This window comes from Williamsia sp. CHRR-6 (assembly GCF_018474015.1).
In the GTDB taxonomy this organism is placed as follows: domain Bacteria; phylum Actinomycetota; class Actinomycetes; order Mycobacteriales; family Mycobacteriaceae; genus Williamsia_A.
Genome location: NZ_JAHCSG010000001.1, coordinates 288,358 through 345,478 on the forward strand (window position 1 = coordinate 288,358; position 57,121 = coordinate 345,478).

General features: G+C 67.3%; 54 protein-coding genes, 2 tRNA genes and 1 pseudogene (2 of these 57 running past the window's edge). 18 read left to right on the forward strand and 39 right to left on the reverse strand.

What is annotated here, in order from left to right; genetic code table 11:
- From lepA to KIK15_RS01290, 4 genes are all read right to left on the reverse strand, one after another.
- On the reverse strand, positions 1 to 1,542 hold the 5' portion of the coding sequence (gene lepA, locus KIK15_RS01275) for a translation elongation factor 4 (RefSeq protein WP_214242356.1). The gene continues 327 nt to the left of window position 1, outside the view; 1,542 of the gene's 1,869 nt are visible here — the first part of the coding sequence; the start codon lies at positions 1,540 to 1,542; its stop codon lies off the left edge, out of view.
- Positions 1,543 to 1,627: 85 nt separating this feature from the next.
- Positions 1,628 to 1,987 carry a hypothetical protein gene (locus KIK15_RS01280; protein WP_214242357.1) on the reverse strand — a complete coding sequence of 120 codons (360 nt, stop codon included), beginning with the start codon at positions 1,985 to 1,987 and terminating at the stop codon, positions 1,628 to 1,630.
- 70 nt (positions 1,988 to 2,057) lie between these two features.
- Complete coding sequence (locus KIK15_RS01285; protein WP_214242358.1) at positions 2,058 to 2,768, reverse strand: TetR/AcrR family transcriptional regulator; 711 nt, start codon at positions 2,766 to 2,768, stop codon at positions 2,058 to 2,060.
- A complete protein-coding gene (locus tag KIK15_RS01290) occupies positions 2,734 to 4,020 on the reverse strand; it encodes an FAD-dependent monooxygenase (protein ID WP_214242359.1) in 1,287 nt (428 codons plus the stop codon). Before KIK15_RS01290 ends, KIK15_RS01285 begins: the two co-directional genes overlap by 35 nt.
- 141 nt (positions 4,021 to 4,161) lie before the next feature.
- Here KIK15_RS01290 and KIK15_RS01295 point away from each other — a divergent pair, with 141 nt between their 5' ends.
- Positions 4,162 to 4,734 carry a type II toxin-antitoxin system PemK/MazF family toxin gene (locus tag KIK15_RS01295; RefSeq protein WP_214242360.1) on the forward strand — a complete coding sequence of 191 codons (573 nt, stop codon included), beginning with the start codon at positions 4,162 to 4,164 and terminating at the stop codon, positions 4,732 to 4,734.
- Positions 4,735 to 4,812: 78 nt separating this feature from the next.
- On the opposite strand, the gene KIK15_RS01300 is transcribed toward KIK15_RS01295, so the two are convergent.
- Genes KIK15_RS01300 through KIK15_RS01310 form a run of 3 tightly spaced genes read right to left on the reverse strand, consistent with a single transcriptional unit; the run spans position 4,813 to position 8,425 of the window.
- Entirely contained in the window at positions 4,813 to 5,661 is an 849-nt protein-coding gene (locus KIK15_RS01300) for a transglutaminase family protein (RefSeq protein WP_214242361.1), read from the reverse strand.
- A complete protein-coding gene (locus KIK15_RS01305; RefSeq protein ID WP_214242362.1) occupies positions 5,658 to 6,644 on the reverse strand; it encodes an alpha-E domain-containing protein in 987 nt (328 codons plus the stop codon). The genes KIK15_RS01300 and KIK15_RS01305 overlap by 4 nt, the downstream gene beginning before the upstream one ends.
- A complete protein-coding gene (locus tag KIK15_RS01310) occupies positions 6,641 to 8,425 on the reverse strand; it encodes a circularly permuted type 2 ATP-grasp protein (protein ID WP_214242363.1) in 1,785 nt (594 codons plus the stop codon). The genes KIK15_RS01305 and KIK15_RS01310 overlap by 4 nt, the downstream gene beginning before the upstream one ends.
- Positions 8,426 to 8,660: 235 nt before the next feature.
- On the opposite strand from KIK15_RS01310, the gene rpsT reads away from it, so the two are divergent.
- Positions 8,661 to 8,921 carry a 30S ribosomal protein S20 gene (rpsT, locus tag KIK15_RS01315; RefSeq protein ID WP_214242364.1) on the forward strand — a complete coding sequence of 87 codons (261 nt, stop codon included), beginning with the start codon at positions 8,661 to 8,663 and terminating at the stop codon, positions 8,919 to 8,921.
- A gap of 88 nt (positions 8,922 to 9,009) precedes the next feature.
- Here the strand turns inward: rpsT and holA are convergent, their stop codons facing one another.
- From holA to KIK15_RS01380, 14 genes are all read right to left on the reverse strand, one after another.
- Positions 9,010 to 9,939 (reverse strand): DNA polymerase III subunit delta, encoded by a 930-nt coding sequence (gene holA, locus KIK15_RS01320; protein WP_250324017.1) that lies wholly within the window; start codon positions 9,937 to 9,939, stop codon positions 9,010 to 9,012.
- Positions 9,842 to 11,527 (reverse strand): ComEC/Rec2 family competence protein, encoded by a 1,686-nt coding sequence (locus tag KIK15_RS18665; RefSeq protein WP_307851684.1) that lies wholly within the window; start codon positions 11,525 to 11,527, stop codon positions 9,842 to 9,844. Before KIK15_RS18665 ends, holA begins: the two co-directional genes overlap by 98 nt.
- Positions 11,508 to 12,683, reverse strand: coding sequence for a helix-hairpin-helix domain-containing protein (locus tag KIK15_RS01325; protein ID WP_250323882.1), 1,176 nt, complete (start codon positions 12,681 to 12,683; stop codon positions 11,508 to 11,510). The genes KIK15_RS18665 and KIK15_RS01325 overlap by 20 nt, the downstream gene beginning before the upstream one ends.
- 100 nt (positions 12,684 to 12,783) lie before the next feature.
- Positions 12,784 to 13,638 (reverse strand): DegV family protein, encoded by an 855-nt coding sequence (locus KIK15_RS01330; protein ID WP_214242366.1) that lies wholly within the window; start codon positions 13,636 to 13,638, stop codon positions 12,784 to 12,786.
- The gene (gene octT, locus KIK15_RS01335) at positions 13,635 to 14,444 is read right to left on the reverse strand and encodes a diglucosylglycerate octanoyltransferase (RefSeq protein WP_214242367.1); all 810 of its coding nucleotides are present in this window, start codon (positions 14,442 to 14,444) and stop codon (positions 13,635 to 13,637) included. Before octT ends, KIK15_RS01330 begins: the two co-directional genes overlap by 4 nt.
- Positions 14,445 to 14,454: 10 nt before the next feature.
- Positions 14,455 to 15,156: a histidine phosphatase family protein gene (locus KIK15_RS01340; protein ID WP_214242368.1), complete on the reverse strand. Its 702-nt coding sequence runs from the start codon at positions 15,154 to 15,156 to the stop codon at positions 14,455 to 14,457.
- On the reverse strand, positions 15,153 to 15,515 hold the full coding sequence (gene rsfS, locus KIK15_RS01345; protein ID WP_214242369.1) for a ribosome silencing factor: 363 nt from the start codon (positions 15,513 to 15,515) through the stop codon (positions 15,153 to 15,155). Before rsfS ends, KIK15_RS01340 begins: the two co-directional genes overlap by 4 nt.
- A complete protein-coding gene (nadD, locus tag KIK15_RS01350; RefSeq protein WP_214242370.1) occupies positions 15,512 to 16,345 on the reverse strand; it encodes a nicotinate-nucleotide adenylyltransferase in 834 nt (277 codons plus the stop codon). The genes rsfS and nadD overlap by 4 nt, the downstream gene beginning before the upstream one ends.
- 51 nt (positions 16,346 to 16,396) lie before the next feature.
- Positions 16,397 to 17,848, reverse strand: a complete 1,452-nt coding sequence (locus KIK15_RS01355; protein WP_214242371.1) for a VWA domain-containing protein — start codon at positions 17,846 to 17,848, stop codon at positions 16,397 to 16,399.
- Positions 17,845 to 18,762 (reverse strand): MoxR family ATPase, encoded by a 918-nt coding sequence (locus KIK15_RS01360; protein WP_214242372.1) that lies wholly within the window; start codon positions 18,760 to 18,762, stop codon positions 17,845 to 17,847. The genes KIK15_RS01355 and KIK15_RS01360 overlap by 4 nt, the downstream gene beginning before the upstream one ends.
- Positions 18,759 to 20,081, reverse strand: coding sequence for a glutamate-5-semialdehyde dehydrogenase (locus KIK15_RS01365; RefSeq protein WP_214242373.1), 1,323 nt, complete (start codon positions 20,079 to 20,081; stop codon positions 18,759 to 18,761). Before KIK15_RS01365 ends, KIK15_RS01360 begins: the two co-directional genes overlap by 4 nt.
- A gap of 60 nt (positions 20,082 to 20,141) precedes the next feature.
- On the reverse strand, positions 20,142 to 20,846 hold the full coding sequence (locus KIK15_RS01370; RefSeq protein ID WP_214242374.1) for an HNH endonuclease family protein: 705 nt from the start codon (positions 20,844 to 20,846) through the stop codon (positions 20,142 to 20,144).
- A gap of 96 nt (positions 20,847 to 20,942) precedes the next feature.
- Positions 20,943 to 23,198: an ATP-dependent DNA helicase RecG gene (recG, locus tag KIK15_RS01375; RefSeq protein ID WP_214242375.1), complete on the reverse strand. Its 2,256-nt coding sequence runs from the start codon at positions 23,196 to 23,198 to the stop codon at positions 20,943 to 20,945.
- A complete protein-coding gene (locus KIK15_RS01380; protein ID WP_214242376.1) occupies positions 23,195 to 24,922 on the reverse strand; it encodes a DAK2 domain-containing protein in 1,728 nt (575 codons plus the stop codon). Before KIK15_RS01380 ends, recG begins: the two co-directional genes overlap by 4 nt.
- Before the next feature lie 94 nt (positions 24,923 to 25,016).
- Between KIK15_RS01380 and rpmB the strand changes: the two genes are divergently transcribed.
- Both rpmB and KIK15_RS01390 read left to right on the forward strand, forming a co-directional pair.
- Positions 25,017 to 25,208, forward strand: a complete 192-nt coding sequence (rpmB, locus tag KIK15_RS01385; RefSeq protein WP_214242377.1) for a 50S ribosomal protein L28 — start codon at positions 25,017 to 25,019, stop codon at positions 25,206 to 25,208.
- A gap of 17 nt (positions 25,209 to 25,225) precedes the next feature.
- On the forward strand, positions 25,226 to 26,035 hold the full coding sequence (locus KIK15_RS01390; RefSeq protein WP_214242378.1) for an enoyl-CoA hydratase/isomerase family protein: 810 nt from the start codon (positions 25,226 to 25,228) through the stop codon (positions 26,033 to 26,035).
- 34 nt (positions 26,036 to 26,069) lie between these two features.
- On the opposite strand, the gene KIK15_RS01395 is transcribed toward KIK15_RS01390, so the two are convergent.
- Genes KIK15_RS01395 through KIK15_RS01405 form a run of 3 tightly spaced genes read right to left on the reverse strand, consistent with a single transcriptional unit; the run spans position 26,070 to position 28,313 of the window.
- Positions 26,070 to 26,747, reverse strand: a complete 678-nt coding sequence (locus KIK15_RS01395; RefSeq protein ID WP_214242379.1) for a uracil-DNA glycosylase — start codon at positions 26,745 to 26,747, stop codon at positions 26,070 to 26,072.
- Entirely contained in the window at positions 26,747 to 27,268 is a 522-nt protein-coding gene (locus KIK15_RS01400) for a gamma carbonic anhydrase family protein (protein ID WP_214242380.1), read from the reverse strand. The genes KIK15_RS01395 and KIK15_RS01400 overlap by 1 nt, the downstream gene beginning before the upstream one ends.
- A 28-nt stretch (positions 27,269 to 27,296) precedes the next feature.
- Positions 27,297 to 28,313: a thiamine-phosphate kinase gene (locus tag KIK15_RS01405; RefSeq protein WP_307851685.1), complete on the reverse strand. Its 1,017-nt coding sequence runs from the start codon at positions 28,311 to 28,313 to the stop codon at positions 27,297 to 27,299.
- A gap of 103 nt (positions 28,314 to 28,416) precedes the next feature.
- Between KIK15_RS01405 and KIK15_RS01410 the strand changes: the two genes are divergently transcribed.
- The gene (locus KIK15_RS01410) at positions 28,417 to 28,662 is read left to right on the forward strand and encodes an Lrp/AsnC ligand binding domain-containing protein (protein ID WP_214242381.1); all 246 of its coding nucleotides are present in this window, start codon (positions 28,417 to 28,419) and stop codon (positions 28,660 to 28,662) included.
- Positions 28,659 to 29,345, forward strand: coding sequence for a DUF3515 family protein (locus KIK15_RS01415; protein ID WP_307851686.1), 687 nt, complete (start codon positions 28,659 to 28,661; stop codon positions 29,343 to 29,345). The genes KIK15_RS01410 and KIK15_RS01415 overlap by 4 nt, the downstream gene beginning before the upstream one ends.
- 20 nt (positions 29,346 to 29,365) lie before the next feature.
- Here the strand turns inward: KIK15_RS01415 and KIK15_RS01420 are convergent, their stop codons facing one another.
- Positions 29,366 to 30,361, reverse strand: a complete 996-nt coding sequence (locus KIK15_RS01420) for an NAD(P)H-dependent glycerol-3-phosphate dehydrogenase (protein ID WP_214242382.1) — start codon at positions 30,359 to 30,361, stop codon at positions 29,366 to 29,368.
- A 93-nt stretch (positions 30,362 to 30,454) separates the two neighbouring features.
- On the opposite strand from KIK15_RS01420, the gene cofC reads away from it, so the two are divergent.
- Genes cofC through KIK15_RS01435 form a run of 3 tightly spaced genes read left to right on the forward strand, consistent with a single transcriptional unit; the run spans position 30,455 to position 34,512 of the window.
- Entirely contained in the window at positions 30,455 to 31,285 is an 831-nt protein-coding gene (gene cofC, locus KIK15_RS01425) for a 2-phospho-L-lactate guanylyltransferase (RefSeq protein WP_214242383.1), read from the forward strand.
- A complete protein-coding gene (locus KIK15_RS01430; RefSeq protein ID WP_214242384.1) occupies positions 31,275 to 33,503 on the forward strand; it encodes an RNA degradosome polyphosphate kinase in 2,229 nt (742 codons plus the stop codon). The genes cofC and KIK15_RS01430 overlap by 11 nt, the downstream gene beginning before the upstream one ends.
- A gap of 49 nt (positions 33,504 to 33,552) precedes the next feature.
- Positions 33,553 to 34,512: an NUDIX hydrolase gene (locus KIK15_RS01435; protein WP_214242385.1), complete on the forward strand. Its 960-nt coding sequence runs from the start codon at positions 33,553 to 33,555 to the stop codon at positions 34,510 to 34,512.
- An 80-nt stretch (positions 34,513 to 34,592) separates the two neighbouring features.
- Here KIK15_RS01435 and KIK15_RS01440 read toward each other — a convergent pair whose 3' ends face one another.
- The 3 genes from KIK15_RS01440 to leuC form a co-directional block, all read right to left on the reverse strand.
- Complete coding sequence (locus tag KIK15_RS01440; RefSeq protein WP_214242386.1) at positions 34,593 to 35,165, reverse strand: HU family DNA-binding protein; 573 nt, start codon at positions 35,163 to 35,165, stop codon at positions 34,593 to 34,595.
- Between the two features lie 169 nt (positions 35,166 to 35,334).
- The gene (gene leuD, locus KIK15_RS01445) at positions 35,335 to 35,922 is read right to left on the reverse strand and encodes a 3-isopropylmalate dehydratase small subunit (RefSeq protein ID WP_214242387.1); all 588 of its coding nucleotides are present in this window, start codon (positions 35,920 to 35,922) and stop codon (positions 35,335 to 35,337) included.
- Between the two features lie 74 nt (positions 35,923 to 35,996).
- Positions 35,997 to 37,427 carry a 3-isopropylmalate dehydratase large subunit gene (gene leuC / locus KIK15_RS01450; protein ID WP_214242388.1) on the reverse strand — a complete coding sequence of 477 codons (1,431 nt, stop codon included), beginning with the start codon at positions 37,425 to 37,427 and terminating at the stop codon, positions 35,997 to 35,999.
- 99 nt (positions 37,428 to 37,526) lie between these two features.
- On the opposite strand from leuC, the gene KIK15_RS01455 reads away from it, so the two are divergent.
- The 4 genes and pseudogenes from KIK15_RS01455 (at position 37,527) to KIK15_RS18810 (ending at position 39,967) form a co-directional block, all read left to right on the forward strand.
- On the forward strand, positions 37,527 to 38,234 hold the full coding sequence (locus KIK15_RS01455; protein ID WP_214243185.1) for an IclR family transcriptional regulator: 708 nt from the start codon (positions 37,527 to 37,529) through the stop codon (positions 38,232 to 38,234).
- 65 nt (positions 38,235 to 38,299) lie between these two features.
- Entirely contained in the window at positions 38,300 to 38,803 is a 504-nt protein-coding gene (locus KIK15_RS01460) for a pyridoxamine 5'-phosphate oxidase family protein (protein ID WP_214242389.1), read from the forward strand.
- Positions 38,804 to 39,194: 391 nt separating this feature from the next.
- Positions 39,195 to 39,531: pseudogene (locus KIK15_RS18805) on the forward strand (arsenic resistance protein); the annotation flags it as partial.
- 25 nt (positions 39,532 to 39,556) lie between these two features.
- Positions 39,557 to 39,967 carry an arsenate reductase ArsC gene (locus tag KIK15_RS18810; RefSeq protein WP_214242390.1) on the forward strand — a complete coding sequence of 137 codons (411 nt, stop codon included), beginning with the start codon at positions 39,557 to 39,559 and terminating at the stop codon, positions 39,965 to 39,967.
- Positions 39,968 to 40,266: 299 nt separating this feature from the next.
- On the opposite strand, the gene KIK15_RS01475 is transcribed toward KIK15_RS18810, so the two are convergent.
- The 5 genes from KIK15_RS01475 to KIK15_RS01495 all read right to left on the reverse strand — a co-directional run bounded on the left by KIK15_RS01475 (position 40,267) and on the right by KIK15_RS01495 (position 43,750).
- Positions 40,267 to 40,339, reverse strand: a tRNA-Glu gene (locus tag KIK15_RS01475).
- 106 nt (positions 40,340 to 40,445) lie between these two features.
- Positions 40,446 to 40,517, reverse strand: a tRNA-Gln gene (locus KIK15_RS01480).
- Positions 40,518 to 40,619: 102 nt separating this feature from the next.
- Positions 40,620 to 42,095, reverse strand: coding sequence for a glutamate--tRNA ligase (gene gltX / locus KIK15_RS01485; RefSeq protein ID WP_214242391.1), 1,476 nt, complete (start codon positions 42,093 to 42,095; stop codon positions 40,620 to 40,622).
- Between the two features lie 45 nt (positions 42,096 to 42,140).
- Positions 42,141 to 42,965 carry an alpha/beta fold hydrolase gene (locus tag KIK15_RS01490; RefSeq protein WP_214243186.1) on the reverse strand — a complete coding sequence of 275 codons (825 nt, stop codon included), beginning with the start codon at positions 42,963 to 42,965 and terminating at the stop codon, positions 42,141 to 42,143.
- Positions 42,966 to 42,976: 11 nt separating this feature from the next.
- Entirely contained in the window at positions 42,977 to 43,750 is a 774-nt protein-coding gene (locus KIK15_RS01495) for a fumarylacetoacetate hydrolase family protein (RefSeq protein ID WP_214242392.1), read from the reverse strand.
- A gap of 131 nt (positions 43,751 to 43,881) precedes the next feature.
- On the opposite strand from KIK15_RS01495, the gene KIK15_RS01500 reads away from it, so the two are divergent.
- Positions 43,882 to 45,054, forward strand: a complete 1,173-nt coding sequence (locus tag KIK15_RS01500; protein WP_250323884.1) for an MFS transporter — start codon at positions 43,882 to 43,884, stop codon at positions 45,052 to 45,054.
- A gap of 9 nt (positions 45,055 to 45,063) precedes the next feature.
- Here the strand turns inward: KIK15_RS01500 and KIK15_RS01505 are convergent, their stop codons facing one another.
- Together KIK15_RS01505 and serA are read right to left on the reverse strand one after the other, a co-directional pair.
- A complete protein-coding gene (locus tag KIK15_RS01505) occupies positions 45,064 to 46,071 on the reverse strand; it encodes a 3-isopropylmalate dehydrogenase (RefSeq protein WP_214242394.1) in 1,008 nt (335 codons plus the stop codon).
- Complete coding sequence (serA, locus tag KIK15_RS01510) at positions 46,068 to 47,663, reverse strand: phosphoglycerate dehydrogenase (protein WP_214242395.1); 1,596 nt, start codon at positions 47,661 to 47,663, stop codon at positions 46,068 to 46,070. Before serA ends, KIK15_RS01505 begins: the two co-directional genes overlap by 4 nt.
- A 240-nt stretch (positions 47,664 to 47,903) precedes the next feature.
- Between serA and KIK15_RS01515 the strand changes: the two genes are divergently transcribed.
- On the forward strand, positions 47,904 to 48,563 hold the full coding sequence (locus tag KIK15_RS01515) for a serine protease (RefSeq protein ID WP_214242396.1): 660 nt from the start codon (positions 47,904 to 47,906) through the stop codon (positions 48,561 to 48,563).
- Between the two features lie 432 nt (positions 48,564 to 48,995).
- Here the strand turns inward: KIK15_RS01515 and KIK15_RS01520 are convergent, their stop codons facing one another.
- The 4 genes from KIK15_RS01520 to KIK15_RS01535 all read right to left on the reverse strand — a co-directional run bounded on the left by KIK15_RS01520 (position 48,996) and on the right by KIK15_RS01535 (position 53,937).
- A complete protein-coding gene (locus KIK15_RS01520) occupies positions 48,996 to 50,000 on the reverse strand; it encodes a glycosyl hydrolase 53 family protein (RefSeq protein WP_214242397.1) in 1,005 nt (334 codons plus the stop codon).
- 432 nt (positions 50,001 to 50,432) lie between these two features.
- Positions 50,433 to 51,434, reverse strand: coding sequence for a ketol-acid reductoisomerase (gene ilvC / locus KIK15_RS01525; protein ID WP_214243187.1), 1,002 nt, complete (start codon positions 51,432 to 51,434; stop codon positions 50,433 to 50,435).
- A 65-nt stretch (positions 51,435 to 51,499) separates the two neighbouring features.
- Positions 51,500 to 52,003 carry an acetolactate synthase small subunit gene (gene ilvN, locus KIK15_RS01530; RefSeq protein WP_214242398.1) on the reverse strand — a complete coding sequence of 168 codons (504 nt, stop codon included), beginning with the start codon at positions 52,001 to 52,003 and terminating at the stop codon, positions 51,500 to 51,502.
- Complete coding sequence (locus KIK15_RS01535) at positions 52,003 to 53,937, reverse strand: acetolactate synthase large subunit (protein WP_214242399.1); 1,935 nt, start codon at positions 53,935 to 53,937, stop codon at positions 52,003 to 52,005. Before KIK15_RS01535 ends, ilvN begins: the two co-directional genes overlap by 1 nt.
- Before the next feature lie 254 nt (positions 53,938 to 54,191).
- On the opposite strand from KIK15_RS01535, the gene KIK15_RS01540 reads away from it, so the two are divergent.
- The 3 genes from KIK15_RS01540 to KIK15_RS01550 all read left to right on the forward strand — a co-directional run.
- Complete coding sequence (locus KIK15_RS01540) at positions 54,192 to 54,713, forward strand: PH domain-containing protein (protein ID WP_214242400.1); 522 nt, start codon at positions 54,192 to 54,194, stop codon at positions 54,711 to 54,713.
- Positions 54,714 to 54,784: 71 nt separating this feature from the next.
- Positions 54,785 to 56,632, forward strand: coding sequence for a dihydroxy-acid dehydratase (gene ilvD / locus KIK15_RS01545; protein WP_214242401.1), 1,848 nt, complete (start codon positions 54,785 to 54,787; stop codon positions 56,630 to 56,632).
- Between the two features lie 31 nt (positions 56,633 to 56,663).
- Positions 56,664 to 57,121, forward strand: partial view of a crotonase/enoyl-CoA hydratase family protein gene (locus tag KIK15_RS01550; RefSeq protein ID WP_214242402.1) — the 5' portion only. The gene runs 355 nt beyond the window's last position; only the first 458 of its 813 coding nucleotides appear in the window; its start codon is at positions 56,664 to 56,666; its stop codon lies off the right edge, out of view.

Consider the following 57,121-nt stretch of genomic DNA (forward strand, 5'->3'; position numbering starts at 1 on the left):
ACTGAACGCATCCACCGCCTCACCCTGCAGCAGGATGTCCACCTTCACCAACGCCGATTCCTGCTCGCCTGCCTCCTCGTAATCGAGGCTGGCGTAACCGCGGGTGCGTGACTTCAACGAGTCGAAGAAGTCGAAGATGATCTCGGCCATCGGCATGGTGTAGCGCAGCTCCACCCGGGTCTCCGAGAGGTAGTCCATGCCGCCAAGCTCTCCGCGGCGCGACTGACACAACTCCATGATGGTGCCGACGAACTCGCTCGGGGCGATCACCGTGGTCTTCACGATCGGCTCGAAGATGGCTTGGGCCTTGCCATCTGGCCAATCCGAGGGGTTGGTGACGATTTGCTCCCGACCGTCCTCGGCAACCAACCGGTACACGACGTTGGGTGCGGTGGAGATGAGGTCGAGGCCGAATTCACGTTCGAGACGTTCGCGGGTGATCTCCATGTGCAGCAGACCCAGGAATCCGCAGCGGAATCCGAAGCCCAGGGCCACCGACGTCTCAGGCTCCCAACTCAATGCGGCGTCGTTGAGCTGCAACTTCTCCAGCGCGTCACGCAGGTCGGGGTAGTCCGACCCGTCCACCGGATAGAGCCCCGAGTACACCATCGGGCGTGGCTCGCGGTAGCCGGTCAGGGCTTCGGTGGCGCCATTGCGGGCCGAGGTGACGGTGTCGCCGACCTTCGACTGCCGAACGTCTTTGACTCCGGTGATCAGGTAGCCGACCTCCCCCACGCCCAGGCCCGCCGTCGGCTTGGGTTCTGGTGAGACGATGCCCACCTCGAGCAGCTCATGGGTGGTGCCGGTCGACATCATCTCGATCTTCTCGCGCGGCACCAGCCGTCCGTCGACCACGCGGACGTAGGTGACCACCCCGCGATAGGTGTCATAGACCGAGTCGAAGATCATCGCCCGCGCGGGGGCGTCGGCATCGCCTACCGGTGCGGGCACGACCCGCACCACCTCGTCGAGCAACTCCTTGACACCGACGCCGGTCTTACCCGACACCCGCAGCACGTCGTCGGGTTCGCAGCCGACGATGTGGGCGATCTCGGCGGCATAGCGGTCGGGATCGGCAGCGGGCAGGTCGATCTTGTTGAGGACCGGGATGATGGTGAGGTCTTTGTCCATGGCCAGGTACAGGTTGGCCAACGTCTGCGCCTCGATGCCCTGGGCGGCGTCGACCAGCAGCACCGCTCCCTCGCACGCCTCCAAAGCCCGCGACACCTCGTAGGTGAAGTCGACGTGGCCGGGGGTGTCGATGAGATGCATGACGTAGTCGGTGGTCTCGCCGTCATCGCCGGTCACCTGCCACGGCAGACGCACGTTCTGCGCCTTGATGGTGATTCCACGCTCGCGCTCGATGTCCATCCGGTCGAGGTATTGCGCACGCATCGCCCGGTCGTCGACCACACCGGTGAGCTGCAGCATCCGGTCGGCCAGCGTCGATTTGCCGTGGTCGATGTGGGCGATGATGCAGAAGTTACGGATCCGGGACGGATCTGTGAAAGTGGTGTCGGCGAAACTGGGAATCGAACTCACTCCTCATGGCGGGTGGATGACTCCAGTTTGGCACGTCGGCGCACGCCTCGAACGCCACCGGCCCGACGGGTGGAGGCGACGTGGTTCAGCGACGGGCCAGGCGCGGGCGGCCGATCTTCGCGGTGATCGAGCTGATGGCACCGGATTCGTCGAAGGTGAACGACTCGCGCACCGGAACCGCGAGGCGGTGCAGGGCGATCACGGTGAACGTCGCGTGCGCCACGCCGTCGGTGACAGTGGCGGCAAAATCCGCGGTACCCGAGATCGGGGCGAACAACGGCGACGTCCGCAGCGTGCGGATGATGTGGGCGCCGTCACGGCCGGTGGTGATGCCGTTCTCCACCCGACGGCAGTCCGGGGTCACCCGGACGTCGGAGGGGTCCTTCGTGGCGAGGGCATCGACGTAGGCCCGGGCGGCGGCGATGCGCTCATCGTCGGAGATCATGACCGATGACCGTACACCGGTGCATCCGCAGCCCGATGGCCCACGGGCTCGAACCCCGGTGACCACCCGCTCAGCACCGCCCCATCCTCGACAGCGTCTCCGACAGCACATCGACATGGGCGACGGCCGCACCGACCGCGTCGGCGAGCGCGGCATCCGGTGGCCGACGCTCACCGACGACAAGCGCCACGGCCTGCGCCAACGTGGCGGCGGGATCATCGACCGCGAGCGGATCTGAGTTCGTCGCGCCCAGCCGCTCGACGAATCCCTGCAGCAGGACATCGAGCACGAAGGCCTGTCGCCCGGGATCGGTGTCGGTGTCGATGATCCCGTGTCGCCGCCACACCGGCAAGATCGCGTCGAGGAGTGCGCGCGGCCCCGCCAACTCCACCATCTCGCGCGATCGAGGGTCATCGACCAGCCCGGCGAACACATCGCGGTCGCGGCCCAGGAACGCGTGCAGCAGCGGGAAGCTCTGGCTCGACTCCAACACGTGCACACAGAATCTCGACGGCATCACCGACTCGGCGTCGGTGAGCACCTGGCTGCGGTATCTCTTGTTGATCTCGGCGAGATCATCAGCCACCAGGCTGATGAAGAGGTCCTCCTTCGACGGCCAGTACAGGTACGCGGTGCCCTTGCCGACGCCGGCGACTCGCGCGATCTCGGCGACAGTGAGTCCCCGCGATCCCCTGCGTAGCAGGAGATCGCGGGCGGCCGCCTCGATCCGGGCGGCCTTGAGACCGTCAGGACGCGACAAGATCGGCTCGCGTGGCGTCACGTTCGCTGTCACCGTGCAATGCCTTGGGCAGTGGCGGCAGAGAGATCTCACTGTCCTTGCGCTTGTCGGCCGCACGGACCCACGGTGAACGGCGCAGCAACCACCCGACGACGGGAAGGAACAGCAGCTTGGTGGCCAACGACCGGTCCCCGAGCTCCTTGTAGGTGTGCGGGGTGAAGAACGGCCGCTGCACCAAGGCGTGCTCCTGGTAGAAATCGATCGTCGGTCGCATTGTCTGCTCCCACACCTCCAAGGCACGGTCCATGTTGTCGGGGTGGCGCTCGAGGGCGTCACCGAGCAGCACCGCGCCGGTGATCCCCGCCGACACACCCATTCCGGCGTAGAGGGTGACACACCAGGCCGCGTCGCCGACGAGGACCACTCGATTGTTGTGCCAGCGGTCCATCTTCACCTGCTCGACGGAGTCGAACAAGACGTCGTCGCCGGCCTTCTCCATCGCCGCGATGGCGTCGGTGAGGGTCTCGCCGAGCGGCTGGGGACCGAAGACCTCACGGATCCGATCCGCCGGCCGGTGGGTGAACTCGGCGTCGACGTCGCTGGTCTCGTAGGAGAACAACACGGTCGGGTTGTGGTCGGCGAATGCGAACAGCCACATCGATCTGCCCACCTCGATCAGAGCTGCACCTTCGCCCTTCTTCAATCCCTTGGGCGTACCCGGGAACTCGAACGCGGCGATGATGTGGTTGAGCCGATGCAGATACTTCTCGTGCGGCCCGAACGCCAGCCGCCGGACCGTCGAGCGCAGGCCGTCGGCGCCGACCACCAGATCGAAGCGCTCGGTCACCCGGGTGTCGTCGGCGGTGTTGTGCAGATCCACGTCCACACCGTCGGCGTCCTGCCGGATGTCGGTGGGGACGGTGGAGAAGCGAACCTCGACGTCGGCGGGCAACTTCGCCCACGCGGCCTCCTCCACGTCACCGCGGACCATCTGCCACGGCTCACCGGGCAGTGCGGTGTAGGCCAGACCGCGTGAGCGTCCGCCCTGGCGGTCGATGTCGAGGTGGACACCGATGTTGCCGCGGTCGTGCACCCCGTCGAGGATGCCGAGCCGGTCGGCCGCGCTGCGCCCCGAGCCGAACATGGCGATGAAGTACCCGCCGTCGCGACGCTTGCTCGCCTTCTCCACGATCACCGGACTCCATCCCGCCTGGAGCAGCCGAATCGCGGTGGCGATTCCACTGACTCCGAGACCGACGACCAATACCTTTCGCGTGCTCTGTGATTTCGTCATACCCCGATAGTACCACTGACCAATTTGGTCATTTGGTCATCCAATGCCACTGCTCATCCGATAAGCGGCCACCGTTGGACGCGGCGAGCGCACGGGCGCCACGCGACGTGGGTACACGCATGCACCCGCTAAGTTGCTCCCATGGCCTCATGGACGAACACCGCACTGCGTCTCGCGCGTCAGTACGGACCACGCCTCTTCGCCGAGCTGAAACGATCCGGTGCGCTGGACAAAGGCCGAGAGGCGATCACCGCTCGCATGGGAAGTGCCGCCGCCTCTCAGGCGCCGGCCCCGGGCCGACCGCCGGGACGTCCGGTCACCGAGTCTGCTCGACCCACGGCCGACCGCGCGCGGCGCATCGAGTACTCACCCACCCTTGACGGCGACGCCGATCCCGGCGAGATCGTCTGGACCTGGGTCACTTTCGAAGAAGACGCCAGCCAGGGCAAGGACCGACCGGTACTCGTCGTGGGCCGCGAGGGCGATCACCTCCTCGGTCTGATGCTCTCCAGTCAGGCCCATCGCGCCGACGACCCAGACTGGACCGAGATCGGTACCGGCAGCTGGGACGGTGGCCACAAGGTGAGCTATCTGCGCCTCAACCGTGTCCTCGACGTACCCGAGGCCGGTATCCGACGCGAAGGCGCCATCCTGGATCGCAATCGATTCGATGCTGTGGCAACACGTCTGCGCTCGGACTACGGCTGGAGCTGACCCCGCCCGGTTCGGTGCCCCACCAGTGAGTCCTGACCCCCAGACCGGATCGGTCGGCAGGGTCAGACTCGCGCAGGGTCAGGCCAGGCGGGTGATCTCCACGACGACATCGAGATCGGTGGCCCCGCCACCGGTGTAGATCCCCTTGAGCGGCGGCACATCTGAGTAGTCGCGCCCGATGCCGACCGAGACGTGTTGTTCGTTGACCGGCACATCGTTGGTCGGATCCCAGCCCCACCAGCCGCCGGTCCATGCCTCGATCCAGGCGTGGCTTTGGCCCTCGACCACCTTGTTGATGATCGCGTCCTGCGCCGGATGCAGGTAGCCCGAGACGTAGCGCGCTGGAATTCCCAAGCTGCGCAACATCAACAGGGTGAGGTGGGCGTAGTCCTGACAGACGCCTTTGCGTTCACTCCACGCGTCGACCGCGCTGGTGTGCACGCCGGTGGTTCCGGGCACGTACTCCATCTCGGTGTTGACGTAGGCGCACACCGCCTCCACCGCCGCCTCCGGGTCCAGGCCACGTGCGAGCTTCTTCGCGGTGGAGGCCAGGGAACGGTTGCGCGGTACGTATGCAGTCGGCACCAGGAACTCGTCGTACCGGTCGACGACGTAGGCCGAACGGATATCGTCGAACCCGAGTTGATCTGCGGCACTGGGACGTTCACCCGGCTCGGTCTCCACCACCGACGACCCGGACACCTCGAGCTCCTCATGGGGTGCGTGTAGGTCGAAGGCGGTGACCGCAGTCCCCCAGTAGTCGGTGTAGCGGTAGGAGCGGGTGGCGGGCACCGTCTCCACCCGGTTGACGATCACGTTTTGCCGCGCATCGCTGCGCGGGGTCAGCCGCGCTTCGTTGTAGGAGGAGGTGACCGGCGCGTTGTAGGCAAAGCCGGTCGAGTGGACGACACGCAGACGCCAGCTCACAGTTCACTCTCCTCGATGAAGTGGGATTCGGCGCTGCTCGCCCGGACATCGGCCCAGGCGACATAGGGCGTCACGTGGAAGTACTGCAGGGTCACTGCCTCGTTCACATCGCGACATGTCTCCTGCAACTCCAGTAGCCGACGCTGCAGGCCGTCGAGCAGCCGACCGGGCTGCATGAATTCCAGTGCGCTGCGCGCCCGTCCGAGCAGTCGCTGCGCCTCGGCCTGGGCCCCGACCCGACTGTTGGGTCGGTTGTCCAAATTCATCAGACACTCCTCGGCCAGCGTGATCGCATGGAACACCGACCGCGGGAACAACCGGTCGAGCAGCATGAACTCGACCACGCGGCTGGCGTCGAGGGCACCCCGGTAGGTGCGCAGATACGTGTCGTGGGCACCGGCCGAGCGCAACACGGTGACCCAGGTGGGCGAACCCGAGCGTTCACCGGCCCGCGACAACAACATTCGGATGGTCATGTCGACCCGCTCCACCGATCGCCCGAGCAGCAGGTAGCGATAGCCATCGTCGTGACTGAGGGTGGCATCGGCAAGACCGGCGAACATCGCCGCGCGATTCTTGACGTAGGTGAGGAATTCGTGGGGCCCGAGGGTACGTGCGGCGCGCTCGGCGTCGACCAACCCGTTGTGGGTGGTGTTGAGACACTCCCACATCTCGCTGCTCGTCACTTCCCTTGCCCCACGAGCATTCTCCCGCGCCGCGCCGATCGAGTCGACGATCGATCCCCGACCGTGCCGGGCGTAGGCCACCCGCTCGGTCAACGACCACACGTCGAGCTCGACGTCGTCGTCGTCGACCTCCATGCCCAGCACCTGCAGCACCAGTCGACAGGTCCGGTCCGGATCCACGGTGGCGTCCTCGAGCAACTGGTGCACCGCGACGTCGAGGATGCGCGCGGTGTCGTCGGCCCGTTCGACGTATCGGCCGATCCAGTACAGCGATTCGGCGTTGCGGGCCAACATCATCGGACATCCCCCATAGTGCCGAACGGCTCCGACCGCTGCTGTTGTTGTTGCTGCTGCTGTTGCTGTCCGGCCGCCTGTTCGGGACCCTGCTCGGTCTGATGCGCAGGCGGTAGGTCCTTGGTACTGACCAACTCCTCACCGCTGAGCTCGCGATCACCGGCCGAGGCCCGCGACGCCAGGACCCAGGTGTCCTTGGAACCACCACCCTGGCTCGAGTTCACCACCAGCGATCCCTCCGGCAGCGCGACCCGGGTCAGCCCGCCGGGCAGCACCCACACCGACTCACCGTCGTTGACCGCGAAGGGCCGTAGGTCGACGTGGCGCGGCGCCATACGGTCGCCCACCTTCGTGGGGACCGTGGACAGCTGCACCACCGGCTGGGCGATCCAGCCGCGCGGATCGTGACGCACCTTGCGCGCCAAGGTGTCCAGCTCTTCCTTGGTCGAGTCCGGGCCGAAGACGATGCCGTATCCACCCGAACCCTCCACCGGCTTGACGACCAACTCGTCGATCCGGTCGAGGACCTCTTCACGTTCGTCGTCGAGCCAGCAGCGCAGGGTGTCGACATTGGCCAGGCTCGGCTTCTCCCCCAGGTAGTACTCGATGATCTCGGGGACGTAGGTATAGACCAACTTGTCGTCGCCGACACCGTTGCCTACCGCGCTGGAGATGACGACGTTGCCTGCGCGGGCGGCGTTGAGCAAACCGGCCACACCGAGCATCGAGTCCGGACGAAACGCCATGGGATCGAGGTAGTCGTCGTCGATGCGGCGGTAGATCACGTCGACGCGTTGCTCACCCTCGGTGGTGCGCATGTAGACGACGTTGTCGCGACAGAACAGATCGCGCCCTTCGACCAGCTCCACCCCCATCTGCCGCGCCAACAGCGAGTGCTCGAAGTACGCGGAGTTGGCCACGCCCGGGGTCAACACGACGACGTTGGGGTCGGCCTCGTTGAACGCCGCCGAGGCCCGCAAAGCGGCCAGCAGTTGACTGGAGTAGTCGGCCACCGCCCGCACTCGCTGGCTGGCGAACAGGTCGGGGAACACCCGGGCCATGGTGCGACGGTTCTCCATCACGTACGACACCCCCGACGGCGAACGCAGGTTGTCCTCGAGTACCCGGAAGTCGCCCTGCTCGTCACGGATGAGGTCGATGCCGGCGACGTGGATGCGCACCCCGTTGGGGGGATTGATGCCCACGGCCTGGCGGTGGAAGTGCTCACAGGAGGTGATCAGTCGTTTGGGGACCACCCCGTCACGCAGGATCTCCTGTTCGCCGTAGATGTCGTCGAGGAACATCTCGAGTGCCTGCACCCGCTGGGTGATGCCGCGCTCGAGTTTGGCCCACTCACCGGCGGAGATGACGCGCGGAACCACATCGAGGGGAAACGGGCGCTCCTGCCCGGACAGCGAGAAGGTGATGCCCTGATCGACGAACGCCCGACCGAGGGCGTCGACCCGGGTCTCGAGGTCGTCCCACTCCGACGGCGCCAACGCCCTCAGCAGCCCCCGATAGGGCGATCGGACCTCGCTGTTGTCGTCGAACATCTCGTCAAAAGCGTTGGCGTACGGACCCTTGCTATAGCCGGCGAAGATCCCCTCCGCGTCACCCCTGCCGACACCGCGCGGCTTGGCGGTGGTCTTGCTCGTCGCCTTGCCTGCGGCTTTCTTGCCGGTGGGGGTCGCACGCTTGGGCGCGGTCGGTGCGGATTTGACCGCCCGTGCCCGGCCCGCGTCGGCGCGGGTGTCGGTGCGGTCGGCGGAGGTTCCGGGGCTCATGACATTCCATCGTGCTACACAGGCGACGACTCGGCAGGGTTGACGCATCCTCCGACGACGGATTTGGGCAGGTCGCAGTCTGGCTGGTAACGTCCATCGCTGGTGCTCAGCGCGTCGTCACTCCGGTGGCGACACTGAGCAGGCGAAGCATCGCCGATACGACTTCGATTCCCGCAAACCGTTGTCCGCCGTCCACTCACGACGCGCGACATCATCGATCAAGAGGTAGTGACCAGTGGCAAACATCAAGTCGCAGATGAAGCGGATCCGTACCAACGAGATCGCGCGTCAGCGCAACCAGTCGGTGCGCTCGTCGTTGCGCACCGCCATTCGCAACTTCCGCGCAGCGGTCGACGCCGGCGAGAAGGACAAGGCCGCCGACCTGCTGGTGAGCACCTCGCGCAAGCTCGACAAGGCGGCCAGCAAGGGCGTTATCCACAGCAACCAGGCCGCCAACAAGAAGTCGGCGATGGCCTCGGCCCTCAACAAGCTCTGATCTCATCCGGGTACGACCCGGCGAGACACCACTCACCCCGGGTGCCGTTCACACGGCGCGCGGGGTGAGTTGTCTCCCGCGTCGGGTGTCAGTCGTGACGTGAGGTGCGCAGTCCGGCGATCGTGGCCACCGCCCGCTGCACGCTGTAGTCGGCGTCGGCGGCTTGCCCCTTCACGTCACCGTTGAGGGCGGCCACCACACGCACGGCCTCGACCACGGCCGCGCTACTCCAGGCCTGGGCCTGCGATTTGACTGCGGCCACTCGTTTCGGTGACATCCCGAGCTCAGCGGCCGCGGTGCTCGAATCCATCCCGGCGACCCCCCGCACCCGGGCGATCGCGTGGACGGCCTCGCCAAGTGCATCGGCGATGAGGACCTGAGCCAAACCGTGGTGCCGGGCCCACGCCAGTGCCTCGAGCGCGGGTCCGGTCTTGCCGTCGACCGCGAGCGCGGCGATCTCGTATCCCTTGATCTCCGGTCGACCCGAGTAGTACCGGGTGACGGCTGCGGCGTCGACGCGTCCACCGGTGTCGGCGACGAGCTGACTGCACGCCGCGGCGAGCTCGCGCAGGTCGGCGCGCACCGACTCGACGACAACTCTCACCACCTCGGCGGAGACCTTGACCCCGAGGTCGGTGAACTCCTTCTTGACGAAGCGCATCCGGTCCTCGGGCCATTTCGGTGTCGCGCAGTCGTGCACGACGGCGCCTGCTGCCCGTAACGCCGGGACCATCGACTTCGCGCGCCCCCCACCGGAATGAGCCACGATCAGCGTGATGCCCTCGGGCAGGTGTGAGGCGGCCTCGGCGATGAGGGCAGCCGGTTCCTTACCCGCTTCATCCGCCGACTCGACGACCACCACTCTGTCCTCGGCGAACAGCGACGGGCTGAGCAACTCGGCCAGCTCAGGGGCTGCGACGTCACCGGCGCGTACGTGGGTCACCGGGATCTCCCCGGTCATGGCGTCCGGTGCTGCGGTGAGACCCTGGCCGATGGTGGCGATCGCCCGCTCGGCCAGGAAGTCCTCGTCGCCGAGGACGAGATGCAGTCGGTCGCTCACCCCGGACATGCTGCCAGAGACGCCCGACATCGTGAACGAGCCCAGACCGATCTCCCACCGGTCTGCTGCACCACCACAGTCCAGACCCCACCGCGACGGTGACCCCGAGCACCAGAGCGAACCCGCCGATTCCGTCGCCGACCGCAACGGTGGAGACCGGCAGGTTCGCGCACGTCCGCGCGGCATGCACCATCCACCACAACGACGGCTCGGTGAACCGGAGGACGATCTGGGACACCGTGGCCGAGAGCGGATCGACAAGGGCACCAACGGTTCCCAGCAGGGTGATTCCCACCACGGCCGGTGCGACGACGAGGTTGGCCACCACACCCACCACCGAGTACGTCCCGGTCACCATCGCCACCACTGGGGCGGTGACCACCTGCGCGGCCACCGCGACCGACAGCATCTCGGCTAACCCACGGTTGATCCCCAACCCGCACAAACGATCTCGGATCACTGGAGCCAACGCGATCAGTCCGCAGGTGGCCACCACCGACAGGACGAAACCGGGTGCCACCGCCAAGGCCGGCCAGATCGACATCACGACGATCACCGCCGTGCACAGGGCGGCCACCGACTCCGAACGGCGACGCGCCACCAGTGCGATCACCCCCACCACCCCCATCACCGCCGCCCGCACCACACTCGGAGACGGACGCACCAGGATGACGAATGCGACGATGGTCAGCAGCACGATCGCCGCGCACACGTACCGGCGCGCGCCGAACGTCCGGGCGATGATCACCACCGCCGCGCAGATGAGCGTGAAGTTGGCGCCGGACACCGCCACCAGGTGCGTCAGCCCACAGTCGCCGAAGTCGGTGCTCACCTGGTCATCCATCCCGGACGTGTCGCCGAGAACCATGCCCGGCAGCAGACCCGACTCCGGGGCAGGTAACGCGCGACGAGCCGACTCGGCGAAGCCGGATCGCACAGCGGACGCCCATCGTTGATGTGTCGGTGGCGGCGAGATCGCCTGGGGCGCAGTGGCGGTCCGCAGATCGGCGACGGTCAGATCGGCTCGCCGCGGCGCCACCACCGAGACGATGGCCCGCACCCGTTGACCCGGCAGCAGATCGATCCATCCGTCTGCGGGCGCGGTCAGGTTCGCTGCCACCGGACCGACCCGACGACTCGCCACATCGACACCGACCGCGACCCGCACCCGCGCCGGACCTCGACCGGACACCACATGCGGGTCATCGGAGACGACCATCACCACCGTGGCCTTGTGTCCGATCAGCCCGGCAACAGGGTGGCGTTCGACGACCGCCGTGCGCACCGTGATCGCACCCGCGAAGCCCGCACAGATGCCCGCGGTGGCGATCACCGCGAGCAGCGGTCCACGGCGGCGCGGCGTGCCGGCGGGTGCACGGCGCACCAGGATCAGGCCGACGAGAGCGACACCCGTGCTGCACGCGGCGAGTACCGCCGAGACCGTGGATCCGCCCACCACCCCGATCGCGGTCACTGCCCAACAGCCCACCGCCGGAGCGATGAGACGCCGATCGGGGCGTGGTGGATCAGACCGTGACGCGCTCACGCAGCTTCGCCAGCCGCGCGGGTCCGATCCCGTCGACCTCGCCGAGCTGGTCGACCGAGCTGAACTTGCCGTTGCGGGTGCGCCATTCGATGATCGCCGCTGCGGTCACCGGACCGACACCAGGCAACGCATCGAGTGCGGTCACATCGGCGGTGTTGAGGTTCACCTTCGCCGTCGCCTGCGGCGTCGACCCCGACCCGCTGGGTGTCGAGCCGGTGTCACCGCCCCCGCCGCCCGGGTTTACGGTATCGGGCGCATCGGGCTCCCCCGCCGACGACACGATGGCGCTGCGCATTCGGGTGCCACTGGCTGGATCGGTGAATCCGACCAGGATCTGGTCGCCGTCGCGCAACGGTCGAGCCAGGTTGAGGCTCAACACATCTGCACCGGGACGACACCCTCCGGCGCGGGCGAGCGCGTCGGCCACCCGCGCGGAGCTGGGAAGTCGATGCAGACCGGGAGAGCGCACCAGGCCGACCACGCTCACCACGAGTTCGGCGGGAGGCGCCGGTGAACCCGCTGCGCCGGGATCGGGAGTATCCGACACCGGTCCGCTCGTCCCCGAACCCGGTGGGGCTGCTGGAATCTTCGACGGGCCAGCGCTTTTCGGTGGCACACTGGGCCCCGCCGCACCGGCCGAGGCCGGGAACGCCACCAGCGGCGCGGCATCGTCGCCGGAACGACCGACCACGGCCACCACGGTGATCACACACGCCAGGACGCCGATGACGACCAATGCGATCGCGGCCGGCGGAGCGGGCCAGAAGCCATCGCCTCGGCGACGGCGCGTACCACGACGCTCACGATCGTCGTCGTCACGGTCGTCGTGAGGGTGATTGTCGCCGCGGTGGTCGTCGCCGTCCGGATCGTCGTCGCCGTCCGGATCGTCGCCGTCGATGTCTGCGGTGGGCCAGGGCGAACCGGAGCGGCCGCTGCGTTCGGTCTGTGGTTGCGAGGCACCCAGATCCAGCCAGGCGGGCATGCTGGCCGGCATCCACGACGGGTCGGGGTCCACGGCCGAGGGCACCCGCTGGACGTCGAACTCACGGTCGCCACCGTCGACGACGCTGCTGGGCACTGGTGCCCACGGGGGCGCGCTGGTGTGGAGGCGCGACAGAACATCGACGTCACGCTCTCGACCTGAGGAGATCGGCATGGTCGGACAGTAGGGCGCCGACACGGCGCCGACGGGGTCGATCTGTGCTCACCACCGCCGATCTGGGGACAGACCGACAACTGTGGACAACCGCGAGCACTCAGGGAGCGAAGCCGGCGATCGGCTCGAGGTCGGTGCAGATAGCCACCCCGACCGCGCCGGTGCCAACATGGGTACTCAGCACCGGCCCGAGGTCGGAGCGGATCAGCGATCGCACCGACAGTCGTGCGCAAAGTCGTTGGGCCACATCATCGCCCACCTCGGCAGCACCCGAATCCAACACCCCCAGGATCACCGGTCGCCGGTCGGCGACCGCGACGGCGGCGTCGATCATCTTGCTGATCGCCTTGGAGAAGGTGCGTTGCCGCTCGGCCAGCACCAGCGCTCCGTCGACCACTCGGAGCACCGGCTTGATCGACAGCGCCGAACCGAACACCTTGGTGGCCGCGCCGATGCGTCCGCTGGCGCGCAAGTTGTCCAACTGGGAGACACACAGCAGGGTCTCCGACAGCGATCCGGTCCGGATGGCCGCCTCGTAGGCACGGTCGAGGTCGGCGCCGCCTGCGGCGGCCTGCGCTGCGCCCAGTGCGGCGAACCCGACGGCCAACCCCACCGACCGACTGTCGACCACCCGGATCTGCCCGGGAAACGCCTCGGCGGCCAACCGCGCCGCGCTCCAGGTCCCGCTCAGGCGCCGACTCATCAGCACCGCCACCACGCCATCGCCGTCGCTGTCGGCCACCGCACGGGCCAACGCCTGGGTGATGTCGGCCGGAGAGACACCCGAGGTGGTGGTGGCAGGGTCGCTGACGATCTCCTCGGAGACCTCGTCGACCCCCTCGGCGAAGTCGGAATCACCGTTGAGGAGTCGCAACGCCACCTCGCGGATGTCGTAGAGCGCACGGATGGCTGCGGGCAACCGGGCCGAGGAATCGGTCACCACTTTGACGGTCACGGGTCCACCGTAGTGCGCTGCGGTCCGGACGCCTCGCCCGACAGCGCCGCGCGCACCCCCTCGATCACCACCTCCGACACTGAGCGATGGCAGTCGAAGCCCCAGTGGATCCCGTCGGGATTGTGATCGGAGGCCTGCCCCGAAGCGACGACCTCGGGGTCGACGGCCGCGAAATGTGCGGCGGTCGGAGGATAGAAGTCCAGCACCGGCACGCCCGCACGCGTGGCCCAGCCGCGCATGGCGACGGTGTGGCGGGCGCGGGCGGTGTGCACGTAGCCGTAGTAAGGGCTGCGATGGGTGGGCGGCAACGCCACCACCACGGGCAGGTCGGGACGAACCGCCACCAACGCACCGTGGATCTTCGACAGGTAGTCCACGGTCACCGCAGGCGGCAGTGCCAACGGCCACCCCAGCGGCGACAGTCGCGGCTGCAACCACCCGTACAGCGAACGCACCTGCTGGCGCACCGCGACCGGACGGATGTAGCGGATCTGTTCGCGCAGCGCGGTGGGCAGCGGCGACGGCAACGTGTCCATGCCACCGATCGCGATCACCACCGCGCGAGCGTGGCGCACCGCCGCCCACATCCTGGGATCCTGGGTCAACGCCCACCACGCGTCGCGGGTGGTCCACCCGATGCGGCCGAACAGCTCGGTGTGCATCCCGAGTGCCGCTCCGGCGAGGTTGGGCCAGATCCGTGGGTCGTCGGCGGGCAACCCACCCTCGGGACCGTAGTAGGCCAACGAATCCGACAGCACCAGAAGCGATCTGGCCGCCGGGGCTACGGGAGGTCGGGCATCGCTCACCGGGACGTACTCATTGGATCGCGGCGTCGGCGATCTCAGCCGAGGCGTTCCACACGTCCAGCCGCCACACCGGACGGTCCCCGTGCCCGCTGAGCTGCACCCAACTCGTGTTGGCCAGGCCGCCGAACACCGGCCACGAGGCCACCGGTAGCCCCAGCAGACCAGCGGTCAGGGCGGCGATCACTCCGCCGTGGGCCACCAACACCACCGGCGAGTCGGGATCGGCGCCCACACCCCAGTCCGATCGCGCAGCAACCAGTTCATCGACCAGCGGCACACTGCGGGCAGCCACGTCCACCCGACTCTCCCCGCCGGGCGGGGCCCAGTGGGCGTCATCCCGCCAGGTGCGTCGAGCGCCGGGCATCTGTTCGTCCACCTCGTGGTGGGTCAGACCCTGCCACTGCCCCAGGTGGGTCTCACGCAGTCGGATGTCGGTGGCCACGGACAGTCCGGTGGCCGCACCCAGTGCCGCCGCGGTGTCGCGGGCACGCCGCAGATCCGACGAGATGATCAGTCGCGGCGATCGGCGAGCCAACACCGTGGCGGCCGTGTTCGCTTGCGCCACACCGATGTCGGACAGGTCTGTGTCGAGTTGACCCTGCATTCGCGAGGTCGCGTTGTAGTCGGTCTGTCCGTGGCGCAACAAGATGAGTCGGCGCACCCTCGGCGTCAGACGCTCAACGCTGGTGTCGTGGCTGTCGGCTCCGCTCATCCGGTCGTCTCGACGTCGATCACCGGACAGTCCTTCCACAACCGATCGAGAGCGTAGAACTCTCGCTCCTCGCTGTGCTGGATGTGCACCACGATCTCGGCGTAGTCCAGCAGCGTCCAACGCCCCTCGCGCGCGCCTTCCCGCCGCAGCGGTTTGTGGCCGGCCTCGCGCAGCTTCTCCTCCACCTCGTCGACGATGGCCCCCACCTGCCGTTCGTTGCCCGCCGAGGCGATGACGAACAGGTCGGTGATGACCAACTGCTCGGAGACGTCTATCACCACGACGTTGTCGGCGAGCTTGTCCGACGCGGCCGCGGCGGCGATCGTGGCCATGGCCAGCGCCTCGGGTGTGGCTGTCACGAGAGTCCTTTCGGGAGGGGAGATTCGGTGCCGAGCGCAGCGGGCCGGCGGGAAGGTTCGCCGACGACGTGCTCGGGGTCTTGCGGATGCGCGGCCGAGACCGGGTCCGTGGAGGGACCCGACACCCCGCGGGTCTGCGATCCCGACGACCGGTAGAGCCGCCGCTTGCTGATGTACTGCACCACGCCGTCGGGCACCAGATACCACACCGGGCGGCCGTCGGCAGCGCGCCGACGGCAGTCGGTGGACGAGATGGCAAGCGCGGGAACCTCGATCAGATGCAGCGCATCGGAGGGCAGGTTCTTCAGGTGGCTGCCGAGGTGGGCAGTTCCGAGTTCGTATCCGGGCCGCGAGACGCCGACGAACCGAGCCAGTTCGAACAGTTCCTCCCATGAATGCCACGACAGGATGGAACTCAACGCATCAGCGCCGGTGATGAAGTACTGGTCGGCGTCTGGGTGCAGGCGGTGCAGATCGCGCAGAGTGTCCACGGTGTAGGTGTCGCCGTCGCGTTCGATGTCCACCCGACTCACCGAGAACCGCGGGTTGGCTGCGGTGGCGATGACCGTCATCAGGTATCGGTCCTCGGCGGGACTGACCGACGCTGTGGCGGGATCGTCGGCGGCCAGTTTCTGCCACGGACGCCCGGTAGGCACGAACACCACCTCGTCGAGTTCGAACCGATGTGCGACCTCGTTCGCGGCCACGAGGTGTCCGTTGTGGATGGGGTCGAAGGTGCCACCCATCACCCCGATTCGCCGGCGCCGCGGCGTCTGCGCCGACGCACCATTCGACACCTGCGCAGGCTGCGTGGGCTCCTCGGACGGCATGGCAGTCGAGTCTACGGTCACGTGTTCACCAGGCTTTCCCCGCGGACCGGCTCAGACCGGCAACAGGTCGGCGATGACCCGACCGAGCTGGCCTGCGTTGCGGCACTCGTGCATCTCGATGATGGAGGCGTAGTTGTCGGCCACCGAGTCACCGCTGCCCCACAGGTCACGCGCCTCGGGGTTGAGCCAGTAGGCGTGGCGAGCCCGGTCGACCAGCGCGCGCAGCGCCTCGTAGCGGGCATCGTGGTAGTTGTTGCGACCGTCGCCGAGGATGAGCAGCGCACCGCGGTGGGTCAGCGAGTCGATGTGGTGTTCGGCGAAACCCGACAGCGCATGCCCGTAGTCGGAGTGACCGTCGCGAGTGATCAGGCGGGCGGTGCCCAGCATCTGCCCCACCGCGCCGGCGATGTCGATGTCGTCGGGATTGCGCGCGAAGAAGTCGGTCACCTCGTCGACGCTGTCGACGAAGGCGAACACCCGGACCGCTGAGAAGTGTTGGCGCAGGGCGTACACCAACTGCAACGTGAACTGCGAGAAACCCGACACCGAACCGGAGACGTCACACATGATCACCAGCTCGGGCCGAGCTGGCCGGGGTCGCGCGTAGATCAACTCGACCGGGATACCGCCGGTGGACATCGAGGCGCGCATCGTCTTGCGCACATCGACCACTCCGCGCCGGGCCCGCCTGCGCCGCACCTCGAGCTTGGCGGCCAACAGCCGCGCGAGCGGATCGATCGTACGCCGCAGAGCCGCCATCTCGGCTCGCCCCGCGGCCAGGAACTCGATGTGTTCGGGCAGCGTGGGCACCCCGTATTCGGCGACCTGCTCGCGCCCTTTGCGCTCGGCCATCCGGCGCCGCGTCTCGGCCCCCACCAGCTCGCCGAACCGGTCGACCCGACCGGCAGCCGAACGTCGATAGCGAGCCTGGGTACCACCCTCGGCATCGCCCGCCGCGGCGGCCATCGCCGCGGCGATGGCCGCGATCAACGTCTGCGGCCGCACGGTCGACATCACCTCATAGGTGGAGAACGCAGGCCCGCGCGCCGACTGGTAGCCGCCGACCTGATCGACGATCTGCGAGATCATCGCAGCCAGCCGCCCGTCGTTCTCCGCGGTGTCATCGGCCAACATCTGCGCCACTGCCTGACGTACGCCCTCGACGTCGAGGCGGCCATCTGGTCGGGTCGGTAGTTCGTCCGCGCCCGAGAGTTTGCCGGCACCAGCCGGGAACCACAGGTCGAACACGGCATCGAACACCGGTCGCTGGCCCTGATCGGAGATCAGGGTGCACGCCAGACCTTCTCGAAAGCTGCTGCGGTCCAGCAGGTTCAACACCTCGGTGGCCGATGCGGCGTCGATCAGGGCCGCCGGCCCCACCACGATCCCCCGCCCCCGCAGATCCTCGACGAAACCGGTGAGGTGCCCGACGAGATGATCTGGGGCCCAACCGGTTCCGGCGGCGGTACGACCCGAGCGGAACGGGCCCAACGGTGAGGTCATCGATCCAGCTTCAGCTCCGCGGCCGCAGTGGCGAGGTCTGGGCGATGTTTGAGGACCACCCCGAGGGTGCGAGAGAGCAGGTCGTCGTCGAGTCGGGCCCGGGGCTGTTCCCCGATCCCCAACGCCAACAACGTGTTACCCCAGTCGATGGTCTCGGCCACCGACGGCTTCTTGCGCAGGTCGAGGGTGCGCAACACCCCGATGATCCGCACCATCTCCTTGGCCAACGACTCCGGAAGGCCGGGTACCCGCGAGGCCAGGATGGCCCGTTCGCGTTCGGCGTCGGGGAAGTCGATGTAGAGGTAGAGGCACCGTCGCTTGAGGGCCTCGGAGAGTTCGCGGGTGGCGTTGGAGGTCAGCAGCACGATCGGACGCCGGGTGGCCACCACGGTTCCCATCTCCGGAATGGTCACGGCGAAGTCGCTGAGCACCTCGAGCAGCAGACCCTCCACGTCGACATCGGCCTTGTCCACCTCGTCGATGAGCAACACGGTGGGCTCGGTGCGCGAGATAGCCCGCAGCAGCGGACGCGGCAGCAGGAACTCCTCGGAGAAGATGTCGGCCTTGGTCTCGTCCCAGCCGCGTTGCCCGGTGGACTGGATGTGCAGGATCTGCTTGGCGTGGTTCCACTCGTAGAGCGCGCGCGCCTCGTCGATGCCCTCGTAGCACTGCAGCCGCACCAGCTCGGCGGCCGTGGTCGTGGCGATCGCGCGCGCCAACTCGGTCTTGCCCACGCCGGCCGGACCTTCGACGAGCAACGGTTTGCCCAACCGATCACCGAGGAAGACCGCGGTGGAGGTCGGGGTGTCGGCGAGGTAGCCGGTGGCGGCCAGTCGGGTGGTGACGTCGTCGGTGTCGGCGAAGACCGGTTGAACACCGGGCCCGCTGAGGCCGATCGGAGACGGGTTGCTCATGGTCGCGTCTGCCCCTGTCCCCACACGATCCACTTGGTGGAGGTCAGCTCCGGCAGACCCATCGGACCGCGCGCGTGCAGTTTCTGGGTGGAGATGCCGATCTCGGCGCCGAAGCCGAACTGTTCACCGTCGGTGAACGCAGTGGAGGCGTTGACCATCACCGCTGCGGCGTCGACCCGGTCGGTGAACTCGGTCGCGGTGGCGATGTCGTCGGTGATGACCGCTTCGGTGTGGCCGGTGCCGTAGGTGTCGATGTGATCGATGGCCGCGTCGAGGCCGTCGACGACCTTCATCGCGATGTCCAGGGTCAGGTACTCCTGCGACCAGTCGTCCTCGGTGGCCGCGATCATGCCCGCCTCGTCACCGTGGATGGTGACCCCATGAGCCTGCAGCGCGGAGATGAGTTGCGGCAGTGCGGTGTCGGCGATGGCCGCATCGACCAAGACGGTCTCGGCGGTGTTGCACACACTGGGTCGTCGGGTCTTGGAGTTGACGATCACCCGCTCGGCGACGGCGAGGTCGGCGGTGGCCGAGACGTAGACGTGGCAGTTGCCGGTGCCGGTCTCGATGGTGGGCACCACCGCATCGCGTACCACCGACTCGATCAGCCCGGCCCCACCGCGCGGGATCACCACGTCCACCAGACCCCTGGCCCGGATCAATGCAGTGACGCTGGAGCGGTCCGAACTGGGCAGCAGCGCAACACAATCGGCGGGCAGGTCGGCGGCGATCAACGCCTCGCGCAGTACGCCGACCAACGCTGCATTCGAGTCCGCCGCCGACGACGACCCACGCAGCAGCACCGCATTGCCAGACTTCAGCGCGATGCCGAAGGCGTCGACGGTGACGTTGGGACGGGCCTCGTAGACCATTCCGATGACGCCCAGGGGAACGCGGACCTGGCGCAGCACCAACCCGTTGGGCAGGGTCTTGCCCGCGAGCACGTCACCGATCGGATCGGGCAACCCGGCCACCTGACGCAGGCCGTCGGCGATGCCCGCCACTCGCTCCTCGGTCAGGGCCAGCCGGTCGAGCAGGCTCTCCGACGTCCCGGCGGCCACCGCCCGCTCGAGGTCGACTGCATTGGCCGCGAGGATGGCTGCGGTCCCCGCGATCAGCCGGTCGGCCGCATCGTGGAGCACCGCATTCTTGGTGGCGGTGGTCTGTCGAGCCAGGATTCGGGCCGCGGTCCGAGCGGCGCGGGCGGCGGTGTGCACTGCGGCGGTCACGGCGTCGGTGTCGGGGTTCAACGGATCGGGGCCGACATCGGCCGGGTCGCGATCGCCTGCGCGCTGGGCATCAGCGGTGGGTGCGCTCATCCAGCCAGCCTAACGGGATCGGTCACGGCGTCGGCGACGGCGCGTGGAGATACGCCCGCATCAGCACCGCCGTAGCGCGCGCTGCAGGACCGCCACCGAGGCAGCGTCCACCGACAACCGGTAGGTCGCGGTGACGGTCACGAACTGCACCGCGTACTGGCAGGCGAACGTGGTGGCCCGCGGCATCCACGACGACGGCGGGGAGTCGCCTTTGTCCTGGTTCGACGGCCCGTCGACGGCGACGAGGTTGGCGGGGTCGTTGGCGAATCGGGCGCGCAGCGACGCCGACCAGTGCGAGGCCCCCATGTCCCAGGCGTAGGACAGCGCGACGATGTGGTCGATCTGCACGTCGGCGCCGCTGCCCCGGCCACGTCGGAACGCAATCCAGGCTCCGGTGTACGGGCTGCGCAATTCGCCTTCGGCCACCGCACGGCCGCACGAGCTGAGCGCCACATAGGTCTTGTCCGACAGATCTCTCTCGAGGATGTCGTTGCGGGTGTCGCACCCGTTGCCCGCAGCTTGAGCGTCGGTCTCGTCGGTCCAGGCGGCTCCGAATGCGGCGCGGTCGTAGTCGCGGTCGTGCACCCGCTGCGGCAGTCTCGGTAGCGACACCAGCGCAGAACGCGCCGCCGCCACCCGCTCGGTGGGCACCCGAGCGCCGGTGTGCGACGTCGGCGTCACCGTCCCGACAGCGACCACCACCGAGACGGCCGCGAAACCCACCAGCGCGATCCACGTGCGGATGGTTATCGGCCGTCGACCCATGGCTGCCCCCCTGCCGCACGCACGTCCGTCTGCAATCGGTCACTGATTGGACGTGGGCCGACCGCGACCGGTTCCACCGGACGCGGGAACTCCAGGTCAGGACTTTTCGAGATACTGCGCGCGCGTCGTGCCCAGCATGGCCTCGACGAGTTCGATGAGTGCGGGATGCTCGGCCAGAGTCGGATCGGCGGCCACGATGCTGGTGGCCAGCGCGCGCGCGTCGGTGATGATCTCGGCGTCGTCGAGCAGCGACAGGAAGCGCAGCGAGGTGGTCATGCCCGACTGGGCAGCCCCCAACACATCGCCCTCGCGCCGCTGCATGAGATCGATTCGGGCCAACTCGAATCCGTCGATGGTGCCGGCGACTGCCTGCAGACGGGCGATCGACGGCGAACCCTCGGCCAGCGACGTACGCAGGAAGCAGATCCCGGGCAGCCCACCCCGCCCGACCCGACCCCGCAGCTGATGGAGCTGGCTCACACCGAAACGCTCGGCGTCGACGATGACCATCGTGGTGGCGTTGTGTACGTCGACACCCACCTCGACGACCGTCGTGGACACCAGGATGTCGATCTCGCCGCGGGTGAAGGCATCCATCACCGCCGCCTTGTCCTCCGCCGGTAGCCGACCGTGCAGCAGGTCGATCCGATGACGACCGACCGTCGCGCCGGTGAGCTGATCGAGCATCTGCAGCGCCGAGGTCATCGGTGGACCGCTCGGCGGCTGCGCCTCGGGCTCGTCGTCGCCGATACGCGGACACACCACATAGACCTGGTGCCCGGCCATCACCTGCTCGTCGACGATCTCCCACAGGCGTCGTTCCCATTTCTCCTTGCGGGCGAACACCACGTTGGTGGAGATCGGTGCGCGTCCGGCGGGAAGCTCACGCAGGGTGGAGGTCTCGAGGTCGCCGTACACCGTCATGGCCACCGTGCGCGGGATCGGGGTTGCGGTCATGACCAGCATGTGCGGGATCAGACCGTCACGGCCCTTGTTGCGCAACGTGTCCCGCTGTTCCACGCCAAACCGGTGCTGTTCGTCGACCACGATCAGACCAAGGTCGAAGAACTCCACGTGGTCCTCGAGCAACGCATGGGTGCCGATCAGGATGCCCGCGGTGCCGGTCACCACCTCCAGCAACGTGTCACGTTTGGCTGCAGTCTTCATCGACCCGGTCAACAACGCCACCCGGGTGGCGCGCTCGGGTGCCCCCAGTTCACCGGCACACGCCAACAGACCCAGCATGGACCGTAGTGTCCGATGATGTTGTACTGCAAGCACTTCGGTGGGTGCCAGCAGTGCGCACTGGTAGCCGTTGTCGACCAACCTCAGCATGCACAACAACGCGGCCAGCGTCTTGCCCGAGCCCACCTCGCCCTGCAGCAGCCGGTTCATCGGCTCGCCCAGCGACAGGTCGGCGCAGATCTCCTGGATCACCGCGCTCTGCCCGGCGGTGAGGGTGAACGGCAGCTGCGCGATCATCGCGTCCTCGATGCCGTCGGCCACACGCTCGATGACCGGAGCACGATGACCCCGGTCGGCGCTGCGCCGTTGGGCCAGGCCCACCTGAAGAGCCAGCGCCTCATCGAATTTCAAACGCTGGGTTGCCGATTCGATGTGCTCGGCGGTGTCGGGCAGGTGGATCAGCCGCAAGGCCTCGTCGGCCCCGATCAGCCCGCGCGCCTCCCGCTGCGCCGGGTCGAGCGGGTCGGCGATGGTGTCCACCTGCGCCAACACCTGACGCACCGCGGTCCAGATGTCCCAGGTCTGCAACGCACGAGTGGCCGGATAGACCGGTAGGAACGGCCGCAAGAACTCACTGCTGTCCAGGCGATCAGACTCCTGCGCACCCGAATCTGATCCGATCTCGGCGGCATCAGCCGAACCGGCCGCCATCGCGGTGAGCATTGCCGAACCGACCATCTCAACCCCAGATCCCGGCTCGGGCAACACCATCCAGTCAGGGTGGGTCAACTGCATCTCGTCCCGGAAGTAGCCCACCTCCCCCGACACCATGAACCGCACCCCGGTGGTCAACACACGGGCGATGCCGTACGGGTTGAAGAAGGTGACGCTGAAATTGCGGGTGCCGTCGTTTGCCTTGATGGACAGCAGCTTTCCCTTGCGGTTGCGCATCTGCCGCAGGTCGGCCTTGACGACCCGCGCCACCAACGTCACGTGCTCGCCCACCTCGGGGGCGCGCTGCGCCGACAGTTGACCCTGGCGCACATAGCGGTGTGGGACGTACCGCAGCAGTCCGCCGACCGTGCGCACCCCGATCTGCTCGGCGAACACGCCGGCGCGCTTCGCGCCCAGAACCGTTTCCAGGGAATCGAATTGACCGACGCTCACTCCACCCCCACCTGCAGCACCTCACCGGGCTGGCCGGCCGGGTAGGCCACGAACTCCACCCCCGGATGCGCCAGCGCCACGTGCTCGCCCAGTGCGTCGATCACCCCGTCGGCGATGTCGGCTCCGGCCAGCACCGTCACCAGTTCCCCACCGGTGCTGAGCATCAGGTCGACCAGCGCGGTGGCTGCTGCGATCTGATCGGCTCCGATCACCAGGATGTCGACGCCGATCAGCCCGAGGTGGTCCCCCACCTCACACATGCCGGCGAGCGTCAACATCGGTTCGGTCGCGATCACCACCGACCCACGCCGGGTGGCGGCCGCTGCCTCGGCCATCGCGTAGGCATCGGCGTCGGGAGCCGCGGCGATGTCATGGACGGCCAGAGCCGAAAGACACTGCACCATGGACAAAGTGGGCAGAAACACCACAGCGCGATGACGGGACCGTGCGTCAGCGGCCACCGTCACCAGATCAGGCGAGGGCAACGCACCGTTGGCCATCACCACGACGTGGGCGGCATCGACGGCCAGGATCTCGCGAGCCAGCGTGGCCGCGTCGAGACCCTCGTCGGCTCGAACCACACTGGCGCCGGCGTCGGCGAACAGCTCCGCGGCGTCATCGCCGGTGACCACCGCGATGACCGAGCGAGCGCGCGAGGCGGGCCGATCGTCGGGATCGGTGGTTGCACGCACCGAGTCGAGCACGAAACAGGTGATCCGGATGTCACTGACCCGGCCCACCTCGATCCCAGCTTCCACCGCCGCCCCCGGCTCGCAGGTGTGGACGTGCACCGAGAAACGTTCGGTGTCGGGAGCCGAGCTGTCCCCGACGATCACCACCGCGTCGCCGAGATCGTCGAGCCGCTCGCGCAGGGTGGGGATGCCGGTGGCCTCGGCACCGTCGAGGGTGAACATCACCTCGAAGTCCATCTCCGACGCCGGATCGCAGCCGGACTCACCCACCGCATGGCCGACCGGGTCACCGCCCCCGGCGAGCACACCGCGGTATCGCCGCCGCCGCGCACTGACCCCGGTCAGCACCTTGACCATCGCGTCGACGACGACCAGCAGACCACGACCGCCGGCGTCGACCACGCCCGCGCGCGCGAGTTCGGGCAACTGCTCGGTCGTTCGATCCAGACCCTCGGCCACGGCATCGGCCACCGCGCGGGCCAGATCAGCCGGGGTCGCCTCACCGAGTTCACCGGCAGCCGCGGCCGCCGTACGCAGCAGGGTCAACACCGTTCCCTCGCGGGGATCGCTCAGCGCCCGGGTGGCGGCGAGCGCGGCCAGCCCGAGACCCGAGGTCCACAGTCGGTTGAAGGTCACCGCACCGTCGACCGCGTTGACATCGGCGGCATCGGCCAGCCCCACCAGCACCTGCGACAGGATGATCCCCGAGTTACCGCGAGCCCCGCTCACCGCGCCGTCGGCCGCTGCGCGCACCACGGTCGGCACATCGGCCTGCACCGGGACGGCGGCCACCGCGGCCGCCGCCGCCGACATGGTGTGCAGCATGTTGCTGCCAGTGTCGGAATCGGGGATGGGGAACACGTTGAGGTCGTTGATCTCCCCGCGCACCTCGGTGAGACCGCGCACCGACTCGGCCAACCAGTCCCGCACCAGGCCCGGATCCAGGGCGGCAGAGCGGGGCGCGACGGGCCCGTCGGTCGCGGTGGGGGCCGAGTCCACGCCGGGGACGGCATTTGGCCCGATCGGGTTCATACCGCTATCCTTGCAGGGTTGTCGAGCGGCGGACCGAGGGTATCGGTGAGTGGCTCGGACACCGATCATGTACCCAAATCTGAGGAGTTCGACGATGGCTGCCGTCTGTGACGTCTGCGCCAAGGGGCCCGGCTTCGGCAAGTCGGTCTCGCACTCGCACCGGCGCACCAACCGCCGCTGGAACCCGAACATTCAGACCGTTCGCGCGCAGGTGGCTCCCGGCACCCGCAAGCGTCTGAACGTGTGCACCTCCTGCCTGAAGGCCGGCAAGGTCACCCGCGGCTGACCCGCGATCACCCACGGATGAGCACTCTGGCCAGCAGCTACGAGAGCATCGATCTGTCCGACGGCGTACTGACCGTCGCCATCTCCGCGCCCACGGGCGGCAACGCGATCACTCGCAGTGCCCTGCTCGAGGGCGCGGAGGTCTTTGCCGAGGTGGCCGCCGGGCGGCACGCGGTCGGCGCCATCCTGCTGGTCGGTCCAGGCGCCAACTTCTGCGCCGGTGGCGACGTACGAGCGTTCGCCTCGGTCGAGGACCGACCCACCTACATCCATGAACTGGCCGACCGGCTACACGACTTCGTGCTCGCACTGCACGCCACCGATGTGCCCGTGGTGGCCGCGGTCCACGGATGGGCTGCCGGCGCCGGGATGAGCGTGGTCTGCCATGCCGACATCGCCATCGGCGGACCGGGGACCTCGATGCGCCCGGCCTATTCGGGGATCGGACTCACCCCCGACGGTGGGCTCACCTGGACGCTGCCCCGCATCGTGGGCACCGCACGCGCGCGGCAGATCATCTTGACCAATGCGATCGTCACCGCAGGGCAAGCCCTGGAGATGGGTCTGCTGGCCCAGGTGGTCGACAGCGACGACGAGATCCTGCCCACGGCCCAGACCGTCGCCCGGACCCTGGCCGACGGGCCCCGGCGCTCGCTGCGGGCAGCACGGCAGCTGTTGTCGGCGAGCCCACAGCGCACTCTGGCGCAACAGCTTGCCGCCGAAGCTGATTCGATCGCCGCCCGGTCCGGTGAGGACGTGGGCATCGAGGGCATCAACGCCTTCATCGAGAAGCGTCGCGCCGACTTCACCGCAGCCAACGACGCCTGAGGCGGCCGCCTCAGGGTGCCGAGTTGGTTGCAGGTCAGGGCAATCGCCAGTCGATCGGCTCCGCCCCGGCTTCGATCAAGGCAGCGTTGGCGCGGCTGAACGGGCGGGACCCGAAGAATCCGCGTGCAGCCGACAGCGGTGACGGATGCGGCGAGGTGATGGTGGCGACCCCGGGCAACCAGTTCGCGGTGGCCGCCGCGTCTTTCCCCCACAGGATGGCGACCAGCGGTTGATCACGGGCCGCCAACGCCGAGATGGCACACTCGGTCACCGATTCCCACCCCTTACCGCGGTGTGAACCGGGGGTCCCCGGGGAGACGGTGAGTACCCGGTTCAACAGCAACACCCCAGCCTCGCTCCACGGCGTGAGGTCGCCGGTCTGTGGCCTCGGAAACCCGAGGTCGTCGCAGTACTCGGTGAAGATGTTGTTCAACGAACGCGGCACCGGACGCACGTCGGGGGCGACCGAGAAGCTCAGTCCCACAGCATGACCCGGCGTCGGATAGGGATCTTGGCCGACGATCAGAACCCGCACCCGGTCCATCGGCGCCTCGAACGCGCGCAGTACGGCCGCACCCGCAGGCAGGTAGCCGCGCCCCGCAGCCATCTCGTCGCGCAGGAATCGACCCATGTCGGTGATCCTGGAGGCCACCGGGGCCAGCGCTGTAGCCCACGTCGGATCCATCAGCTCCGACAGCGGCTTGGGTGCCATCAGTCGATCCGCCGCAGATGCTCGCGGTAGTACCGCGCATTCTGGTGGTAACCGGCCACGTTGATGTCGAGATGGCCTTGCGCCACCTCAACACCCGGCCGGATCTTGGCCGGCACCCCGAGCGCCATCGCCCGCGCGGGTACGTCGAAGTCGAAGGGCACCACCGCGCCTGCCCCGACCACTGCGCCATCGCCGACGCGAGCGCCGTTGAGCACCACCGACCCAGACGCGATCAGCACGTCGTCTCCCACCGTCGCGCCCTCGACGTGAGCGTTGTGGCCCAGCACGCACCGTGCGCCGATGGTCGTCGGGTGCACAGGGGTGCAGTGGACGACCGTGCCGTCCTGCACGTTGGTCATCTCCCCGACGGTGATGGTGCCGTAATCACCCCGCAGTACCGCTCCGGGCCAGATCGACACTCCCGCAAGCAAAGTGACCGCTCCGATCACCGTGGCTTCGGGGTGGACGTATACGTCGTCGGAGATCACCGGGACTCGGTCGGCCAGTGCGTAGATCGCCATCGGCCCAATCTATCGCGCGCGACAGGCCTCAGAAACTCTGCCAGCCCCGAACCTGAGGGACCTGACCATCGACCAACACCGGGCTGGAGCTGCGTGGTTCGACCACCTCCCCGATCACCGTCCAGCCGGGCGGGATCGTTGCCGCGAAGGTGGCCAACAGCTGATGGTCTTCGCCGCCGCCGAGAGTCCACTCCAGCGGATCGGCCTCGAGGCGTCGGGCCGCGTCCATCAGTTGCGGATCCACCGGCAGCAGCGCCGACGAGATCTCCAAGGTCACCTCCGAGGCCCGCGCCATCGTGGCCGCATCGTCGACCAAACCGTCGGAGATGTCGGTCATGGCACGAGCCCCGGCAGCCGCAGCAATCGACCCCTGGGTCAGGTCGACAATCGGAACCCGATGTGCGGCAACGAGATCAGGGAATTGGTCCACCCGGCCATGGAGCAGGGCCAACCCGGCGGCCGAGGACCCCACGGGCCCACTGACCGCCACCACATCCCCCACTCGAGCACCCCCCAGCTGGATCGAGCCACTCCCGGCCAGCACCCCCAGCGAGGTGACGCTCACCACGATCTCCTCGGTGCGCACCAGGTCACCGCCGACCACCTGCGCGCCGAAGCCCGCCGCCGCCTCCACCAAGCCGGCATCGATCGCCAACACCGTGCGCGCCGGGGTGGTGGCCGGACATCCGATGGACACCACCAAGCCGACACACACCGCTCCCATCGCGGCGATGTCGGCCGCGCTCTGGATGGCCGCGCGCGCCCCGATGTCCTGCGGGGTGGACCACCGCAGGCGAAAGTGCCTGTCCTGCACCAGGGTATCGGTCGACACCACCAGCGGACCTCGAAGACCCAGCACCGCGGCGTCGTCACCTGGACCGACCATGACCCGCGCGTCTGGAGCCGACCGCGGCACGACGGTGGTGGTGGCGATGCGCATCAACTCGGCCAGAAGCACCCGCTCGCCGAGGTCGGCCACGCTGGGGGCGGCACCACCACCGCCGATGCGCCCGGCGTCCATACCGTCGAGGTTGTCGGCCGCCACGCCCGCACTCCTTGTCACCTGATTCGCGCGCCGACGGGTTCGTCGGCGACAATGGTGACCAGTGTATTCACCGCCCGCGGTGGGCGAGACGAGAGGACGGCCGATGGTTCAGGCATACATTCTGATCCAAACCGAGGTCGGTCGGGCCGCCGCCGTCGCGCGTGCGATCAGCGAGATCGACAGCGTTGTCGCCTCCCGAGAGGTCTCTGGCCCCTACGACGTCATCGTGCACACCGACGCCGCCGATCCCACGGCGCTGCGCTCCACGGTGGTGCCGGCCATCCAGGCGGTGGACGGGATCACCCGTACCCTGACGTGTCCGGTCGTGAGCGACGTCCGCGCGTCGTGACCTCCACTCCGCCCGATCCGAACCGACCAGACCCCGAACGCATCGCTGATCCGGATCTCGACCCCGACACCGAATTGGGCCCCGACACCGCCGAACTGGGCGCCGACACCGAATTGAGCGCTGACACCGAATTGAGCGCTGACGCTGACCACGAGGCCACGTCGGGCTCTGATCACGACCGTCCCCGCAGCGCCGCGCTGATCGCGACGGTCGTCGCCATCCCGGTGGTCGTCATCGTCGCATTCATCGTGTTCGCCGCCGCCCGACCCGATCCATCCGACCCCGCGCTGCCGTTGCCGACGATCACCGCCCCGCAGTCCACCGAGCCCGCGTGCGCGAAGCTCATCGCCGCGCTGCCTCGCACCTTCGCCGGGTTCGCCGCACGCACCGAGACCGACGGACTGATCGAGTGGCGCGAGCAAGGTTCAGGAACCGGCCCGCTGCAACTCAAATGCGGCGTGCAGCGCCCGAACGACCTCGCGCCCACCTCGGCTCTGTTGACGGTCAACGCTGTGCAGTGGTTCTCCCGATCCTCCACCGCGCCGGGAACCCTGTGGTTTGCCGTCGACCATCGGCCCTACGTGGCGTTGTGGATCCCCGACAATGCGGGCAACGGACCGATCACCGACATCACCGACGTGATCGACACCGTGCTGGCCCGCAGCACGATCGATCTGGGATGACCGAGACCGACCCGGCCGGTTCATTCCGAGGTGGTGCTGCGGCTCAACAACGCGACGATCGCGTCGTGCACACCCAATCCCTCGGTGCACACGCGGTGCACGGCGTCGGTCAGGGGCATCTCCACCTGATGTGCCGCAGCCAGCGCGCGCACTGACGAACACGATGTCACCCCTTCGGCCACCTGCCCGTTCGTCGCGGCCCGGGCCTGCTCCAGCGTGCCGCCCTCACCGAGTCGGAAACCGAAGGATCGGTTGCGCGACAACGGCGATGAGCAGGTGGCGACCAGGTCTCCAACGCCGGCCAGACCGGCCAGGGTCTCCGGACGCGCCCCCAACGCCTGGCCCAGACGGATCGTCTCGGCCAGCCCGCGGGTGATGATCGACGCCTGGGTGTTGATGCCCAGTCCCGCACCCGAAGCCATCCCGCAGGCCAGAGCGATCACGTTCTTCACGGCGCCGCCGACCTCACAGCCGACCACGTCGGTGTTGGTGTACGGACGGAAAAACTTTGTGGTGCAGGCATCTTGGATGGATCGCGCACGAGCCACGTCCGAACAGGCGATGACCGTGGCCGCGGGCTGTCGTTGGGCCACCTCGACGGCGAGGTTGGGACCCGAGAGCACGGCGATCCGATCGGCAGCGGCCCCGGTCACCTCCGCGATCACCTCGGACATACGCAACAACGAATCTCGTTCCACCCCTTTGGCCACCGACAGCAACGTGGCGTCGGCTGAGATGTGGTCGCGCCACTGGGCGAGGTTCGCGCGCAGGGTCTGCGACGGGACCGCGCAGACCACGACGTCGGCTCCCTCGAGCGCGCTCTGGTAGGAGTCGACGGCGCGCAGCTCTGCGGACAGGTCGACGCCGGCGAGGTAGTCGCTGTTGCGGTGGTGGGTGTTGATCTCGGCGACCAGCTCGGGCCGTCGAGCCCACAACACGGTGTCAGATCCGGCGTCGACGAACACCGTCGCCAACGCGGTCCCCCAGTTGCCCGACCCCATCACCGCGACCCGCACTCGACCTCCTCGTGGCACACCTCACTCGTGCGCCCACCCTAGCCGCAGCGACCACCGTGCCGGAGAGAACCGCGACTGCAGCATCATGGACAGATGGCCACCACCGACCACGCGGAGTCTGCCGGGGATGCCTGCGGTGGCGGCGCCGGGCGTCGGCTGGTCGCAGTGCTCGCGGTCAAGGGGCTCGACAACGCGAAGTCTCGGCTCTCCCCACTGTTCGACGCAGCGACCCGGCGTGAGCTGGTGCTGGCCATGGCCGTCGACACGATCACCGCGGCCATCGCGGCCGGAGTCGACCGCGTGGTGGTGGTGACCCCCGACGAGCGGGTGGCTCGCGCGGTGGTCGGCCCGTCGGTGACGGCAGTCGGCGAACACGGGGTGCCCGGGACTCGCCTCGCCGCCACCGCAGCAGAGACCGCCATCGGGTCAGGGTCGGGGTCGGACCAAGTGTCTGGGTCGAACCACGAATCTGGGTTGAACCGGGCCTACCGGATCGGCAGTATCGCCGCGCTGACACAGACCCCGGATGCGCAGCTGGTGCTGCTGCAAGCCGATCTGCCCAGCCTTCGTCCCGACCATCTTCGGGCGGCGGTGTCTGCCGCGACCGGCCACCGGCGTGCGCTGATCCCCGACCGGTCCGCGACCGGCACCGCTGCGCTGTTGCTGTGGGACACCTCCGAGCTGACCACACATTTCGGTCCCGACTCGGCCCGGCTGCACCTCGAGCAGGGGGCAGTTGACCTCATCGCCGACGGCCGGCAGTGGCCCGACCTGCGCGCTGACGTCGACACCATCGACGACCTGCGCGCCGCGATTGTTCTCGGCGTGGGCCCGCGCACGGCTGCGGTCGTCGACGGCATCACCGGGTTCGGCGGCGGGCCGGTTGTCCACCTCGGCGCCAACCCGGCGCCGCATGCGTCATGATGGTGGCGTGAGTTCACCGGACAGCTCAGGACCCGATTCGCCCGACACCCCCGCCGATTCGTCAGACCTGCCGGTGGCGCCGCCGGCCGCCACCTTGGACCCCAGCGACACCGTCGACCTCCCTGAGGACCGCTATCTCAACCGCGAATTGAGTTGGCTCGACTTCAATTCCAGAGTGCTGGCCCTGGCCGAGGACACCTCGCTGCCGCTGCTGGACCGGGCCAAGTTCCTGGCCATCTTCGCCTCAAATCTCGACGAGTTCTTCATGGTTCGGGTGGCCGGGCTCAAACGCCGAGACGAGACCGGGTTGTCGGTGCGCTCGGCGGATGGGCTGAGTCCCCGCGAGCAGCTGTCCCGCATCGCGCGTCGCACCCAGACCATCGCCGAACGACACGCGCGGGTGTTCCTCGACCTGGTGCGACCGGCGTTGGCCGACAACGGTATCCACGTGGTGACGTGGGACGGCCTCAGCGACGATCAGCGCACCAGGATGTCGGAATACTTCCATGAGGAGGTGTTCCCGGTCCTCACACCGCTCGCGGTCGACCCTGCGCATCCTTTTCCTTACATCAGCGGCCTGAGCTTGAATCTCGCGGTCACGGTGTCGGATGTGTCCGAGGGCGGCGAGCACTTCGCCCGGGTCAAGGTCCCCGACAACGTGAGTCGCTTCGTCGAGGTCGACAAGCTGATGCCGCGGCCGGTCGATTCCGGGTCTGAGGACACCGGGCCCCCGCAATCGGTGTTGCTGCCGATGGAGACCCTGATCGCCGCACATCTCGAGCATCTGTTTCCCGGCATGCAGATCGTCGAACACCACGCGTTCCGCATCACCCGCAACGCCGACTTCGAGGTGGAGGAGGACCGCGACGAGGACCTGCTGCAAGCGCTCGAACGTGAACTCGCGCGGCGCCGTTTCGGTTCGCCGGTGCGCCTCGAGGTGGCCGACGACATGACCGAGCACATGCTCGAGTTGCTGTTGCGAGAACTCGACGTGGACCCGGCCGATGTGATCGAGGTGCCCGGGCTGCTGGACCTGTCTTGCCTGTTCCAGGTGTACGCCCTCGACCGACCGGCCCTCAAGGATCGGCCCTTCGTCCCGGCAACACATCCGGCGTTCGGTGAACGCGAGACCCCCAAAAGCGTGTTCGCGACCCTGCGCGAGGGCGATGTCCTCGTGCACCACCCGTACGACTCGTTCTCCACCAGCGTCCAACGGTTCATCGAGCAGGCGGCGTCGGATCCGCAGGTGTTGGCCATCAAGCAGACGCTGTACCGCACCTCCGGTGACTCCCCGATCGTCAACGCGCTCATCGACGCCGCGGAGGCGGGCAAGCAGGTGGTGGCGCTGGTGGAGATCAAGGCCCGGTTCGACGAGCAGGCCAACATCAAGTGGGCGCGTCAGCTCGAGCAGGCCGGGGTGCACGTGGTGTACGGGCTGGTGGGTCTCAAAACCCATTGCAAGACATGCCTTGTGGTGCGCCGCGAAGGGTCGACTATCCGCCGCTACTGCCATATCGGCACCGGCAACTACAACCCGAAGACCGCGCGACTCTACGAGGACGTGGGCTTGTTCACCGCCGCGCCCGACATCGGCGCCGACCTCACCGACCTGTTCAACACGTTGACCGGCTATTCGCGTAAACGCGAATACCGCAACCTGCTGGTCGCACCGCACGGGGTGCGGCGCGGGATCGTCGCGCGCATCGACTCCGAGATCGAGCGGCACCTCGCCGGCGACGACCGAGCCCTGATCCAGGTGAAGGCCAACGCCCTCGTCGACGAACAGGTCATCGATGCGCTGTACCGCGCCTCGCAAGCCGGGGTGCGCGTCAATGTGGTCGTGCGTGGCATCTGCGCACTCAAGCCCGGGGTGCCCGGTCTGAGCGAGAACATCACGGTCCGTTCGATTCTCGGTCAGTTCCTGGAGCACTCGCGGATCCTGCACTTCGGTGCGCTCGACGAGTACTGGATCGGTAGCGCGGACATGATGCACCGCAACCTCGATCGTCGAATCGAGGTGATGGCACAGGTGCGCGACCAGCGGTTGACCCGGGAGCTGGGTGAGATCTTCTCCTCGGCAATGGATCCCACCACCCGGTGTTGGGTGTTGCAGTCCGGCGGCAACTGGGTCGCCTCGCCGGAGGCTGGGGTGGACGTGCGAGATCATCAGCAGCAGTTGATGCGTCGTCGCCGCCATCGGTCGGACGCGGCCGGCTGAGTTCGGAGCACCGCGACCTCGCCATGACTGTCTTGACATCACCGACGACATGACATCACAGAAGCGTTCGGTCCTGGCGGCCGGCGGAGTGCTATGGCGCGCAGCCGATCCGGCCTCCCGACCTCTCGACACGGCAGCGCCCGACACATCGACCCGCGGCGCGGCGGGTCGGGTCGAGGTGGCCCTGATCCACCGTCCGCGCTACGACGACTGGACCCTGCCCAAGGGCAAGTGCGAGGCCGGCGAGACGCTGGTGGGCACTGCGGTCCGCGAGATCAACGAGGAGACCGGGCACGGTGTGGTGCTCGGTCGCCATCTGGCGTGTGTGGACTACGCGATGAGCTCGAGCGCGCGAAAACGGGTGCATTACTGGTCTGCTCGCTCCACCGGCGGCACGTTCGAGGTCAACGATGAGGTCGATCGGATGGAGTGGGTGCCGCTGGGCCGGGTCCGAGACCGACTGACCTACCGGGCGGATCGGCGGGTGGTCGCCGAGTTCGCGCGCCTACCCGCCGATCTGACCACGGTGCTGGTGGTGCGCCATGCTCGGGCCGGTCGCAAGTCGCGCTATCGGGGCGACGACCGGCTGCGCCCGCTGGACAAGCTGGGCCGCCTACAGGCCGAAAAGCTCAGCGACCAGTGCGTTGCGTTCGGTGCGCAGCGGCTGCACTCGGCCGATCGCACTCGGTGCATCCAGACACTCGAGCCGTTGGCACACCGTCTGCATGTGCCGATCACGATGGAACCGACCCTGTCCGAGGAGTCGTTTCGCGACGATCCCACCGCGGCGCTGGCCCGGATAACCGCCATCGCCGAGAAGTCCGGCACCCGGGTGATCTGCAGCCAAGGCAAAGTGATCCCGGATCTGTTGGCGGCGTGGACCGCTGGCACCGACGTCACGCTGCCGCGCAGCCGCAACCGCAAGGCCAGCATGTGGGTGTTGTCGCTGTGCGACGGTTCGGTGGTGGCCGTCGATCACCTGGCCAGCCCGGTGCCCGAGTCGTCGTAGCGCACGCCGATTCGGCGCGCCAGACGCAAACAACCCCCGGCGTGGGAAGTCGCCGGGGGTTGTCTGCGTCTGCTGCGGAGTCAGCGTGCCTTGCGGGCGGTCGCCTTCTTGGCCGGAGCCTTCTTTGCGGGGGCCTTCTTGGCGGGAGCGGCCTTCTTGACCGGAGCCTTCTTGGCGACAACCTTCTTGGCCGGTGCCGCCTTCTTCACCGGAGCGGCCTTCTTGACCGGAGCCTTCTTGGCGACAACCTTCTTCGCGGGAGCAGCCTTCTTGGCCGCGGCCGCCTTCTTTGCGGGAGCCTTCTTGGCGGCAGCCTTGGTCGGGGTGGCGGTCGCAGCACCGCGCTTGACCGCCGGTCCGCTGGCACTGAGCTTCTGCTTGCCGGCCACAACCGCCTTGAACTGAGCACCGGGACGGAACGCCGGAACCGAGGTCGGACGGACCTTGACCGTCTCACCCGTGCGCGGGTTGCGGGCGACACGAGCTGCGCGACGGCGCTTCTCGAACACGCCGAACCCGGTGATGGTGACGTTCTCGCCACGGTTCACCGCCCGCACGATGGTGTCGACCACGTGCTCGACGGCGTCGGTGGCCGTGCGCCGATCGGTGTTCAGTTTCTTTGTCAGCTCTTCGATGAGCTCTGCCTTGTTCATGAATCAACCTCCGCAAGCTGGTGGCTCACCTTGAGCCGGCTACAGCACACGGTAAACGTCGTCAAGCCAAACGTCCATGATCCACGCAGTAATTGTTTGGCGTGGCGAGCATCCAAGTCCGATAAGGACTTCGACTCCGACCCCCTCACAGGGGCGACGAACCTGCCCGTCAGATGGTGGCCGGTTTCCATAGGGGCCTTGACATTTCGTACTCCGAAATGGCCTCTACCTGCCGCAACGTCAATCCTATGTCGTCGAGACCCTCCAGCAGACGCCACCTGGTGTAGTCGTCAATTCCAAAGCGCACCACCAGGTCATCGATGCTGACGGTCCGATCCTCAAGGCTGACCGTGATTTCCGTCCCGGGACGTTCCTCGAGGCGTTTCCAGATCAGTTCGACATCGGATTGCTCGACCTGCGCCGCCACCAGACCCGCTTTTCCGGCGTTGCCGCGAAAGATGTCTGCGAAGCGGGAGGAGATCACCACCCGGAATCCGAAGTCCGACAGCGCCCAGACCGCGTGTTCGCGTGACGATCCCGTCCCGAAGTCGGGTCCGGCCACCAGCACCGAGCCTTCCGACCAAGGGTGGTTGTTCAAGATGAACTCAGGATCATTGCGCCAGCCGGCGAACAACCCGTCCTCGAAACCCGTGCGCGTCACCCGTTTCAAGTAGACGGCCGGGATGATCTGGTCGGTGTCGACATTGGATCGACGCAGTGGGACACCGATTCCAGTGTGGGTGGTGAAGGCTTCCATGATCTTCCTCGCAGGGTCGTAGGGTCGCGATCGACTTCCGGTGGGAGCGGGCGGGTTCGGCTCGGGTCGCGCGTTCAGCCGACGAGATCGGCCGGGGCAGCCAAATGTCCGGTCACCGCTGTGGCCGCAGCAACCGCCGGTGAGACCAGATGCGTGCGACCGCCTTTGCCCTGTCTGCCCTCGAAGTTGCGGTTGGAGGTCGATGCACATCGCTCACCCGGAGCGAGCTGGTCAGGGTTCATGCCCAGGCACATCGAGCACCCGGCCTGTCGCCACTGCGCGCCTGCGGCGGTGAAGATCTCGCCGAGCCCCTCGGCTTCGGCCTGAGCCCGGACCCGCATCGACCCGGGCACGATCAACATCCGCATGCCGGGCGCCACCGTTCGTCCACGCAGCACCTCGGCGACCGCCCGTAGATCCTCGATGCGGCCGTTGGTGCACGACCCCACGAAGACGGTGTCGATCGCGATGTCGCGCAGCGGTGTTCCGGGCGCGAGATCCATGTAGTCCAAGGCCTTCTGCGCAGCCAGGGCCGCCGATTCGTCACCGAACTCGGCCGGGTCGGGGACCCGGGCCCCCAGCGGTGCACCCTGCCCCGGGTTGGTACCCCAGGTGACGAACGGTGTCAGCGTCGAGGCGTCGATGTGGACCTCGGCGTCGAACTGCGCACCCGGGTCGGTGCGCAAACTGTCCCAATGCGCCACGGCAGCATCCCAATCGGCGCCGCTGGGTGCGTGCGGGCGGCCCTTGAGGTAGTCGTAGGTGGTCGCGTCGGGGGCGATCATCCCCGCACGCGCCCCGGCCTCGATCGACATGTTGCACATCGTCATCCGCGCCTCCATCGACAGCTTCTCGATGGCCGACCCCCGATATTCCAGGACGTAACCCTGACCGCCGCCGGTCCCGATCTGAGCGATGATCGCCAGGATCAAGTCCTTGCTCGTCACGCCCGGCGGCAGTTCACCGTCGACAGTGATGGCCATCGTCTTGAACGGCCGCAGCGACAGTGTCTGGGTGGCCAGCACGTGCTCGACCTCCGAGGTACCGATGCCCATCGCGAGCGCCCCGAACGCACCGTGGGTGGAGGTGTGACTGTCTCCACAGACGATGGTCATCCCGGGCTGGGTGAGCCCGAGTTGGGGTCCGATGATGTGCACGATGCCCTGTTCGGTGTCACCCATGCTGTGCAGTCGGATCCCGAACTCGGCGCAGTTGCGCCGCAACGTGTCCACCTGCGTCCGAGAGACCTCGTCGGCGATCGGCTTGTCGATGTCGACGGTGGGGACGTTGTGGTCCTCGGTGGCGATGGTGAGATCGGGTCGACGCACCGGACGACCGGCCAGGCGCAGCCCGTCGAAGGCCTGCGGGCTGGTCACCTCATGGACGAGGTGCAGGTCGATGTAGATCAGATCGGGGTCGTGGGTGCCGCTGGCATCGGCACCGCCGGCCACCACGACATGCTCAGCCCACACCTTCTCGGCCAGGGTCTTCGGAGTGCTCATCATCGATCACCACATTCGCGTGCGTTTCAACATTTGGGAGTCTAGTATCGACTCGTGAGACATGGTAACGCACCGGCGGGTTCGGGCGGAGCGGGTTCAGACATGGTGGTCAGCGGCGTCGGCGTACTCGACAAATCCGTCGCCGTCCTGAAGGCGACAGCGCAGAGTCCCTGCAGCCTCAACGAATTGTGCACCCGAACCGGGTTGCCGCGAGCCACCGCACACCGCCTGGCCATCGGCCTGGAGACCCATCGCCTGCTGGTGCGCAACTCCGCCGGACAGTGGCATCCGGGACCGGCGCTGACCGAGCTCGCCTCCGAAGCCGGTGATGCGGTGCGCGAAGCGGCGATGATGGTGCTACCTCGACTGCGGGAGATCACCGGCGAGTCGGTGCAGCTGTACCGACGAGAGGGCACCGTCCGGGTGTGTATCGCGGCCATGGAGCCGCCGAGCGGCCTGCGCGACACCGTCCAGGTAGGGGCACATCTGCCCATGACAGCCGGCTCGGGAGCAAAAGTTCTGCTCGCCTGGGCAGACCCGGCGACGCAACGAACCCTGTTGGACGAGTGCGGTTTCGGCGAACGCACCCTGCTCGAGATCCGACGCCGGGGCTGGGCACAGAGCGCAGGCGAACGCGAGTCGGGCGTGGCCAGTGTGTCTGCGCCGGTCCGAGATGCCCGCGGCGAGGTGGTCGCAGCCATCTCGGTCTCGGGACCCATCGACCGGATGGGCCGCCGGCCAGGGTCTCGTTGGGCCGCAGACCTCTTGGCGGCCGCAGACGCAATCCACAAGCGCCTTGTGCACTCCTGATCCACCACCCCCTGGGGCCTCGACGAGGACCTCAGGCCCACCTCCCCCTCAGACAGGAGAATCCGATGGGAGCCAATCAGCGCGCACAGATCGTGATGAGCGACGACGAGATCGTGCAATTCGTGGAGCAGAGTCGCACCTGCACGGTGGCCACGCAGTCACCGAACGGATCAGTACATCTGGTGGCCATGTGGTACGCGGTGCTCGACGGGGAGATCTGGTTCGAGACCAAGGCCAAATCGCAGAAGGTGGCAAACCTTCGCCGCAACCCGAACATCACCGTCCTCATCGAAGACGGCCACACATATGACGCGCTCCGCGGGGTCAGCTTCGAGGGCCGAGCCGAGATCGTCGAGGACCCGGCGCATCTCGATCGAGTGGGGATCAGCGTGTGGGAGCGCTACAACGGGGAGTACACCGAGGCCCTCAAGCCGCTCGTCGATCAGATGATGCACAAGCGGATCGCGGTGCGAGTGCTCACCACCCGCACCCGGAGCTGGGATCATCGCAAACTCGGACTCCCGGCGATGCCGCTGGCCGGCAGCACCGCGGCGTACCTACAGAAGTAGGCCGCCGAGGACCGGCATCGTCGCCGACCACCCGGTGTTCACTTGACTGAGTGATTCGATGTCGATCAACGTAGACAGGTGTCGAATCAAACAAGGCGCATCGACAACTCACGTGTCCGGTTGCGTGGGACGCCGACTCCCGCCGCCGCAGGCCACCACCTCCGGTCACCTGACGATGCTGCGCCAGAGGGGATTCCACGACCCGAGACCTACGGCACCGCGAGCCCACCACGATCCGTGCGGCGTCGCACGGTATGAGCACCGAAGTGTCGGCCAGGCCAGTTGTGGGCAGACTGCACTCTCGCGCCTGCTGCCCATCTGGACAGGCACGGCCATGGTGGGGGGAGTTGCGCTGGGGCAGTTGGTCCCACAGCTCGACGACACCCAGTCGGCGATCTCGCTGGATCAGATCACCGCTGATCCTGGTGACTTCGCCCGGATCGCGTTGCCGCTGGTGTGTTTCGCGGCGTTGCAGGGCGGTAGCCACATGGTGGGCGCTGCCACCGGGGTGGGCTACGAGCGCACCACCACCCTGGCGTTCACCCCGGCAGGCAACAACTTCGAACTCGCGATCGCGGGTGCCATCGCGACCTACGGGGCCCACCTCCGGTCAGGCCCTGGCCGGGGTGGTGGGCCCGCTGATCGAGGTGGCGGTGCTGGTGGGTCTGGTCGATATGTCTCTGGCCTACGCGGACGTATCCCACCCACGGCGACGACAACAGGCATAGCAACGACAACGACAATAGGAGCCACATGATGAGTAGACCGAGTGTGCTGTTCGTCTGCGTGCACAACGCAGGCCGGTCACAGATGGCGGCCGGATTGTTGACCGCACGGGCCGGCGATGCGGTCGAGGTGCGATCGGCCGGTAGCGCACCCGCCGATTCACTCAATCCCGTTGCAGTACAGGCGATGAGCGAGATCGGCATCGACATCACCACTGCCACCCCCAAGGTCCTCGACCCCGATGCGGTCGAGGCCTCGGACGTGGTGATCACCATGGGCTGCGGTGATGCCTGCCCGTATTTCCCCGGTGTCTCCTATCGGGATTGGATACTCGACGACCCGGCCGGCCAAGGCATCGAGGCGGTTCGGGTGATCCGTGACGACATCGCGACACGAGTAGACGAACTCATCGCAGAGTTGTTACCCGACCGGAGGTGATCGCTCACCTGGCGGGCACCTGCCGCCGCCTCGCACGGTGGTGCCCGCCTCGCACGGCTCAGGCACCGAGCGACGGGCAACTCAGCGTGCGACGAGACCCCGAGCGTGCGAACGACAGCACCGTTAGCGAGGGGCAACCGAGCGTGCGATGAGACCAAGAACGTGCGAACAACGCCTCACCGAGCGAGACATCATGGGCGCCAGCACGTCTCGACAGACACCGATTCCTGGCGCGATCCGCCGAATCACCTGGTAGACAACAACATCCCCCGATCGAAGGGATCAGGGGATGTCTGGTGTAGCCCCGACGGGATTCGAACCCGCGCTACCGGCGTGAGAGGCCGGCGTCCTAGGCCGCTAGACGACGGGGCCAGGAACTTTCTCTGTCAACACACTGCGCACGGACTCCGCAGCCTGACCAGATTACTGGTGCACCCCCCGAGAACCAAAATCTGTGGGCCTGCGGGAGTGCGTGACGCTGGGGTACCAGGACTCGAACCTAGAATGGCGGTACCAGAAACCGCTGTGTTGCCAATTACACCATACCCCAATCGGCGTTACGCTCAGTCGTGCTGACCTGGCGAAAGCGCCGTGGGAGAGACTATCAAAGCGACCACGCCTTCCCGCAAATCCGCAGTTCAGCGGCCAGTTCTCAGCAGTGATCGGCTCGCGCCACCCGCAGCCGCGCCAGCGTCGAATCACGTCCCAGCAACTCGATCGACTCGAACAGCGGCGGGCTGATGTGCGAGCCGGTGACCGCCACCCGCACCGGACCGAACGCCTTGCGCGGTTTGAGATCCAACCCCTCGACCAGAGCCGACTTCAACGCCTCCTCGATCGCCGGAGTAGACCACTCACCCACCGACTCGATCGCGGTGATCGTGGCGTCGAGGACCGGTGCGGCGTCGGGACCCAGGTTCTTGGCCGCCGCCGCAGCGTCAATAGTCAGGTCGGCATCAGCGGTGTACAGGAACGCGATCAGCCCCCATGCATCGCCCAGAACCTGTACCCGCGTCTGCACCAGATCGGAGACTGTGGCAAACGCTGCGGTGTCGAGATCGGCGGGCAACAACGACGATCGGTCCAGAAAGGCTCGCAGTCGCGACGCGAAATCAGCCGGGGCCAGACGGCGGATGTGTTCGGCGTTGATGGCGTCGGCCTTCTTCTGATCGAAGCGAGCCGGGTTCGAGTTCACCTGACGCACATCGAATGCCGCGATCATCTCGTCGAGGGAGAAGATGTCGTGATCGTCGGCGATCCCCCACCCCAGCAACGCCAGATAGTTCAGCAGCCCCTCGGGGATGAATCCTCGGTCGCGATGGTGGAACAGGCTCGACTGTGGGTCGCGCTTGGAGAGCTTCTTGTTGCCCTCCCCCATCACGAACGGCAGATGCCCGAACTCAGGAACCGCATCGGTGACGCCGAGCCGGATCAGGGCCTCGTACAACGCGATCTGGCGTGGCGTCGAGGAGAGCAGGTCCTCGCCGCGCAGTACATGGGTGATCTTCATCAGCGCGTCGTCGACCGGGTTGACCAAGGTGTACAGCGGATCTCCGCTACCCCGGGTGAGCGCGAAGTCCGGCACCGTCCCGGCCTTGATGGTGGTGGTGCCGCGCACCAAGTCGTTCCAGCTGATGTCGTGATCGGGCATCCGAAGTCGGATGACCGCGGGCCGTCCGGCGTCGCGGTAGGCCTGCTTCTGTTCGTCGGTCAGGTCGCGGTCGAAGTTGTCGTAGCCAAGCTTCGGGTCACGTCCGCCCGCTCGGTGCCGCGCCTCCACCTCGTCCGGCGTCGAGAACGCCTCGTAGGCCTCCCCGGCGTCGAGCAGTCGCGCCACCACGTCGCGGTGGAGATCGGCACGCTGTGACTGTCGGTACGGCTCATACGGTCCACCCACCTCGGGGCCCTCGTCCCACTGCAGGTTCAGCCAGCGCAGCGCATCGAGCAGCGCGGCGTAGGACTCCTCGGAGTCGCGGGCAGCGTCGGTGTCTTCGACCCGGAACACGAACGTGCCGCCGTGGTGGCGCGCAAACGCGTAGTTGAACAACGCGGTCCGCACGAGACCGACATGCGGGGTTCCGGTGGGTGAGGGACAGAAGCGGACGCGGACCGGGCTGCTGGACGACATGGCGATCAGGTTATCGCCCACCACACCGCCGACTACGCGGCGCACTCAGCGCAGCTGTGCGCGCAGGAACTCGAGCAGGTGTCGATTCACCTCATCAGGCTGTTCGAGGTACCCGTAGTGACCGGCCCTGGCCACCTCGCGGTACTGGGCGCCGGGGATGGCATCGGCCACTTCGCGCGCCAGATGAGGTGGCAATGTGCGGTCGTCGGTGAATCCGATGACCAACGACGGCACGGTGATCGCCCGATAGGCGGCCCGACGATCGGCTTCCCCTGCGTGCAACTCCAGTTGCGCGCGAACACCTTTGGATCGCGTCTGACCGGAGAACCCGATGATGTCGAGCCAGTCGCGGGCACTGTCGTCGTCGTCGAGGGTGTGGCGTGAGAGGTTGAGGTGTGCGGTGACCGCCGCGTAGTACGGCGCGGGCAGTTCGATGTTGCGGTCGAACAACTCTCGCTCCCCCGCGGCGATCGATTCCTGCAGTGGCCCGTTACGGCCATAGGTGGCCACCATGACCGCGCACCGCAGAAGATCCGGACGGGCCAGCGCCAACTCCTGCGTGATCCGAGCACCCAGCGAGGTGCCGATGACCGCAGCGGGCCCCGCCCCGAGGAATTCGATCAGCGCGGCGGTATCGGCCACCATGTCGTCGATGGTGAATCCCTCGACGCACTCACTCGACGGCGCCACCCCTCGGTTGTCGAAGGTCACCACGCGGTAGCCCGCCCGGACCAACGCCGGTTGCTGATGGGCCTTCCACACCCGTCCAGGGCTACCGGTCCCCATCACCATCACCACCGGCGGGCCGCTGCCGGCGTCGTCGTAGGCAATCGAGATACCGTTGACCGCAGCGATTTTCGGCGCCACCACCATCTTCTCGATCAGCTCCTGTCCACAACGGGGTTGACCAGGGTCCCGATGCCCTCGACGGTCACCGACACCTCCTGGCCGGCGGTCATCGGACCGATCCCCTCGGGTGTACCGGTGAGGATCACATCGCCGGGCAGCAGTGTCATGATCGCCGAGATCCACTCGACGATCGCCCCGACGTCGTGCACCAGCAGGCCGGTGCGGGACTGCTGCTTGACCACCCCGTCGAGCTCGGTGCGGATCTGCAGGTCCGACGGGTCCAGTTCGGTCTCGATCCACGGCCCCAAGGGGCAGAACGTGTCGTAGCCCTTGGCTCGGGTCCACTGTCCGTCGACCTGCTGCTGATCGCGTGCGGTCACGTCGTTGGCCACGGTGTAGCCGAGGATGACCGAGGCGGCGTCGGCAGCGGCCACGTCTTTGCAGGGCCGACCGATCACGATGGCCAGCTCGCCCTCGTAGTCGACGCGAGAAGAGTTGGGCGGACGCATGATCGGTACGCGTGGACCGATGATCGAGGTGTTCGGCTTGATGAAGATCACCGGATCGTCCGGCGCGGCACCGCCCATCTCGGCCGCGTGCGCTTCGTAGTTCTTGCCGATACAGACGACCTTGCTCGCCAAGATCGGGGCGAGCAGCCGCACGTCGGACAACGACCACTGCCGACCCGTGAACGTCGGGGTGCCGAAGGGGTGCTCGGCGATCTCGCGGGCGACGGCGGAGTCGCCGTCTCCCTCGATGGCGACGAAGGCAACTCCGTCCGGACTGGCGATACGACCTAGACGCATGGTGCAGAGGGTATCCCACCACCCGGGACGCACGGCTGTCAGAGGTCGGCGACGTACTACGATATGGAACTATGCTCCCGAATAGTGGAACAGAGCGGACGACGGACCCGTCCGTCGCCCGGCGCTGGGCGATGCTCGTCGCATCCATCCTGGGCGCCATGGCCACCACCTGCGCCGTCAGCGGCGTCGGATTCCTGATCCCGGAGCTACACACCGGCGAAGGACTCTCCCTGGGCGCGGCATCAGTTCTGGCCGCTGCCCCGACGGTCGGGCTGATGATCGCGATCATCCCGTGGGGTGCGGCCCTCGACCGATTCGGCGAACGCCGCATCCTGCTGTTGTCGTTGTCCGGAACAGTCCTGGCCACCCTCGCCGCGACCGCCGCCTCGGCCGCCGACCTGGGTCACCCGGCCATCGGCGCCACTCTGCTGGTCGCTGGGATGACCTCGGCGGCCACCAACGGAGCCAGTGGGCGCATCGTCGTCGGCTGGTTCCCGCCACGGCGCCGCGGAACCGCGATGGGCATCCGACAGACCGCTCAGCCTCTGGGAATCGGGCTGTCGGCCTTGACGATCCCCGTGCTCGCCGCACACCACGGGGTCACCGCAGGCCTCACGGTCGCAGTTGCGATGTCGGTGGTGGGCTTGGTCGCCGTGGCCGCGACCATCATCGACCCGCCGCGCACCGAGACACCCCACGCCCACCACACCGACGCCAACCCCTACCGCGAGTCGACCTACCTGCAGCGCGTCCACGCGGTGAGTGTGCTGCTGGTCATCCCACAGTCGACGCTGTGGACGTTCGTCCCCGCCTGGCTGATCGTGAACCATCACTGGGCACCGGGCAGCGCGGGGATCCTGGTGACCGTGGCCCAGATCCTCGGCGCGGCCGGGCGAATCGCTGCAGGCCGATGGTCGGATGTGTGGGGCTCGCGAATGAAACCAATCCGGTTGATCGCACTCGCCGCAGCAGCCACGTCGTTGCTGCTGGCGCTGGCCGACACTGTGTCGACTCCGCTGGCGGCCACCCTCATGGTGATCGCGACCGTGGTGACCGTGGCCGACAACGGACTCGCGTTCACCGGAATCGCCGAGTTCGCGGGGGTCGGATGGAGTGGGCGTGCCCTGGCCATCCAGAACACCGGTCAGTACCTGGCCACCTCGGCGAGCACGCCGATCTTTGGCCACATCATCGACAGTGCCGGATTCCCGTGGGCGGTCGCGATCATGGCGGCCGCACCGCTGGTCGCGCTACCACTCATCCCACCGGACCACCCCGTGCCCGAGGCCAGCATCACGGCCTGACGGCAGGGGTCAGAGCAGCGCGCGAATCGCCGCACCGACCTGTGCGGTCGAGCGTCTTCCGCTGCGGGCGGCCAGATCTGCCGCCACCGCGCGCTCCACTCGCTGCGCGGCATCGACGTGGTCGAGGTGACGCAGCAACAGCGCCACCGACCCGATGGCGGCTGTGGGATCGGCAGTGCCGGTGCCTGCGATGTCGGGAGCGCTGCCGTGCACCGGTTCGAACATCGACGGGTTGGTGCGCGTCGCGTCGATGTTGCCCGAGGCCGCCAGCCCGATGCCACCGGTGACCGCGGCGGCGATGTCGGTGATGATGTCGCCGAACAGGTTGTCGGTGACGATCACGTCGAACCGCCCCGGGTCGGTGACCAGGTAGATCGTCGCTGCATCGACGTGGCAGTAATCGGTTGTGACATCGGGGTAGTGCGCCCCGATCGCCTCGACGGTGCGCTGCCACATGGACCCGGCGTAGGTCAGCACGTTGGTCTTGTGCACCAGGGTCAGGTGTCGCCGGCGGGTACGTGCGAGGTCGAATGCATATCGCACCACCCGCTCCACCCCGAAGCGGGTGTTGACGCTGACCTCGGTGGCCACCTCCTGCGGCGTACCGACACGGATGGCGCCGCCGTTGCCGGTGTAAGGACCCTCGGTGCCCTCGCGCACCACCACGAAGTCGATCTCAGGATCGCCGGCGAGCGGGGTGGCCACGCCCGGGAAGCGTTTGCTGGGACGAAGATTGACGTGATGGTCCAACGCGAACCGCATCCTCAGCAGCAGACCGCGCTCCAGGATCCCCGGCGGGACCGACGGATCTCCGATGGCGCCCAACAAAATCGCATCATGGGCGCGAATCGACGCCAGGTCGGCGTCGGTGAGCAACTCGCCGTTGCGGTGGTAGCGGCGGGACCCGAGATCGAACTCGGTGCGCTGCACGCCCTCGACCACGGCGTCGAGCACGCCGAGAGCCTCGTCGATGACCTCGGGACCGATTCCGTCACCGGCGATGACGGCCAGCTTCACGACAGGTCCACCAGCTCGATCAGGGTGGCCGACACCGATTCACCAACGGCAGCGACGAGATCGGCAGGTACCTCCCGGTCGACCCGCAGCAGCAGGGTGGCGCCGTCGCCCTCGGCGTCCTGCGACAGGCCGGCCGCGTGGATGTTGATGCCGGCGTTGCCCAGCAGCGTGCCGATCTTGCCCAACGAACCCGGCTGATCGCCGTAGGTGACCACCAGGTTGAGGCCCTCGGCGCGCAGGTCGAAGTTGCGGCCGTTGATGTTCACGATTTTCTCGACTTCGCGTGGGCCACTGAGGGTTCCGGTCACGTTGGCCGTCGAACCGTCGGCGAAGACTGCCTTGACGTCGACGATGCTGCGGTGGTTCGGGCTCTCGGTGGCCGTGCTGACCTCGCTGGTCACCCCGCGTGCCGCCGCGACGGCGGGCGCGTTGACGAAGGTGATCGGGTCGTCGAGCACCGCCGAGAACAGGCCGCGCAACGCCGACAGGCCCAGCACGTCGACCTGATGTACCGCCAGCTCACCACGCACGTCGACCTGCAGCGAGGTGGGCACCTGACCGGCCAACGCGCCGATCAGGACACCGAGCTTTCGGGTCAGCTCCAGCCATGGCGCCACCTCGTCGTCCACCGCCCCGCCCGTGATGTTGACCGCGTCGGGTACGAAATGCCCGGCCAACGCCAACCGCACGCTCTTGGCCACGTCTGTGCCGGCTCGATCCTGTGCCTCCGTGGTCGAGGCACCCAGGTGCGGGGTCACGACGACCTGGGGCAGCTCGAACAGCGGGCTGTCGGTGCACGGCTCGGTGGAGAACACGTCCAGGCCGGCGCCGCGAACCTGGCCCGCGACGATCGCATCGGCCAGGGCCTGCTCGTCGATCAGACCGCCGCGAGCGGCGTTGACGATGATGACGCCCTTCTTGGTGCGGGCAAGTTGCTCGGCTCCGATCATGCCGAGGGTCTCGGGAGTCTTGGGCAGGTGCACGGTGAAGATGTCGGCACGAGACAGCAATTCGTCCAGCGACACCAATTCGATACCCAACTGTGCTGCGCGGGCCGCAGAGACGTACGGGTCGTAGGCGATGATCTCAGTCTCGAAAGCCGCCAGCCGGGCGGCGACGAGCTGCCCGATCCGACCCAACCCGACCACGCCGATGGTCTTGCCGAAGATCTCCACACCGTTGAAGCTCGACCGCTTCCATTCGTGTGCGCGAAGCGTCGCGTCGGCAGCCGGGATCTGGCGCGCGACGGCGAACAGCAGGCTGATCGCGTGTTCGGCGGCGGTGTGGATGTTGGAGGTGGGCGCGTTGACCACCATCACGCCACGCTCGGTTGCCGCAGGTACGTCCACGTTGTCCAGGCCCACACCGGCGCGCGCGACGATCTTGAGGCGAGGTGCGGCGGCGAGTACCTCGGCGTCGACGGTGGTGGCCGAACGGACCAGGATGGCATCGGCGTCGACGACCGCTTCGAGCAGTTTCGGACGGTCGGGTCCATCGACCCACCGGACCTCCACGTCGTCTCCGAGTGCCTCGACGGTCGACGGTGCCAACTTGTCGGCGATGACGACGATCGGGCGGCCAGCTGTACTCACGCGAAGTTCTCCTGTGCTGTTCGGGGCGGCACGTCCGACGTAACGGTGACGGCTCGCAGATCAGCTTAGAGGGCACCCCGAGGGCCTTTTCACCCCGTCCACGGGTGTGCCGGGTGTGATCGAAGTGGCGATCAGCGGTCACAACCCGATAGATTGCGCGGGGCCCCGCTCGAATGACTTCGATTCCGATCCGGGGCCTCAGTCGGCCGAATGCGCCGACGCCGACGAAGTGGAGCACCCATGGTGAAGAAGACGGCGGCCCTGCTCGCCACCGTGCTGTCGACGGTCCTCATGCTTTGGGGCGCCGGAACCGCATCGGCTGCACCCTCAGTGTTCGTCGGTGGCGGCTCAGGCATCGTGATACTGCAAAGCGGCGACCAGGGCGAGGCCTGCACCCTGACCACCATCGGCAAGGACTCGAGCAACCGGCTCATCGGCCTGACCGCCGGTCACTGCGGCAACGTGGGCCAGCTGGTGTTCTCCGAGCGCTACGCCAACCGGGGCCCGATCGGCCGGATCATCGTCTCCAACAACCCCCTCGACTTCGCGGTGATCGCGTTCGACGCGGCCAAGGTCGCGCCGGTTCGCAGCGTGGGTGGCGTGACGATCCGCTCCATCCAGACCGCTGCTCCGCAGTTCCCCGCGGTGCTGTGCAAGACCGGCCGCACCACCGGACGCACCTGCGGCGTCACCTTTTTCTCCGACAACGCAAACCACTACAGCGCCATCTGCGTCGCCGAGGGCGACTCGGGCAGCCCGGTGGTCATCGGCGATCGTCTGGTGGGCATGGTCAACGCCTACTTCTTCACCGCTTGCATCGGACCGGAGACCGGCTCGAACATCGGACCCATCCTGGCTGCGATGAAAGCTGCGGGCGTCCAGGGTTACCGCGTCATCTGACGCGCCTTGCGCTGGGAGCGACGGCAGTTCCCACGGGGCTGTCAACCAAACCTCATCGCGTGGTGCGGGGTCCAGCCGATAAGTCAGAAACCGACCTCGGTGGTGCGGTCGGGTGCGTGTACTCGAGACAACGCCCACTGATGTTGGTGACCTTCGCGTCGTGTCCGATGGCGGTGAAGAGTTCGAAGACTGTGTAGCCGCCCAAAGCTGCACACCGAGTTCGGCCGCGCGTGGGCGGCTGCCACCTGCCCGATTCCACGTCCGCACCCGTCAGTGGAACGCGTTGCACCGACTACCTGAGACACCCGGTAAGGGCCGCGAGGATTGCCACGGTCAATTCCCCCCACGGCTCGACCAATCACAGCTCGATCAATGACTCGATTGATCACGATCGATGCTCGGGGTCACCCGGTTCTCACCGGGTCGCTTGATCTATTTCCGCAGCAGAGTGAGCAACGGCTTAGGCCGCCAATCGGATGTGTACAGTGCTCCAAAATGCGACTCTCTGTCAAATTGCGAGAAGAAGTCGTTGGATGAATCGCGAATCATATAGATGAAGGCGGGACCTACGAAAGGACGCACAGACCCAAAGGCTAGGATCTGTAGAGTCTGTATTGCCGCAGTCGGCTGGTCAAGCCCACCGAACGCCTGGGTGGGGGCACCGATTTCGGTGAACCATATCTTTTTTTGTGCGTCACCATTTGCGATCATCACGCGATACGTGCGGTCGACGTCCGAGAGAGCGTTGTCCGGGTCGGTGGGCCAGCCCTCGTAGAAGATGTATGGGTGCATTGCCATGGCATCGAAGGTTCCGCGCCCGCCGGCAGCGTAGAACTGCTGCAGGAAGGTCGGGGGAGCATCACCGCCGGTCGCCCTGGACAGGCCCGCAAAGACCACGGTCGCATCGGGTTGCGCAGCCTTGATTGCCGGATAAGCCGCCGCCATCATCCGCGCGTACGCCGCTGCACGGTTGTTCTGAAACCCCCAGAAGAGTCCCAAGTTCGGCTCGTTCCACACCTGGAAATCAGTCACGAACGTTCGGTAACGCGTGGCAGCCAGGAGGGCGAAGTTGGCAAAATCTTGAGGGTCGGGCGGATTTGTTCTTGTGATCCCGCCACCCGCCCACGCTGGCGTGAACATCAGATTCGCCAGCACACGTAGATTTCGTTGCCGAGCACCGAGGATGATTCGGTCAGGAACACTCCAATCGTAGACACCCCGCGAGCGCTCGATCTGGCTGCGATCGATCAAGACCTTGAGCCACGTAGCGCGAGTTGTCGCAACGGCGTCGAGCTCGCGGTTCAAGTCTGTGGGCGACAGCGTCAACAGCCGCGACGCCGCGCCGAAACCGTAACCGTCTGCCGGAACGGCAGGCGGCGCGGCTGAGGCCTGTGGCGCCATCGCGGTGGACACGGCTAGCGACGACGCCACGGCCATAGCAACTAGCAAATACGAAATCCACGTCCGTAATCTTTGCATCCGCACATGATGTCATGAACGAGGCCCATTTGTGTTGCGAGACGGCGAAACGTTCTTCCTCAGCCAGAAAAGGCCGGTGGAATGGTCGTGCCGAGAGTTTTCACCCAAGCAGCGGGCGTAGGTGCTGCCTGGAGCGGATGTTCGATGGCGTCGGTGGTCTGACCGGTCGGTCCGTTGACTGGCTGTGCGCGGACTCGAACACAACGCGCCGGCCGACATCACCCCGCGCACCGGCTTGCGCGTCGGCCGCGCCGCTCGATCAGCTCATCAGCGCCGCAGCGAGCGCCCAGCGCGCACACACGAGATCAACGCTTCGGAGCGTCGCCCGGCCGATCACCACACTCGGTTCCGAGTGTGGTGATCGGAGTGGCGATCACGTGCTCCGACCGGTCAGGCGGTCTCGGTGATCGGGCGATCCACCCAACTCATCAGATCACGCAGCTTCTTGCCGGTCACCTCGATGGGGTGCTCGGCGTTCTGCTTGCGCAGCGACTCCAGCTCGGCGTTTCCACCCTCGACGTTGGCGACCAGGCGCTTGGTGAAGGTGCCGTCCTGAATGTCGGTGAGGATGGCGCGCATCCGGTCCTTGGTGCCGCTGTCGATGACGCGCGGACCCGACAGGTAACCACCGAACTCGGCGGTGTCCGAGACCGAGTAATTCATGCGCGCGATGCCGCCCTCGTACATCAGGTCGACGATGAGCTTGAGCTCGTGCAGCACCTCGAAGTAGGCCATCTCAGGGGCGTAGCCCGCCTCGACCATGACCTCGAAGCCGGTCTTGACCAGCTCTTCGGTGCCGCCACACAACACCGCCTGCTCGCCGAAGAGATCGGTCTCGGTCTCCTCTTTGAATGTGGTCTTAATGACGCCGGCGCGGGTGCCGCCGATTGCGCGGGCGTAGCTCAACGCCAACGCCTCGCCCTCGCCCTTGGGGTCCTGGGCAATGGCGATCAGCGCAGGCACGCCCTTGCCGTCGACGAACTGACGTCGGACCAGATGCCCTGGCCCCTTGGGTGCCACCATCCCGACAGTGATCGAGGCGGCCGGCTTGATCAGACCGAAATGGATGTTGAGGCCGTGCCCGAAGAACAACGCGTCGCCGTCGGAGAGGTTGGGCTCGATGTCCTCGGTGAAGATCTTTGCCTGCGAGGTGTCCGGCGCCAGCAGCATGATGACGTCGGCCCACTTGGCGGCCTCGGCGGCGGTCATCACCTTCAGGCCCTGCTCGGCGGCCTTCTCCCGGGACTTGCTGTCCTCACGGAGACCGATCGCGACGTCGACACCCGAGTCACGCAGGCTCAGCGAGTGCGCGTGTCCCTGGCTGCCGTATCCGATGACCGCAACCTTGCGGCCCTGGATGATCGACAGATCAGCGTCGTCGTCGTAGAACATCTCGACTGCCACTTGAACTTCCCTTCACTTTCGGTTCGAACTCGAGGTTCTGGTGGGGATGGATCTCAGCGGGTTGCCGAGATGCTCTTGGGTCCCCGGCCCAGTGCCACGGCACCGGACTGGGCGATCTCGCGAATACCGTACGGGTCGAGCATGCGAAGCAACGCCTCCAGCTTGTCCGAGGTGCCGGTCGCCTCGACGGTGACCGACTCGGTGGACACGTCGATCACCTTGGCGCGGAACAGATCCACGACTCCGATGACGTCGGCGCGAGTGGTCGCATCCGCGCGGACCTTGACCAGCATCAGCTCCCGCGAGACCGAGGTGGACCGATCCTGCTCGACGATCTTGATGACGTTGATCAGCTTGTTGAGTTGCTTGGTCACCTGCTCGAGCGGGAAGTCCTGCACCGAGACCAGGATCGTCATCCGCGAGATCCCCTTGAGCTCGGTCGGGCCCACGGCCAACGACTCGATGTTGTAGCCGCGTCGGGAGAACAGCGACGAGACCCGGGCCAAGACGCCGGGCCGATCCTCGACGAGAACGCTGAGGGTGTGGGTGGTGGCCATCAGTGCGCCCCTTCCGATCCAGTGGTGTCGGTGCGCTGACCGACGGCCTCGTGGATGTCGGCTGGTGCCGCCACCTCGTCACCGTCGAACAGCGGACGGATGCCGCGCGCGGCCATGATCTCGTCGTTGCCGGTGCCGGCGGCCACCATCGGCCACACCTGAGCGTCGGCACCGACGATGAAATCGATGACCACCGGGCGGTCGTTGATCCCACGCGCCCACTCGATGGCGGCGTCGACGTCGGCCTCGTTCTCCACGCGCCTGGCCGCACAGCCCAACGCCTCGGCGAGCTTGACGAAGTCGGGGATGCGACGCGAGTGGGTGGCCAGGTCAGTGCTGGAGTAGCGCTCCTCGTAGAACAGGGTTTGCCACTGACGCACCATGCCCAGGTTGCCGTTGTTGATCAACGCCACCTTGATCGGGATGCCCTCGATCGCGCAGGTGGCCAACTCCTGGTTGGTCATCTGGAAGCAGCCGTCACCGTCGATGGCCCAGACCTCCAGGTCCGGGTCGGCCATCTTGGCGCCCATCGCCGCCGGCACCGCGTAGCCCATGGTGCCCAGGCCACCGGAGTTGAGCCAGGTGCGCGGCTTCTCGTAAGAGATGAACTGCGCCGCCCACATCTGGTGCTGACCCACGCCCGCGCAGTACACGGCGTCGGGGCCGGCCAGTCGACCGACCTGGGAGATGACGAACTCCGGCGACATCGACCCGTCGGTGGGCCGGTCGTAGCTCAACGGGTACGTGCGGCGGATGTCGTCGAGGTAAGCCCACCATTCACTGATGTCGGCACCGGTGCCACCGGTGGCCCGGTCGTCGCGGATGGCCTCGATCAGCTCGCTGATGACCGCTGCGCAGTCGCCCACGATCGGGACGTCGGCGAAGCGGTTCTTACCGATCTCGGCGGGATCGATGTCGGCGTGGATCACCTTGGCATCCGGGGCGAACGAGTCGAGTTGACCGGTCACCCGGTCATCGAACCGGGCGCCGAGGGTGATGAGCAGATCGCTGCGCTGCAGCCCGGCCACCGCGGCCACCGTCCCGTGCATGCCGGGCATGCCCAGGTGCTGGCGGTGACTGTCGGGGAACGCACCTCGCGCCATCAGCGTGGTGACCACCGGGATCCCCGTCAGCTCGGCGAGCTCACGCAACTCCGCGCACGCCTCGGCCTTGATGACACCGCCTCCGACGTAGAGCACCGGGTGCTTGGCCGCGGCGATCAGCCGCGCGGCCTCGCGGACCTGCTTGCCGTGCGGTTTGGTGACCGGCCGATAGCCGGGCAGGTCCAGCTGCGGCGGCCAGGCGAACGTGGTCTGCGCCTGCAGGATGTCCTTGGGGATGTCGACCAGCACCACCCCGGGCCGACCACTCTCGGCGAGGTAGAACGCCTCGGCCATGACGCGCGCGATGTCGGCGCCGGAGGTGACGAGGAAGTTGTGCTTGGTGATCGGCATGGTGATGCCGGTGATGTCGGCTTCCTGGAAGGCGTCGGTGCCGATCAGCTGACGGCCCACCTGGCCGGTGATGGCGACCATCGGGACCGAGTCCATCTGGGCGTCGGCGATCGGGGTGATCAAGTTGGTGGCGCCAGGACCCGACGTGGCCATACAGACCCCGGCACGACCTGCAACCTGCGCGTACCCGGTCGCGGCGTGACCGGCGCCCTGCTCGTGGCGCACCAGGACGTGACGCACCTTGGTCGAGTCGAGCAGCGGGTCGTACACCGGGAGAACCGCGCCACCGGGTAGCCCGAACACAACCTCCACCCCCAGCTCCTCCAGCGACCGGACGACCGCCTCGGCGCCGGTGACCCGCTCGGGGGCGACGGTTGCCGTGCTCGCGCTACGGGAACGAGCTGACAACGGGGTGGGCCGGTTCGCGGATGCGTCGCCGGCGGGGGCGTTACCGTCGGAAGGGCGTGCTGGTGCGCTCACTGCACTTTCCTCTGCTGGTCGGGGTGGGAGGGCAACAAAAAACCCCCGACAGCCGGTGGCTGTTCGAGGGTGGCGCGTCGATGCTGGGGAGAGGTCTCGAAGAAGACCGGTCAGGCGTTGACGCGCCGGCCGGGTACGAGGTTCTCGTTGAGCATCACGTGCGTAAAGGTAGGTCTGTGCAGGCATATCAGTCAACTTCCCGCACACGGCGTCTCACATCATGAGACGACACGCGGCGATGCCACAATGGGGTCATGCCTGAGCGCGAGCTTTCTGAGCGTGAGACCGACGCGGGGGTCGGAGCCGACACCGAATCCACCACAACCGAGCCGACCACAACCGAGCCCACCGGATCCGACGGCGCAGCCGGGGCGACGGCTACGGGTCTGCCGCTGCCGGTGGTCTTTCGCATCCAACGGACGGTCTACTTCGTGGTGCCGATGATGCTCGTGACCACCCTGGTCTTGGCGGGCACGTCGCTGCCGCTGCTGGGCTGGACGATCGTCTTGCCGTTCGTGGCCGCGTTCTGGATCCATCGCATCCGAACCGTCGTCACCGACGACGGCATCACCGCCGTGGGGACCTTCTCCACCCGCACCATCGAGTGGAGCTCATTGGCGGGCCTGTCGTTTCCGCGGTGGGGATCGGTGCAGGCCGTCCTCACCGACGGCAGCAAGGTCCGCCTTCCGGCCATCGCATTCACCGACCTCCCCGTTCTGTCCGTGGCCAGCCGAGGGCGCATCCCAGACCCGTACGCCGCAGGTCGCACGGAGTAGCATCAGCAGGGAAAAGGCCCGGTCGGCGGCCCCGTCGCACCGAGCGCCCCCACATCGATCGAGGTGAAGACATGCCGCCGTTGAGGTCGCGCACAACCACTCACGGACGCAACGCATCCGGGGCCCGCTCACTGTGGCGGGCCACCGGCATGACCGACGATGATTTCGGCAAACCGATTGTGGCCATTGCCAACTCCTACACCCAGTTCGTGCCCGGGCACGTGCACCTCAAGAACGTCGGCGAGATCGTCGCCGACGCCGTGCGCGCAGCCGGCGGTGTGCCGCGTGAGTTCCACACCATCGCCGTCGACGACGGCATCGCGATGGGTCACGACGGCATGCTCTACTCCCTGCCCAGTCGCGAGATCATCGCCGACTCGGTGGAGTACATGGTCAATGCGCACACCGCCGACGCCCTGGTGTGTATCTCCAACTGCGACAAGATCACTCCGGGAATGCTCAACGCCGCCATGCGCCTCAACGTGCCCACCGTGTTCGTCTCCGGCGGGCCGATGGAAGCAGGCAAGGCAGTCGCGGTGGCCGGGGTGGTGCATCCGTCGTCGGATCTGATCACGACCATCTCCGCCTCAGCCAACGACGCCGTGGACGACGACGCACTGCGCGCGGTCGAAGAGGCCGCGTGCCCCACCTGCGGATCGTGCTCGGGCATGTTCACCGCCAACTCGATGAACTGTCTCACCGAGGCCCTGGGTCTCGCGTTACCTGGCAACGGCTCGACCCTGGCCACCCATGAGGCCCGCCGCGCCCTGTTCACTCGTGCCGGCGAAGTGATCGTGGACGCCGCCACCCGGTATTACCGCGACGACGACGAGTCGGTGCTGCCCCGCAACGTGGCCACCGCCACGGCGTTTCGCAACGCGATGGCGCTCGACGTCGCGATGGGCGGATCGACGAACACGGTGCTGCACATCCTCGCCGCCGCCCAGGAGGGCGAGGTGACCGACTTCGATCTCGACGTGATCGACCAGATCAGCCGCAAGGTCCCGTGCCTGGCCAAGGTGTCGCCCAACTCCGACTACCACATGGAAGACGTGCACCGCGCCGGTGGAATCCCGGCCATCCTGGGTGAGTTGCGTCGAGCTGGACTGATCGACGACACCGCCACCACCGTGCACTCCCCTACCCTCGCGGCCTTCCTCGACGACTGGGACATCCGCGGCGGCACGGCGATCGAGGCCGCCACCGAGTTGTTCCATGCGGCCCCCGGCGGGGTGCGCACCACCACGCCGTTCTCCACCGCCAACCGCTGGAGCTCACTGGACACCGACGCCGAGAACGGCTGCATCCGCGATCTGGAGCACGCCTACACCGTCGAAGGCGGACTGTGCGTGCTCAAGGGCAACATCGCGCCCGACGGCGCAGTGCTCAAGACCGCAGGTATCGACGAAGACCTGTGGCACTTCGAGGGACCCGCGCGGGTGGTGGACAGCCAGGAGGATGCCGTGCAGGTGATCCTGAGCAAGACCATCCAGGCCGGCGAGGTGTTGGTGGTGCGCTACGAGGGCCCCTCCGGTGGACCGGGGATGCAGGAGATGTTGCATCCCACTGCCTTCATGAAGGGCACCGGGATGGGCAAGAAGTGCGCGCTGGTCACCGACGGCCGGTTCTCCGGTGGTTCGTCGGGGTTGTCGATCGGGCACGTCTCACCCGAGGCGGCCGCCGGCGGCGTCATCGGGCTCATCGAGGACGGCGACCCAGTCCTCATCGACGTCAAGACGCGCCAGCTCAAGGTCCTCGTCGACGACGACGAGCTGGCCCGGCGGCGCGCCAAGATGGAAGCCTCCGAGCGACCCTGGCAGCCCGCCGCCGAACGGGAACGACGCGTCAGCACCGCGCTGCGGGCGTATGCGTCCATGGCCACGTCTGCCGACAAGGGCGCGGTACGGCACGTTCGCTGAGCCGTCGTTAGCCACCGCTAGGCTCAGCGTCATGACCGATTGGACTGCATTCACCGTCTCGCTCACCGACCACGTCGCGCGAGTGACGTTGATCGGGCCCGGCAAGGGCAACGTCATGGGTCGCGCCTTCTGGACCGAGCTGCCACAGGTGTTCGCCGAACTCGACGACGACCCGCAGGTCCGCGCGGTGGTGTTGGCAGGATCGGGCACGAACTTCTCGTTCGGCCTCGACCTGGCCGAGATGGGCGGCGAGTTCACACCGTTGATGACAGAGCAGGCGCTGGCCGGGCCACGCTCGCGGTTTCATTCGCTGGTGAAGTCGATGCAGGCGGCAGTGACCGCCGTGGCCGAGAGTCGAGTGCCGGTGATCGCTGCCGTCCAGGGCTGGTGCGTCGGTGGCGGGGTGGACCTCATCGCCGCCGCCGACATCCGCTACGCCGCACCCGATGCGAAATTCAGTGTGCGCGAGGCGAAGATCGGCATCGTCGC

Coding starts and splice junctions, on each gene's coding strand:
- KIK15_RS01305 (WP_214242362.1), bottom strand. CDS start 6,644: ATGATGTTGGCCCGCAACGCCGAATCGCTGTACTGGATCGGCCGATAC.
- KIK15_RS18810 (WP_214242390.1), top strand. CDS start 39,557: ATGATGAGTAGACCGAGTGTGCTGTTCGTCTGCGTGCACAACGCAGGC.
- KIK15_RS01380 (WP_214242376.1), bottom strand. CDS start 24,922: ATGAACCCGATCGGGCCAAATGCCGTCCCCGGCGTGGACTCGGCCCCC.
- KIK15_RS01520 (WP_214242397.1), bottom strand. CDS start 50,000: ATGGCCGTGGCGTCGTCGCTAGCCGTGTCCACCGCGATGGCGCCACAG.
- KIK15_RS01500 (WP_250323884.1), top strand. CDS start 43,882: ATGCTCGTCGCATCCATCCTGGGCGCCATGGCCACCACCTGCGCCGTC.
- KIK15_RS01410 (WP_214242381.1), top strand. CDS start 28,417: ATGGTTCAGGCATACATTCTGATCCAAACCGAGGTCGGTCGGGCCGCC.
- KIK15_RS01355 (WP_214242371.1), bottom strand. CDS start 17,848: ATGACCTCACCGTTGGGCCCGTTCCGCTCGGGTCGTACCGCCGCCGGA.
- leuC (WP_214242388.1), bottom strand. CDS start 37,427: ATGATGAGCACTCCGAAGACCCTGGCCGAGAAGGTGTGGGCTGAGCAT.
- KIK15_RS01310 (WP_214242363.1), bottom strand. CDS start 8,425: ATGAGCCCCGGAACCTCCGCCGACCGCACCGACACCCGCGCCGACGCG.
- KIK15_RS01460 (WP_214242389.1), top strand. CDS start 38,300: ATGGGAGCCAATCAGCGCGCACAGATCGTGATGAGCGACGACGAGATC.
- KIK15_RS01495 (WP_214242392.1), bottom strand. CDS start 43,750: ATGCGTCTAGGTCGTATCGCCAGTCCGGACGGAGTTGCCTTCGTCGCC.
- KIK15_RS01400 (WP_214242380.1), bottom strand. CDS start 27,268: ATGGCGATCTACGCACTGGCCGACCGAGTCCCGGTGATCTCCGACGAC.
- KIK15_RS01325 (WP_250323882.1), bottom strand. CDS start 12,683: ATGCCGATCTCCTCAGGTCGAGAGCGTGACGTCGATGTTCTGTCGCGC.
- KIK15_RS01365 (WP_214242373.1), bottom strand. CDS start 20,081: ATGAGCGCACCCACCGCTGATGCCCAGCGCGCAGGCGATCGCGACCCG.
- nadD (WP_214242370.1), bottom strand. CDS start 16,345: ATGCCGTCCGAGGAGCCCACGCAGCCTGCGCAGGTGTCGAATGGTGCG.
- KIK15_RS01390 (WP_214242378.1), top strand. CDS start 25,226: ATGAGCACTCTGGCCAGCAGCTACGAGAGCATCGATCTGTCCGACGGC.
- KIK15_RS01440 (WP_214242386.1), bottom strand. CDS start 35,165: ATGAACAAGGCAGAGCTCATCGAAGAGCTGACAAAGAAACTGAACACC.
- KIK15_RS01340 (WP_214242368.1), bottom strand. CDS start 15,156: ATGAGCGGAGCCGACAGCCACGACACCAGCGTTGAGCGTCTGACGCCG.
- KIK15_RS01455 (WP_214243185.1), top strand. CDS start 37,527: ATGGTGGTCAGCGGCGTCGGCGTACTCGACAAATCCGTCGCCGTCCTG.
- gltX (WP_214242391.1), bottom strand. CDS start 42,095: ATGTCGTCCAGCAGCCCGGTCCGCGTCCGCTTCTGTCCCTCACCCACC.
- rpmB (WP_214242377.1), top strand. CDS start 25,017: ATGGCTGCCGTCTGTGACGTCTGCGCCAAGGGGCCCGGCTTCGGCAAG.
- cofC (WP_214242383.1), top strand. CDS start 30,455: ATGGCCACCACCGACCACGCGGAGTCTGCCGGGGATGCCTGCGGTGGC.
- KIK15_RS01395 (WP_214242379.1), bottom strand. CDS start 26,747: ATGGCACCCAAGCCGCTGTCGGAGCTGATGGATCCGACGTGGGCTACA.
- KIK15_RS01280 (WP_214242357.1), bottom strand. CDS start 1,987: ATGATCTCCGACGATGAGCGCATCGCCGCCGCCCGGGCCTACGTCGAT.
- KIK15_RS01540 (WP_214242400.1), top strand. CDS start 54,192: ATGCCTGAGCGCGAGCTTTCTGAGCGTGAGACCGACGCGGGGGTCGGA.
- KIK15_RS01515 (WP_214242396.1), top strand. CDS start 47,904: ATGGTGAAGAAGACGGCGGCCCTGCTCGCCACCGTGCTGTCGACGGTC.
- KIK15_RS01370 (WP_214242374.1), bottom strand. CDS start 20,846: ATGGGTCGACGGCCGATAACCATCCGCACGTGGATCGCGCTGGTGGGT.
- ilvD (WP_214242401.1), top strand. CDS start 54,785: ATGCCGCCGTTGAGGTCGCGCACAACCACTCACGGACGCAACGCATCC.
- KIK15_RS01290 (WP_214242359.1), bottom strand. CDS start 4,020: ATGACGAAATCACAGAGCACGCGAAAGGTATTGGTCGTCGGTCTCGGA.
- KIK15_RS01435 (WP_214242385.1), top strand. CDS start 33,553: ATGACATCACAGAAGCGTTCGGTCCTGGCGGCCGGCGGAGTGCTATGG.
- KIK15_RS01430 (WP_214242384.1), top strand. CDS start 31,275: ATGCGTCATGATGGTGGCGTGAGTTCACCGGACAGCTCAGGACCCGAT.
- leuD (WP_214242387.1), bottom strand. CDS start 35,922: ATGGAAGCCTTCACCACCCACACTGGAATCGGTGTCCCACTGCGTCGA.
- KIK15_RS01295 (WP_214242360.1), top strand. CDS start 4,162: ATGGCCTCATGGACGAACACCGCACTGCGTCTCGCGCGTCAGTACGGA.
- ilvN (WP_214242398.1), bottom strand. CDS start 52,003: ATGGCCACCACCCACACCCTCAGCGTTCTCGTCGAGGATCGGCCCGGC.
- ilvC (WP_214243187.1), bottom strand. CDS start 51,434: ATGTTCTACGACGACGACGCTGATCTGTCGATCATCCAGGGCCGCAAG.
- KIK15_RS01360 (WP_214242372.1), bottom strand. CDS start 18,762: ATGAGCAACCCGTCTCCGATCGGCCTCAGCGGGCCCGGTGTTCAACCG.